At 56.0% G+C, this 56,392-nt stretch carries 57 protein-coding genes (1 of these 57 cut by a window edge); 13 read left to right on the top strand and 44 right to left on the bottom strand.

The features are described from left to right. The 3 genes from nuoB to lrhA all read right to left on the bottom strand — a co-directional run. Positions 1-39, bottom strand: partial view of an NADH-quinone oxidoreductase subunit NuoB gene (nuoB, locus tag IB212_RS15940; protein ID WP_003861482.1) — the 5' end (the start) only. The gene continues 636 nt to the left of window position 1, outside the view; only the first 39 of its 675 coding nucleotides appear in the window; its start codon is at positions 37-39; its stop codon lies off the left edge, out of view. Positions 40-54: 15 nt separating this feature from the next. Beyond that, the gene (nuoA, locus tag IB212_RS15945) at positions 55-495 is read right to left on the bottom strand and encodes an NADH-quinone oxidoreductase subunit NuoA (RefSeq protein ID WP_014171000.1); all 441 of its coding nucleotides are present in this window, start codon (positions 493-495) and stop codon (positions 55-57) included. 630 nt (positions 496-1,125) lie between these two features. Continuing rightward, positions 1,126-2,064: a transcriptional regulator LrhA gene (lrhA, locus tag IB212_RS15950; RefSeq protein ID WP_028013934.1), complete on the bottom strand. Its 939-nt coding sequence runs from the start codon at positions 2,062-2,064 to the stop codon at positions 1,126-1,128. Between the two features lie 938 nt (positions 2,065-3,002). Here lrhA and alaA point away from each other — a divergent pair. Beyond that, a complete protein-coding gene (gene alaA / locus IB212_RS15955; protein WP_003861471.1) occupies positions 3,003-4,217 on the top strand; it encodes an alanine transaminase AlaA in 1,215 nt (404 codons plus the stop codon). Between the two features lie 94 nt (positions 4,218-4,311). Continuing rightward, on the top strand, positions 4,312-4,911 hold the full coding sequence (gene yfbR, locus IB212_RS15960; protein ID WP_028013935.1) for a 5'-deoxynucleotidase: 600 nt from the start codon (positions 4,312-4,314) through the stop codon (positions 4,909-4,911). A 52-nt stretch (positions 4,912-4,963) separates the two neighbouring features. On the opposite strand, the gene IB212_RS15965 is transcribed toward yfbR, so the two are convergent. The 4 genes from IB212_RS15965 to yfbV all read right to left on the bottom strand — a co-directional run bounded on the left by IB212_RS15965 (position 4,964) and on the right by yfbV (position 8,585). Next, a complete protein-coding gene (locus IB212_RS15965; protein ID WP_028013936.1) occupies positions 4,964-6,796 on the bottom strand; it encodes an SLC13 family permease in 1,833 nt (610 codons plus the stop codon). Between the two features lie 75 nt (positions 6,797-6,871). Further along, entirely contained in the window at positions 6,872-7,531 is a 660-nt protein-coding gene (locus tag IB212_RS15970; protein ID WP_188245946.1) for a sugar phosphatase, read from the bottom strand. 11 nt (positions 7,532-7,542) lie between these two features. Continuing rightward, positions 7,543-8,037 carry a YfbU family protein gene (locus tag IB212_RS15975; RefSeq protein WP_003861461.1) on the bottom strand — a complete coding sequence of 165 codons (495 nt, stop codon included), beginning with the start codon at positions 8,035-8,037 and terminating at the stop codon, positions 7,543-7,545. Positions 8,038-8,129: 92 nt separating this feature from the next. Beyond that, positions 8,130-8,585 (bottom strand): terminus macrodomain insulation protein YfbV, encoded by a 456-nt coding sequence (gene yfbV / locus IB212_RS15980; protein ID WP_028013938.1) that lies wholly within the window; start codon positions 8,583-8,585, stop codon positions 8,130-8,132. Positions 8,586-8,922: 337 nt separating this feature from the next. Here yfbV and ackA point away from each other — a divergent pair, with 337 nt between their 5' ends. Together ackA and pta are read left to right on the top strand one after the other, a co-directional pair. Continuing rightward, positions 8,923-10,125: an acetate kinase gene (gene ackA / locus IB212_RS15985; protein WP_041908924.1), complete on the top strand. Its 1,203-nt coding sequence runs from the start codon at positions 8,923-8,925 to the stop codon at positions 10,123-10,125. Positions 10,126-10,200: 75 nt separating this feature from the next. Beyond that, on the top strand, positions 10,201-12,342 hold the full coding sequence (pta, locus tag IB212_RS15990) for a phosphate acetyltransferase (RefSeq protein ID WP_047363549.1): 2,142 nt from the start codon (positions 10,201-10,203) through the stop codon (positions 12,340-12,342). A gap of 107 nt (positions 12,343-12,449) precedes the next feature. Here pta and IB212_RS15995 read toward each other — a convergent pair whose 3' ends face one another. The 5 genes from IB212_RS15995 to IB212_RS16015 form a co-directional block, all read right to left on the bottom strand. Continuing rightward, entirely contained in the window at positions 12,450-13,403 is a 954-nt protein-coding gene (locus tag IB212_RS15995) for a transketolase family protein (protein ID WP_045259691.1), read from the bottom strand. Continuing rightward, on the bottom strand, positions 13,396-14,226 hold the full coding sequence (locus IB212_RS16000; RefSeq protein WP_028013942.1) for a transketolase: 831 nt from the start codon (positions 14,224-14,226) through the stop codon (positions 13,396-13,398). Before IB212_RS16000 ends, IB212_RS15995 begins: the two co-directional genes overlap by 8 nt. Beyond that, positions 14,223-15,614, bottom strand: coding sequence for a PTS ascorbate transporter subunit IIC (locus tag IB212_RS16005; protein WP_188245947.1), 1,392 nt, complete (start codon positions 15,612-15,614; stop codon positions 14,223-14,225). The genes IB212_RS16000 and IB212_RS16005 overlap by 4 nt, the downstream gene beginning before the upstream one ends. 21 nt (positions 15,615-15,635) lie before the next feature. Continuing rightward, on the bottom strand, positions 15,636-15,908 hold the full coding sequence (locus IB212_RS16010; RefSeq protein ID WP_041908914.1) for a PTS sugar transporter subunit IIB: 273 nt from the start codon (positions 15,906-15,908) through the stop codon (positions 15,636-15,638). 80 nt (positions 15,909-15,988) lie between these two features. Next, positions 15,989-16,432, bottom strand: a complete 444-nt coding sequence (locus IB212_RS16015) for a PTS sugar transporter subunit IIA (protein WP_028013945.1) — start codon at positions 16,430-16,432, stop codon at positions 15,989-15,991. Between the two features lie 232 nt (positions 16,433-16,664). On the opposite strand from IB212_RS16015, the gene IB212_RS16020 reads away from it, so the two are divergent. Then, the gene (locus tag IB212_RS16020) at positions 16,665-17,684 is read left to right on the top strand and encodes a LacI family DNA-binding transcriptional regulator (RefSeq protein WP_041908911.1); all 1,020 of its coding nucleotides are present in this window, start codon (positions 16,665-16,667) and stop codon (positions 17,682-17,684) included. Between the two features lie 3 nt (positions 17,685-17,687). Here IB212_RS16020 and yfcD read toward each other — a convergent pair whose 3' ends face one another. From yfcD to yfcF, 3 genes are read right to left on the bottom strand one after another with little or no spacing between them, the layout of a single operon-like run. After that, positions 17,688-18,254 (bottom strand): NUDIX hydrolase YfcD, encoded by a 567-nt coding sequence (yfcD, locus tag IB212_RS16025; RefSeq protein WP_188245948.1) that lies wholly within the window; start codon positions 18,252-18,254, stop codon positions 17,688-17,690. A gap of 55 nt (positions 18,255-18,309) precedes the next feature. Then, the gene (gene yfcE, locus IB212_RS16030; protein WP_188245949.1) at positions 18,310-18,861 is read right to left on the bottom strand and encodes a phosphodiesterase; all 552 of its coding nucleotides are present in this window, start codon (positions 18,859-18,861) and stop codon (positions 18,310-18,312) included. Between the two features lie 55 nt (positions 18,862-18,916). Then, positions 18,917-19,561: a glutathione transferase gene (gene yfcF, locus IB212_RS16035; RefSeq protein ID WP_041908907.1), complete on the bottom strand. Its 645-nt coding sequence runs from the start codon at positions 19,559-19,561 to the stop codon at positions 18,917-18,919. A gap of 140 nt (positions 19,562-19,701) precedes the next feature. Here yfcF and yfcG point away from each other — a divergent pair, with 140 nt between their 5' ends. The 4 genes from yfcG to IB212_RS16055 all read left to right on the top strand — a co-directional run bounded on the left by yfcG (position 19,702) and on the right by IB212_RS16055 (position 22,236). Next, positions 19,702-20,331, top strand: coding sequence for a GSH-dependent disulfide bond oxidoreductase (gene yfcG / locus IB212_RS16040; protein WP_028013949.1), 630 nt, complete (start codon positions 19,702-19,704; stop codon positions 20,329-20,331). Between the two features lie 75 nt (positions 20,332-20,406). Continuing rightward, positions 20,407-20,775 carry a dihydroneopterin triphosphate 2'-epimerase gene (gene folX / locus IB212_RS16045; RefSeq protein WP_028013950.1) on the top strand — a complete coding sequence of 123 codons (369 nt, stop codon included), beginning with the start codon at positions 20,407-20,409 and terminating at the stop codon, positions 20,773-20,775. A 13-nt stretch (positions 20,776-20,788) separates the two neighbouring features. After that, positions 20,789-21,682, top strand: a complete 894-nt coding sequence (locus IB212_RS16050) for a TIGR01777 family oxidoreductase (protein WP_188245950.1) — start codon at positions 20,789-20,791, stop codon at positions 21,680-21,682. 44 nt (positions 21,683-21,726) lie between these two features. Then, the gene (locus tag IB212_RS16055; RefSeq protein WP_188245951.1) at positions 21,727-22,236 is read left to right on the top strand and encodes a GNAT family N-acetyltransferase; all 510 of its coding nucleotides are present in this window, start codon (positions 21,727-21,729) and stop codon (positions 22,234-22,236) included. Between the two features lie 99 nt (positions 22,237-22,335). Here the strand turns inward: IB212_RS16055 and hisP are convergent, their stop codons facing one another. The 15 genes from hisP to pdxB form a co-directional block, all read right to left on the bottom strand. After that, on the bottom strand, positions 22,336-23,109 hold the full coding sequence (gene hisP / locus IB212_RS16060; protein ID WP_010433274.1) for a histidine ABC transporter ATP-binding protein HisP: 774 nt from the start codon (positions 23,107-23,109) through the stop codon (positions 22,336-22,338). A gap of 8 nt (positions 23,110-23,117) precedes the next feature. Next, positions 23,118-23,834 (bottom strand): ABC transporter permease, encoded by a 717-nt coding sequence (locus tag IB212_RS16065; protein ID WP_028013953.1) that lies wholly within the window; start codon positions 23,832-23,834, stop codon positions 23,118-23,120. After that, positions 23,831-24,517 carry a histidine ABC transporter permease HisQ gene (locus IB212_RS16070; protein WP_028013954.1) on the bottom strand — a complete coding sequence of 229 codons (687 nt, stop codon included), beginning with the start codon at positions 24,515-24,517 and terminating at the stop codon, positions 23,831-23,833. Before IB212_RS16070 ends, IB212_RS16065 begins: the two co-directional genes overlap by 4 nt. Positions 24,518-24,604: 87 nt before the next feature. Continuing rightward, positions 24,605-25,387, bottom strand: coding sequence for a histidine ABC transporter substrate-binding protein HisJ (gene hisJ, locus IB212_RS16075; protein WP_028013955.1), 783 nt, complete (start codon positions 25,385-25,387; stop codon positions 24,605-24,607). A gap of 213 nt (positions 25,388-25,600) precedes the next feature. Beyond that, complete coding sequence (gene argT, locus IB212_RS16080) at positions 25,601-26,383, bottom strand: lysine/arginine/ornithine ABC transporter substrate-binding protein ArgT (protein WP_028013956.1); 783 nt, start codon at positions 26,381-26,383, stop codon at positions 25,601-25,603. Positions 26,384-26,673: 290 nt separating this feature from the next. Then, entirely contained in the window at positions 26,674-27,243 is a 570-nt protein-coding gene (locus tag IB212_RS16085) for a UbiX family flavin prenyltransferase (protein ID WP_028013957.1), read from the bottom strand. Positions 27,244-27,331: 88 nt separating this feature from the next. Next, entirely contained in the window at positions 27,332-28,849 is a 1,518-nt protein-coding gene (gene purF, locus IB212_RS16090; RefSeq protein WP_014884664.1) for an amidophosphoribosyltransferase, read from the bottom strand. A gap of 33 nt (positions 28,850-28,882) precedes the next feature. Then, a complete protein-coding gene (gene cvpA, locus IB212_RS16095; RefSeq protein WP_000262116.1) occupies positions 28,883-29,371 on the bottom strand; it encodes a colicin V production protein in 489 nt (162 codons plus the stop codon). Between the two features lie 164 nt (positions 29,372-29,535). Beyond that, complete coding sequence (dedD, locus tag IB212_RS16100; protein ID WP_045631481.1) at positions 29,536-30,228, bottom strand: cell division protein DedD; 693 nt, start codon at positions 30,226-30,228, stop codon at positions 29,536-29,538. Beyond that, positions 30,218-31,486 (bottom strand): bifunctional tetrahydrofolate synthase/dihydrofolate synthase, encoded by a 1,269-nt coding sequence (gene folC, locus IB212_RS16105; protein ID WP_041908898.1) that lies wholly within the window; start codon positions 31,484-31,486, stop codon positions 30,218-30,220. Before folC ends, dedD begins: the two co-directional genes overlap by 11 nt. 70 nt (positions 31,487-31,556) lie before the next feature. Further along, complete coding sequence (gene accD / locus IB212_RS16110; RefSeq protein ID WP_003861408.1) at positions 31,557-32,462, bottom strand: acetyl-CoA carboxylase, carboxyltransferase subunit beta; 906 nt, start codon at positions 32,460-32,462, stop codon at positions 31,557-31,559. A gap of 154 nt (positions 32,463-32,616) precedes the next feature. Beyond that, positions 32,617-33,276, bottom strand: coding sequence for a DedA family protein (locus IB212_RS16115; RefSeq protein ID WP_008502599.1), 660 nt, complete (start codon positions 33,274-33,276; stop codon positions 32,617-32,619). A gap of 28 nt (positions 33,277-33,304) precedes the next feature. After that, positions 33,305-34,117, bottom strand: a complete 813-nt coding sequence (gene truA / locus IB212_RS16120) for a tRNA pseudouridine(38-40) synthase TruA (RefSeq protein WP_041908896.1) — start codon at positions 34,115-34,117, stop codon at positions 33,305-33,307. Beyond that, the gene (locus IB212_RS16125) at positions 34,117-35,130 is read right to left on the bottom strand and encodes an aspartate-semialdehyde dehydrogenase (RefSeq protein ID WP_028013962.1); all 1,014 of its coding nucleotides are present in this window, start codon (positions 35,128-35,130) and stop codon (positions 34,117-34,119) included. Before IB212_RS16125 ends, truA begins: the two co-directional genes overlap by 1 nt. Positions 35,131-35,197: 67 nt before the next feature. Beyond that, positions 35,198-36,334, bottom strand: a complete 1,137-nt coding sequence (gene pdxB, locus IB212_RS16130) for a 4-phosphoerythronate dehydrogenase PdxB (protein ID WP_045631484.1) — start codon at positions 36,332-36,334, stop codon at positions 35,198-35,200. A 113-nt stretch (positions 36,335-36,447) separates the two neighbouring features. Between pdxB and flk the strand changes: the two genes are divergently transcribed. Beyond that, positions 36,448-37,452, top strand: a complete 1,005-nt coding sequence (flk, locus tag IB212_RS16135; RefSeq protein WP_028013964.1) for a flagella biosynthesis regulator Flk — start codon at positions 36,448-36,450, stop codon at positions 37,450-37,452. Positions 37,453-37,541: 89 nt separating this feature from the next. On the opposite strand, the gene IB212_RS16140 is transcribed toward flk, so the two are convergent. Together IB212_RS16140 and fabB are read right to left on the bottom strand one after the other, a co-directional pair. After that, positions 37,542-38,720 (bottom strand): MFS transporter, encoded by a 1,179-nt coding sequence (locus IB212_RS16140; protein WP_188245952.1) that lies wholly within the window; start codon positions 38,718-38,720, stop codon positions 37,542-37,544. 68 nt (positions 38,721-38,788) lie between these two features. Next, positions 38,789-40,006: a beta-ketoacyl-ACP synthase I gene (gene fabB / locus IB212_RS16145; protein ID WP_023336433.1), complete on the bottom strand. Its 1,218-nt coding sequence runs from the start codon at positions 40,004-40,006 to the stop codon at positions 38,789-38,791. A gap of 158 nt (positions 40,007-40,164) precedes the next feature. Here fabB and mnmC point away from each other — a divergent pair, with 158 nt between their 5' ends. Further along, complete coding sequence (gene mnmC / locus IB212_RS16150; RefSeq protein ID WP_188245953.1) at positions 40,165-42,162, top strand: bifunctional tRNA (5-methylaminomethyl-2-thiouridine)(34)-methyltransferase MnmD/FAD-dependent 5-carboxymethylaminomethyl-2-thiouridine(34) oxidoreductase MnmC; 1,998 nt, start codon at positions 40,165-40,167, stop codon at positions 42,160-42,162. 62 nt (positions 42,163-42,224) lie between these two features. On the opposite strand, the gene IB212_RS16155 is transcribed toward mnmC, so the two are convergent. From IB212_RS16155 to prmB, 6 genes are read right to left on the bottom strand one after another with little or no spacing between them, the layout of a single operon-like run. Beyond that, positions 42,225-42,500, bottom strand: coding sequence for a YfcL family protein (locus IB212_RS16155; RefSeq protein WP_028013966.1), 276 nt, complete (start codon positions 42,498-42,500; stop codon positions 42,225-42,227). A gap of 13 nt (positions 42,501-42,513) precedes the next feature. Further along, the gene (locus IB212_RS16160; RefSeq protein WP_047364128.1) at positions 42,514-43,059 is read right to left on the bottom strand and encodes an elongation factor P hydroxylase; all 546 of its coding nucleotides are present in this window, start codon (positions 43,057-43,059) and stop codon (positions 42,514-42,516) included. Further along, positions 43,059-43,868 (bottom strand): sulfite exporter TauE/SafE family protein, encoded by an 810-nt coding sequence (locus IB212_RS16165; RefSeq protein ID WP_041908882.1) that lies wholly within the window; start codon positions 43,866-43,868, stop codon positions 43,059-43,061. The genes IB212_RS16160 and IB212_RS16165 overlap by 1 nt, the downstream gene beginning before the upstream one ends. After that, entirely contained in the window at positions 43,868-44,692 is an 825-nt protein-coding gene (mepA, locus tag IB212_RS16170; RefSeq protein ID WP_188245954.1) for a penicillin-insensitive murein endopeptidase, read from the bottom strand. The genes IB212_RS16165 and mepA overlap by 1 nt, the downstream gene beginning before the upstream one ends. A 2-nt stretch (positions 44,693-44,694) precedes the next feature. After that, a complete protein-coding gene (gene aroC / locus IB212_RS16175; RefSeq protein ID WP_028013970.1) occupies positions 44,695-45,780 on the bottom strand; it encodes a chorismate synthase in 1,086 nt (361 codons plus the stop codon). A gap of 60 nt (positions 45,781-45,840) precedes the next feature. After that, complete coding sequence (gene prmB / locus IB212_RS16180) at positions 45,841-46,773, bottom strand: 50S ribosomal protein L3 N(5)-glutamine methyltransferase (protein WP_023312578.1); 933 nt, start codon at positions 46,771-46,773, stop codon at positions 45,841-45,843. Between the two features lie 145 nt (positions 46,774-46,918). On the opposite strand from prmB, the gene smrB reads away from it, so the two are divergent. Then, positions 46,919-47,470 carry an endonuclease SmrB gene (gene smrB, locus IB212_RS16185; protein ID WP_188245955.1) on the top strand — a complete coding sequence of 184 codons (552 nt, stop codon included), beginning with the start codon at positions 46,919-46,921 and terminating at the stop codon, positions 47,468-47,470. A 46-nt stretch (positions 47,471-47,516) separates the two neighbouring features. Here smrB and sixA read toward each other — a convergent pair whose 3' ends face one another. From sixA to IB212_RS16205, 4 genes are all read right to left on the bottom strand, one after another. Further along, positions 47,517-48,002 (bottom strand): phosphohistidine phosphatase SixA, encoded by a 486-nt coding sequence (gene sixA, locus IB212_RS16190; RefSeq protein ID WP_003861375.1) that lies wholly within the window; start codon positions 48,000-48,002, stop codon positions 47,517-47,519. A 209-nt stretch (positions 48,003-48,211) separates the two neighbouring features. Next, positions 48,212-50,359: a fatty acid oxidation complex subunit alpha FadJ gene (fadJ, locus tag IB212_RS16195; RefSeq protein ID WP_188245956.1), complete on the bottom strand. Its 2,148-nt coding sequence runs from the start codon at positions 50,357-50,359 to the stop codon at positions 48,212-48,214. Continuing rightward, positions 50,359-51,669, bottom strand: a complete 1,311-nt coding sequence (fadI, locus tag IB212_RS16200; RefSeq protein ID WP_188245957.1) for an acetyl-CoA C-acyltransferase FadI — start codon at positions 51,667-51,669, stop codon at positions 50,359-50,361. Before fadI ends, fadJ begins: the two co-directional genes overlap by 1 nt. A 246-nt stretch (positions 51,670-51,915) precedes the next feature. After that, entirely contained in the window at positions 51,916-52,200 is a 285-nt protein-coding gene (locus IB212_RS16205; RefSeq protein WP_028013973.1) for a YfcZ/YiiS family protein, read from the bottom strand. 372 nt (positions 52,201-52,572) lie between these two features. On the opposite strand from IB212_RS16205, the gene fadL reads away from it, so the two are divergent. Further along, positions 52,573-53,853, top strand: coding sequence for a long-chain fatty acid transporter FadL (gene fadL / locus IB212_RS16210; RefSeq protein WP_041908871.1), 1,281 nt, complete (start codon positions 52,573-52,575; stop codon positions 53,851-53,853). A 46-nt stretch (positions 53,854-53,899) separates the two neighbouring features. Here the strand turns inward: fadL and IB212_RS16215 are convergent, their stop codons facing one another. Together IB212_RS16215 and mlaA are read right to left on the bottom strand one after the other, a co-directional pair. Then, entirely contained in the window at positions 53,900-55,228 is a 1,329-nt protein-coding gene (locus IB212_RS16215; protein ID WP_409033779.1) for an IS4 family transposase, read from the bottom strand. Between the two features lie 106 nt (positions 55,229-55,334). Further along, positions 55,335-56,087 carry a phospholipid-binding lipoprotein MlaA gene (gene mlaA, locus IB212_RS16220; protein WP_041908870.1) on the bottom strand — a complete coding sequence of 251 codons (753 nt, stop codon included), beginning with the start codon at positions 56,085-56,087 and terminating at the stop codon, positions 55,335-55,337. Positions 56,088-56,392: the final 305 nt, after the last annotated feature.

Genomic DNA, 56,392 nt, shown 5'->3' on the forward strand with positions numbered 1-56,392 from the left:
CTCACCGTTAGGATCTATGCGGGTGAGCGTATAATCCATCTTATTGCCTCGCTGTTACTGCTGACGATTAGAGATACTGTTTTCCGGGTTGATGTGTTCACGACGTGAACGCGCAGGCGTCCAGTCAAGCGCGCCAATACGCACCAGATAAACCAGACCGGCCAGTAGCACTAAAATGAAAATTGCGGCCTCGACAAAGCCCACCCAACCACTTTCGCGAATGGAGGTCGACCATGCGAACAGGTAGAGCGCTTCCACGTCAAAGATGACGAAGAACATCGCTACCAGATAGAACTTGGCAGACAGGCGTAAGCGAGCGGAACCTACTGAATCAATACCTGATTCGAAAGGTGTGTTTTTGTGCCTTGCACGGGCGCGACCGCCCAGGAACCAGCCGCCGACTAACATCAGGCAGCACAGGCCAATGGCTACAATAAGAAAGATTGCGAATGCCCAGTGATGAGCGATGACTTCTGTGGATGTTGACATACTCATTGCTTACTCATCAAAAGTGATACCGACGACACTGCTCTTGCTGGCAGATGGGCATCACATCGATTCATGGGGAGGAACAAATAACCTTACACTAACTGTCTGAAATGAGACGTAGACAGCAAAATGATGGGGTTTTTTACTCCTTTCTATAACCTATTGTCAACTTTAACAAAGGTTTCTTCACATTAAATTACATCGAGCGATTCTCATTAACATTTGGTGCCCTTTAACCCTGGTGGTTACCTGACTTTTCGTCAAATGCATGTTGTTGAATCGTGTCCGTTTTGGAAGTAAAAAAAATAACCCTCCTATTTTGACAGGATTTGCCAACGATTCCTCCCCCCAAATAGGAGTATTTTCTTGATCTGAGACACGCTTTTGTTAATTCACCCAAAAAACCGGCAACATATTTGCTGCTTTTTTAACATCAAGGGGTTATGGATGAAGTTAGAACGGAAAGTGAACAAGATTTAAGCAGAAGCATTTATTCCCTTGATATGTATGTTTTATTTATGAAAACCCTGTAACGAAAGAGGATAATAATGGCAAAAAAAAGCCACTGCGTGCGAAAACGGCACGAGTGGCTTTTTTTTACACTTACAATTTGTTACCAGAATTTTGAGCTTTTGATCACTCAAAGTCACCTTCAACGATCAGGGAATCATCCCCCCCTTCGGAGGTAACATGCTCGAACTGCCATGGGTTATGGTAATTTTCCATCGCCTCAAACACCACCTTCGCCAGCTCGTTATGACTGGACGCGTTATGGCAAAGCAGATACTCGGTATCCGGCAGTGCTGGGAGACCATCAGATTTACCGAGAACGCGCAGATCGGGGCTCATCATCTCTACCGGACGGGCCGTTACGCCAAGACCCGCTTTCACGGCGGCACGCACTGCGGGCAGCGTGGACGCTACATAGGCCAGACGCCACGGAATGTTGGCTTCATTTAACGCCGTAAGCACCATATCCCGGAAAGGACTCGGATCGTCCAGTAAAACCAGCGGTACGGGTTCCCCTTTTTGCAACACGTATTCCGCTGCGCAATACCAGTGCGTTGGCGATGTGCGCAAGGTCAGACAATCAAACTGTCCGGGACGATGCGTCGTGACCACCAGGTCGACCTTGTTCTCATTTAACATCTCAACCATAAAGGCATTACGCTTTACGCTCACATCCAGCGCAAGCTTCGGATAAACCGAGCTAATTCGGTTGAGAAGAAACGGCAATATTGTATCCGCTGACTCATCAGATGCCCCTAAGGTTAACACCCCCTGAAGGTTGCTAAACATTAATGACATACATGCTTCATCATTAAAGCGAAGAATTTTCCTGGCATAACCCAGTAGCTGAATACCGTGTTCCGTTAAGAGCTTATTACGCCCGTGACGGGCAAAAAGCTCTTTCCCAACCAGTTGCTCCAGCCGCTGCATTTGCTGGCTAACGGCGGACTGAGTTCGGCAGACGGCGGCAGCAGCTGCTGCAAAAGTGTTGAGATCGGCGACCGCAACAAACGTTCTCAGCAGATCGAGGTCGAGATTCATTATCGGACGATTTGCATTTATCATATCTATTCACTTTCAGGTTGCTCGTGCGGAGCTGCCCGGGTTGAAGCTGTGTGTAACAGTTAAGCAATTCCTTCTGAAGGTTTTCCCTCGCATCCCGGCCCGGCAGACTGCCTGACAGATAGTTATTGTGCTGCTTTATATCAACAGTCAGAAAGCACGTTTCATGACGTTATTTTTATTCTCTTAAACGTTCAGGATATTTAGATGTTCGCAGGGTTATGTAAATTACATTAAAGGCGTAACACTTTTTCTGCCATCTTTTTCGCAGCGCTGTCAACGTAGCAGGAGATGTTTGACACATTCCAGCCAGAGATAACTCCAACAATAACAATCAATTAAATCGGAAAATCAGTTTCAAAAATGCAAAACCACTGCATCTTTCTACTGCTTTCCGTATAGACATCTTAACCCAAATCCACTTTATTTATAAGTCTTATTGCAATATTCGGGATTAAAGAGGTTTGTTAAGCTTCTAAACTAATTTTATTAGAATTAACTAAAGTTGCATTTTGTTGGTTAATAATAAATAAATTTTAATTTAGATTATGGTCATTCATTAATAACACTTAACATTAATTTCACATGATTAACTTTTAGCCGCTCCGGGCTATTACTGCAAGGTCCCTTCAACACTCAGGTTTTACGAAATGTCACCCAGCGTAACTTATGCTTGTTGTCTGCGCGTTTTTTATTTTCCATCAGAACAATATACATAATTCACATAAATTCGTAGCACAATCAACCTTTATTTATGGTTTGTACATGACGTTAAGGCGGTGAAAGCGACAGTCAATAGTTAAAAATATTCATCACAATTTCGCTATGGGCACAAAATCTTCTTCTGCACACCCTTCAAAACGAAGCGTGGGGGGAGTACATTATTCCGTGCTGACTTCCACGGCAGGGAGTGGCAATAATAGCGAAAAGGTTAAAGGTTCATGTCCCCTATCGAAAAATCCAGCAAGCTAGATAACGTCTGTTATGACATCCGTGGCCCGGTTCTGAAAGAGGCAAAACGCCTTGAAGAAGAAGGCAACAAGGTTCTGAAGCTCAACATCGGCAACCCCGCGCCATTTGGTTTTGAAGCGCCGGATGAAATTCTGGTTGATGTGATCCGCAACCTGCCTACGGCACAAGGCTATTGTGACTCAAAGGGACTTTACTCCGCCCGTAAAGCCATTATGCAGCACTACCAGGCGCGCGGTATGCGTGACGTTACCGTCGAAGATATCTATATCGGCAACGGCGTCTCCGAACTTATCGTTCAGGCCATGCAGGCGCTGCTGAACAGCGGTGACGAAATGCTGGTTCCCGCGCCGGACTATCCGCTGTGGACCGCTGCCGTATCGCTCTCCAGCGGTAAAGCGGTACATTATCTTTGCGACGAATCCTCTGACTGGTTCCCGGATCTGGATGACATTCGCGCGAAAATCACGCCTCGCACGCGTGGGATTGTGATCATCAACCCGAACAACCCGACGGGCGCGGTCTATTCAAAAGAGCTGCTGATGGAGATCGTGGAGATCGCCCGCCAGCACAACCTGATCATCTTCGCTGATGAAATCTACGACAAGATCCTGTACGACGCGGCGCAGCACCACTCTATCGCCGCGCTGGCACCCGACCTGCTGACCGTCACCTTTAACGGACTGTCTAAAACCTACCGCGTGGCCGGTTTCCGTCAGGGCTGGATGGTGCTGAACGGCCCGAAAAAGCACGCAAAAGGCTATATTGAAGGGCTTGAGATGCTGGCGTCGATGCGTCTTTGCGCCAACGTGCCTGCGCAGCACGCGATCCAGACGGCGCTGGGCGGCTACCAGAGCATCAGCGAGTTTATCGTCCCTGGCGGTCGCCTGTACGAACAGCGTAACCGCGCATGGGAACTGATCAACGATATCCCGGGCGTCTCCTGTGTGAAGCCGAACGGGGCGCTGTATATGTTCCCGAAAATTGACGCGAAGCGCTTCAATATCCACGACGATCAGAAAATGGTGCTCGATTTCCTGTTGCAGGAAAAAGTGCTGCTGGTTCAGGGGACGGCGTTTAACTGGCCGTGGCCGGACCACGTGCGTATCGTGACCCTGCCGCGTGAAGACGATCTCGAAATGGCCATCAGCCGCTTCGGGCGATTCCTCTCTGGATACCATCAGTAATCTTAAAATCAGGCTACTTCGGTAGCCTGATTTGCATCTTCCCTCCCCTCCCCGCACAATGAAGTCCTGTCGCAGTGAAGACAAAAGGTAACCTATGAGTCAGAGCCATTTCTTTGCCCACCTCTCCCGCCTGAAACTGATCAACCGCTGGCCGCTGATGCGCAACGTGCGTACAGAGAACGTGTCTGAACATAGCCTGCAGGTTGCTATGGTTGCTCATGCGCTGGCTGCCATTAAGAATCGCAAATTTAACGGGCAGGTGAATGCCGAGCGCATCGCTTTGCTGGCGATGTACCACGACGCATCAGAGGTGCTGACCGGCGACCTGCCTACCCCAGTGAAATATTTCAATTCTCAGATTGCTCAGGAATATAAGGCTATCGAGAAGATTGCCCAGCAAAAGCTTATCGAGATGGTGCCCGAAGAGCTGCGCGATATCTTTGAACCGCTCATCGACGAGCATCAGTATACGGAAGATGAAAAGTCGCTGGTCAAGCAAGCCGACGCGCTGTGCGCCTATCTGAAGTGTCTGGAAGAGCTGTCTGCGGGCAATAATGAGTTTTTACTGGCGAAAACGCGTCTGGAAAAAACGCTGGAATCCCGCCGCAGCGAAGAGATGGACTACTTCATGCAGGTATTTGTGCCGAGCTTCCATCTATCGCTGGACGAGATTAGCCAGGATTCACCGTTGTAATTTTAGCCGGGTGGCGGCTTTGCCTTACCCGGCCTACGTTTCTGCGCTCACGCTAAAACGGGAATAACACCGGAATTAACACCACGCACACCACCATCACCAGCACGGTGAACGGCACGCCCAGCTTCACGAAATCGCTGAACTTATAATTCCCCGGCCCCAGCACCAGCGTGTTCACCGGCGATGAAACCGGCGTCATAAACGCCGCGGATGCCGCCATCGCGACCATCATCGCAAACGGGTACGGCGACACGCCCATAGATTTCGCCATCGCCAGCGCAATGGGCGCCATCAGCACCGCCGTCGCGGTATTCGAGATAAATAACCCTATCGTGGCGCACATGACAAACAGACAGACCATCATCATGTATGGTCCATACCCGCCGCCCACGTCCATCAAGCCTTTTACGATCAGATCCACCCCGCCGGTTTTTTGCAGTGCCAGGGCAAAGGGCATCATCCCGACGATAAGAATAATGCTCGGCCAGTGAATGGCTTTATACGCGCTTTCGGCGTCAATGCAGCGGAATTTCCCCATCAGCAGGCAGGCGATAATGGCCGCGACCGGATTAGGGATTTCATCGGTCAGCATCAGCGCCACCATCAGCACCAGACAGAAAATCGCATGGGGCGCCTGGCTGTGCGCCGGGGAGGCATCGCTCTCCTCGACCGGCATGTTGAGCACCACAAAATCACGCCCTTTTTGCCCGAGCTGGCTTATCAGCTTCCAGTTGCCGACCACGAGAAAGATATCTCCCAGCAGGATCGGCTCATCGACGACGGCCCCTTCCATCGCCACGCCATCACGCTTCAGCCCCACTACGTTCAGGCCATAGCGGGTACGGAACCCCATTTCACGCACGGTTTTACCCAGCAGTTCCGATTCCGGTATCAGCGACACTTCGGCCATCCCCACATCCAGCGCCTGGTCGGAGAAATACTCGCCGCGTAGCACCATCGGCTCCAGCAGCTGCTCGCTACAGAACTCTCGCAGATCCACGTCCGCCGTTGACATATCAATCAGCAGGACATCACGCGCGCGGAACTCTGATACCCCGTTCACGTTAACGATCACCCGGCGAAAACGACGCCAGCGCTCAACCCCGATCACGTTCGCGCCATAACGCTCGCGCAGCTTAAGGTCGTCGAGCCGCTGGCCGACCATCGGCGAGCCGGGGCGAATGGCCAGACGGCGCGCCCGCCCGGTGAGGCGGTACTCTTTGATCAGATCGCGGAAGGTACGTCGCTTCCACCCCTCTTTATTCTTATCCTGTTTGTCGCCTTTGAGGGCAAAACGGGTCAGCAGCATGTAGACCACGCCCATCGCCAGAATCACCAGCCCAAGCGGGGTGACGCTGAAAAAGCTGAAGCCCTGAAACCCTTCACGAATCAGCTCGCTATTGACCACCAGGTTCGGCGGCGTCGCCACCAGCGTCATCATTCCGCTGATCAAACCGGCAAAGCTCAGGGGCATCATCAGGCGCGACGGCGAGCTCTGCATCCGCATTGAAACGCTCAGCACCACCGGGATAAAAATAGCGACCACGCCCGTTGAGCTCATAAACGCCCCCAGTCCGGCGACCGTCAGCATCAGGTAGATCAGCATTTTGGTTTCACTGCTGCCGGCCACCTTAACCAACCACGCGCCCATGATGGTCGCCACGCCGGTGCGAACAAGGCCGTCGCCGATGATAAACAGGGCAGCTATAAGGATAACGTTGGGGTCGCTGAACCCGGAGAAGGCTTCCGGTAGCGTGAGCGTGCCGCTCAGCACAAACGCGACGATGACAAACAGGGCGACGGCATCCATGCGCACCTTGCCTGTGGCGAAGAGAATAATGGCGATTAAAAGCAGGCTCAGAACCCAGATCAGTTCACCGTTCACAACCTATCCTTGTCAGTGGAAGATGAGAAATTTTGCCATAAAAAAGCCCCAGCAGCGTGGGGCTATATCATGGGATTACATTTTTAGCGAGACGGTTACAACTCCGTCGGGCGCTTTTGACACCGCCAGCGCCGTCAGGGAATGAATCACAAAGTCCGCCTCGTCCAGGCATGGAGATCCCGCCGGAACGTTAACGGCAATGACGTGGCTCCCGGCGTTCAGCCCGGCCAGCACGCCAGCGGCCGCATCTTCCACCACCACACACTCTGCAGGCGCGAAGCCCAGCATTTCTGCACCAAGCAGAAACGCATCCGGCTCCGGCTTGCCGCGTTTAACGCGCTCAGCCGTAATGAACACCTCTGGCTTCGGTAAACCGGCCGCCTTATGGCGGGCATGCGCGACCGGAACAGAGCCGGAGGTGACGATAGCCCACGGGATTTGCGCTTCATTCAGATGCTCAAGCAGTTCGCGCGCCCCGGGCAGCGCGGTAATGCCCTCGGTGTCAGTGGCCTCAATCTGCTCCAGGTATTTGAACTCCGCCTGGATCTCTTCCTCAGAACGCCCCGCTAAAAAGTGCCGCAATGAGGTAATGGCCTGTTTGCCATGGATAAAATTCAGCACGTCCTGATGGTCGATGCCGTGCCGGTCGGCCCAGTGGCACCACGAGCGTTCCACCACCGGCAGCGAATCCACCAGCGTACCGTCCAGATCAAACAGAAAACCTTTACACTGCACACGCACCTCCGTCAGGCATTAATGATTTGTTGAATTTCGTTGCTGCTTAAATGGTACTGACGCGGGCAGGCGTGCCACGCGCTCAGCATACGTTGATATTTATCCCACATGGGGGTTTGGGCGTTGAAGCCGTGCGTTCCCGCATCAAAATGGGTGTAGCGCCCTTCGGTGTTCACCATAAAGCGAACATAGCTCAGATAGCGCGCTTCCGTCGCGGCATCAAAGCCTAAGAAGGTCACGCGACGTTCGTCAATGGTCTGCTGGTCTTTGAGGTTCGTCCAGGAGACGTGCAGAGCGTGATACATCTCCATAATGTCGATCACGATGCGGCAGGTTTCTTCTTTCAGCTCGCCAAACTCGCGGTCCAGTTCGCGCATTTGCAAACCAAAACCGCGTTCGACGATGGTTTGCAGGCGGCTGTAGCGCGCAGCGTTATCGGGATCAAGCATAGTCATCATCTTGTACTGGTTAGACAAAATCAGACGTTGAGCATGGGTCATTTCCATCTTTCGACTCCTGTAGCGCATTGCACTGTAAAAAAAAGACACGGTAACGGTGTGTTACTGTGCCTTCTTTTGTTAGTCGTTTCGATGATCAATCACAAGTCATCGAGGAATGTTTTATCCAGCTGCTTAAAAGCACGCTTTAACGTGTCCGCCAGCGCCTGGTAATCCGGCTTGCCTTCAACCGGGGCCAGCGCCTGCCCGGCCTCCTCCAGTTTTCCACGCACTTCATAAAACCAGTGTAAAATAGAAGGCGGAAGCGGCGTAATAGAGCGTTTGCCTAACCACCACAGCCCCTGCATCGGCAGGCTTAACGCGAAGAGCGCCGTTGCGACGGCAGGACCAAGCTGCCCACCGAGGGCGATTTGCCAGCACAGAGTAAAGATAGCGACCGGAGGCATAAAGCGAATCGCATAGCGCGTGGCGCGGATCGTGCGATTCTCAATAAACATTGGCGCAAGGCGCTTTTCCATTGGCCACGTCTTTGCGTAATGCTGTCCCCGACGAAACAGACTGAAAAAGCTCACGGACGGGATTTCGGGTGTCGACATGGCTGTACCTCAACTTCACATATAAAAATTAAAATTTTTGTGCAAAACCACAACAGGCTATGACAACGTTCAAAATATTTTGTCATCGCTACCCCGTATCGGGTATTCTGTGCCAGCCTGATGGGGCCGTAGACGAGAAGCGTTAACTCGTCAAATTATCGCATATTATGCCATTGTCTGAAAAATGTTCAAAATGGCTTAAAATCATAGGTATTTCTTCCATCCTGCCAGAATGTTCGTTTGGCATGATGTTAATCATAAACGTCTGGGTCAGCTTGCGTTACGCTTTTAGGCTCATTGACGTTTTTTTAGCCACGTATCAATTATAGGTACTTCCATGTCGAGTAAGTTAGTACTGGTTCTGAACTGCGGTAGCTCTTCACTGAAATTCGCCATCATCGATGCGCTCAACGGTGACGAGTACCTCTCTGGTTTGGCCGAATGTTTCCATCTGCCTGAAGCACGTATCAAGTGGAAGATGGACGGCAGCAAACAAGAAGCGGCTTTAGGTGCAGGCGCCGCTCACAGTGAAGCGCTGAACTTTATCGTTAACACTATTCTGGCACAAAAACCAGAACTGTCTGCTCAGCTGACTGCGATTGGTCACCGTATCGTCCACGGCGGCGAAAAATACACCAGCTCCGTTGTCATCGACGACTCTGTTATCCAGGGCATCAAAGACTCTGCCTCTTTTGCTCCGCTGCACAACCCGGCGCACCTGATCGGTATCGCTGAAGCGCTGAAGTCCTTCCCGAATCTGAAAGACAAAAACGTGGCCGTGTTTGATACCGCGTTCCATCAGACCATGCCGGAAGAGTCTTACCTCTATGCCCTGCCGTACAGCCTGTACAAAGAGCACGGCGTACGTCGCTACGGCGCGCACGGCACCAGCCACTTCTATGTGACTCAGGAAGCCGCAAAAGTCCTGAACAAGCCGGTTGAAGAAGTGAACATCATCACCTGCCACCTGGGCAACGGTGGTTCTGTTTCTGCTATCCGCAACGGTAAATGTGTTGATACCTCTATGGGTCTGACCCCGCTGGAAGGTCTGGTGATGGGTACCCGTTCCGGTGATATCGACCCGGCGATCATCTTCCACCTGCACGACACTCTGGGCATGAGCGTTGACGACATCAACAAAATGCTGACCAAAGAGTCTGGCCTGCTGGGTCTGACCGAAGTCACCAGCGACTGCCGTTACGTTGAAGACAACTACGACAGCAAAGAAGACGCGAAGCGTGCAATGGACGTTTACTGCCACCGTCTGGCGAAGTACATCGGTTCTTACACCGCGCTGATGGACGGTCGTCTGGACGCGGTTATCTTCACCGGCGGCATCGGTGAGAACGCGGCAATGGTACGTGAACTGTCCCTGGGCAAACTCGGCGTTCTTGGCTTCGAAGTCGATCACGAGCGTAACCTGGCTGCTCGCTTCGGCAAGTCTGGCTTCATCAACAAAGAAGGCACCCGCCCGGCTATCGTTATCCCAACTAACGAAGAGCTGGTCATCGCGCAAGACGCGTGCCGCCTGACTGCTTGATTCCACACCGCCAGCAATGCTGGCGGTGCTGTTTTGTAACCCGCCCAACGCGGCGGTAACGAAAGAGGATAAACCGTGTCCCGTACTATTATGCTGATCCCTACCGGAACCAGCGTCGGCCTGACCAGCGTCAGCCTCGGCGTGATCCGCGCTATGGAACGCAAAGGCGTTCGTCTGAGCGTCTTTAAGCCTATTGCCCAGCCTCGTGCCGGTGGCGATGCGCCAGACCAGACCACCACCATCGTGCGTAAGAATTCCAATCTTCCTGCGGCTGAACCGCTGAAGATGAGCCACGTTGAGTCTCTGCTCTCCAGCAACCAGAAAGACGTGCTGATGGAAGAGATCATCGCCAACTACCACGCTAACGCGCAGGACGCGGAAGTGGTGCTGGTTGAAGGCCTGGTCCCGACCCGCAAACACCAGTTTGCCCAGTCCCTGAACTTTGAAATCGCGAAAACCCTGAACGCAGAGATCGTTTTCGTGATGTCTCAGGGCACTGACACCCCGGAACAGCTGAAAGAGCGTATCGAACTGACGCGCAGCAGCTTCGGCGGCGCGAAAAACACCAGCATCACCGGCGTGATCGTTAACAAACTGAACGCACCGGTTGATGAACAGGGCCGTACGCGTCCTGACCTGTCCGAAATCTTCGACGACTCTTCCAAAGCGAAAGTCATCAAGGTTGATCCGGCAAAGCTGCAGGAATCCAGCCCGCTGCCTGTACTCGGCGCAGTGCCATGGAGCTTCGATCTGATTGCCACCCGTGCAATCGATATGGCGCGTCACCTGAACGCGACCATCGTTAACGAAGGCGATATCAACACCCGCCGCGTGAAGTCCGTGACCTTCTGCGCGCGCAGCATTCCGCACATGCTGGAACACTTCCGCGCAGGTTCCCTGCTGGTGACCTCCGCAGACCGTCCGGACGTGCTGGTTGCTGCCTGCCTGGCGGCGATGAACGGCGTGGAAATCGGTGCAATTCTGCTGACCGGCGGCTACGAAATGGACGCGCGCATCAGCAAGCTGTGCGAACGTGCGTTCGCGACCGGCCTGCCAGTCTTCATGGTGAATACCAACACCTGGCAGACCTCTCTGAGCCTGCAAAGCTTCAACCTGGAAGTGCCGGTTGATGACCACGAGCGTATCGAGAAAGTTCAGGAATACGTTGCGGGCTACATCGACGCAGACTGGATTGAATCCCTGACCGCGACCTCCGAGCGCAGCCGCCGTCTGTCTCCTCCAGCCTTCCGCTACCAGCTGACCGAGCTGGCGCGTAAAGCGGGCAAACGCGTGGTTCTGCCAGAAGGCGACGAACCACGTACCGTTAAAGCGGCTGCCATCTGTGCAGAGCGCGGTATTGCGACCTGTGTGCTGCTGGGTAACCCGGACGAGATCAACCGCGTTGCGGCGTCTCAGGGCGTTGAGCTGGGTGCTGGCATTGAAATCGTTGACCCGGAAGTGGTGCGCGAAAGCTACGTTGCCCGTCTGGTTGAGCTGCGTAAGAACAAAGGCATGACCGAAGCCGTTGCGCGCGAGCAGTTGGAAGACAACGTCGTGCTGGGCACGCTGATGCTGGAGCAGGACGAAGTTGACGGTCTGGTTTCCGGTGCGGTTCACACCACCGCGAACACCATCCGTCCACCGTTGCAGCTGATCAAAACCGCACCGGGCAGCTCTCTGGTTTCTTCCGTGTTCTTCATGCTGCTGCCTGAACAGGTTTACGTTTACGGCGACTGCGCGATCAACCCGGATCCTACCGCAGAACAGCTGGCAGAAATCGCTATCCAGTCTGCGGACTCCGCGACTGCCTTCGGTATTGAACCACGCGTAGCGATGCTCTCCTACTCCACCGGCACCTCTGGTGCAGGTAGCGACGTAGAGAAAGTCCGTGAAGCGACCCGTATTGCGCAGGAAAAACGTCCCGATCTGATGATCGACGGCCCGCTGCAGTACGACGCCGCGGTCATGGCTGACGTGGCGAAATCCAAAGCGCCGAACTCGCCGGTTGCCGGTCGCGCTACCGTGTTCATCTTCCCGGATCTGAACACCGGTAACACCACCTACAAAGCGGTACAGCGTTCTGCCGACCTGATCTCCATCGGGCCAATGCTGCAGGGCATGCGCAAGCCTGTGAACGACCTGTCCCGTGGTGCGCTGGTTGACGATATCGTCTACACCATCGCGCTGACGGCGATTCAGTCTTCGCAGCAGCAGTAATGTTTTGCCGGATGGCGCTTCGCTTATCCGGCCTACAGGACCGTAGACCCGGTAAGCGCCAGCGCCACCGGGCAACAAAAAGGCGACCACACGGTCGCCTTTTTTTATTACAGCAGCTCCCGCGCCGCCGACACAATGTCATGCGCCGTCAGGCCATACTCTTTTTGCAGGAAGTCCTGTGTGCCCACCTGGCCGTAACGCTCCTTCACGCCCACGCGACGCATCGGCACCGGGCAGGTCTCCACCAGCACTTCCGCCACCGCTGACCCGAGACCGTTGTGAATACTGTGGTTTTCGCAGGTCACAATACGCCCGGTTTTCTCGGCATAGTTTTTCACCAGCATCCGATCGATAGGCTTCAGGGTAAACATGTCGATGACCGCCGCACTTACCCCCTCCTGTTCAAGCTGGCGCGCCGCCTCCAGCGCTTCCGCCACCATGATACCGTTGGCAATCAGCGTGATATCGCTTCCCTCGCGCAACACGTTGCCTTTGCCAATGGTAAAGGTTGAGCCCGGCGCATAGACGCTCGGCGCCTGCTTGCGGATGGTGCGCACCCAGTAGAAGCCTTCGAGATCGATAAGCTGGCGCAGCACATCCTCGAACATCACCGCATCGGTGACTTCCAGCACCACCGAATGCGCCAGACCGCGCACGATGCCCATATCCTCGAAGGACATGTGCGTCCCGCCGTTGTGGCAGGCCGTCACGCCCGCATCCGAGGCAATCACCTTCACGTTGTTGCGCTGGTAGTCCAGGGACATAAACAGCTGGTCGAAGCAGCGACGGCTGGCAAACGCGGTGAAAGTGTGCACGAACGGCTTACGGCCGGTGAGCGACAGCCCCGCCGCAGTGCCAATAACGTTGGCCTCCATAATGCCGCAGTTAATCACGTGCTGCGGATAATCGCGCGCTACGCCGTCCATCGCCATTGAGCTCATCAGGTCCGCTTCCAGGGCGATAATCTCGCTGCCGGCCTCAATCTGCTTTGCCACAAAGCCCGCGTAGACCTTGCGCATCTCAACGGCGTCTTTCTGTCCTGCCGGTGCAACCTTAATCATGTGAAGCCTCCAGTTGGCGAATGGTCTCATTGAGGGCCGCTTTGCTCTCCGCGGTCAATCGCAGGTGGTGCGAGTTGCTGAGCTGTTCCAGGTACGGCACCCCCTGCCCTTTGATGCTGTCGAGGATCACCACCCGCGGACGCGCATCGGCCTCCGGTACCCTTGAAGTCACCTTCAGCAGTGCCGGAATGTCGTCCCCTTTGACCGTCACCACGTCAAAGCCAAAGGCGCGGAATTTGCCCTCCAGGTCGAAGGCACAGATGATTTCGTCCAGTTCGCCGTCGAGCTGCTGTTTGTTCCAGTCCACGAACACGGTCAGGTTGTTCAGACGATGGTGAGCGATAAACTGGAACGCTTCCCAGCACTGGCCTTCGTTCAGCTCGCCGTCGCCAACGATACAGAAGACCCGATTCGGTCGCCCGGCCAGCCTGTGCGAGAGTGCCATACCGCCCGCAATGGAGATGCCCTGCCCCAGCGAACCGGTGGTGGCATCCACGCCGCGCGTTTTCAGGCGGTCCGGGTGGCTGGGCAGACGCGTTCCGTTCTGGTTCAGCGTGCTCAACTCTTCAACCGGGAAGTAGCCCTTAATCGCCAGGGTGCTGTAGAGCGCCGGGCCTGCATGACCTTTCGACAGCACAAAGTAATCGCGCTCAGGCCAGTCCGGATCCGCCGGGTCGATCTTCATCACGGCGCCGTACAGCACCGCCAGGGTTTCCACCACCGACATGCTGCCGCCGTAGTGCCCAAAGCCCAGCTGCGTCAGGGATTTGAGGGTTTCAAGACGGATCTGACGCGCCAGTTCGGTTATCTCGTTCTCATTCATGATTTGGCTCCGGTATTTTCCTGCGCGTTACTATCCGCAGGTTTGTTTTTCGCGAAGATGTTGTAGGCCACCAGCAGCGCGAACAGCGCCACAACCAGCCCGGTGATGGCAAGCGGTGACAGGAAGCGTGCCAGGTTGCCCAGCACAATCCCGACCGCGCCGAAGTCGGCGTCCGAGAAGGTGGTGTTAGCAAAGCCAATCGCACCCAGTACCGGCAGCAGCAGGACCGGGAGGAAGGTAATCAGCAGGCCGTTAGCAAAGGCGCCTATCATTGCCCCGCGGCGTCCACCGGTGGCGTTACCGAACACGCCTGCCGTTGCGCCGGTGAAGAAGTGCGGCACTACGCCCGGCAGGATCAGCACCCAGCTAAACTGACCGCAGATGAGCAAGCCCACAATTCCCCCGAGGAAGCTGAACAGGAAGCCAATCAGCACCGCGTTTGGCGCATACGGGTAGACCACCGGGCAGTCCAGCGCCGGACGCGCGTTCGGCACCAGTTTTTCCGAGAAGCCGGTAAAGGCCGGGACGATTTCCGCCAGAATCAGGCGCACGCCCTGCAGGATGATGAACACGCCCGCCGCGAAGGTGATCGCCATGATGATGGCGTAGACCAGGTAGTTTTGCCCGCCGCTGAAGGTGGACTCCACGTACTCACGCCCGGCGCTTACCGCCATGATCAGGTAGATAATCATCATGGTCAGGGAGATGGAGATCGAACTGTCGCGCAGGAAGCTGAGGTTTTTCGGCAGGTTCATCTCTTCGGTGGAGCGCGAGCCTTTGCCGACCCTGCTGCCAATCCAGCCGGACAGCACGTAGCCCAGCGTACCGAAATGACCGAAGGCGATCTCATCGTTGCCGGTAATACGCTTCATATAGCGCTGCGCAATCGCCGGGAAAAAGGCCATAATCAGGCCGAGGATCAGCGAACCGGTAAAGACCAGCCCCACCCCTTCAAAGCCTGCGACCGTCAGGATCACGCCGATCATGCACGCCATGTAGAAGGTGTGATGCCCGGTCAGGAAGATGTACTTCAGGCGGGTAAAGCGCGCGACGACAATGTTCGCCACCATGCCGAAGGCCATGATCAGCGCGGTCGAGGCACCGTATTTTTCCAGCGCGATCGACACAATCGCTTCATTGTTTGGAATAATGCCCTGGATATTAAAAGCGTGCTCAAACATGCCGCCTAACGGGTTTAACGACCCCACCAGCACCGTGGCGCCACCGCCCAGTACAATAAAGCCGAGAATCGTTTTAATTGTGCCTTTTACGACATCAGAAAATGCTTTTTTCTGCGCGACCAGACCAATTAACGCAATTAAACCCACCAGCACCGAAGGGACTTTTAAAATATCGACAACGAAATTCAGCGTTTCAAGGATAAACATATCCACCTCGCCTTATCAGGGTTATTGTCTGTCGAACCAGGCGCGCAGCTGCGCTTCGAGTTCGTTGATATCAATGATGTTGTTGATCACCACCAGCTGGCTTTCCGGCACGCTGGCGCTGGCCGCAATGTCTTTCGCCATCACGAACAGGTCCGCCGCGCCCGGCGTAGCGGAGGAGAGATCGGAGTGTTCAACCTCGGCCTCAATGTCCAGCTTTTTAAGCACTTTTTTAATGTTCATTTCGACCATAAAACTGCTGCCCAGGCCAGAACCGCAAATAGCCATGATTTTCATTGTTGTCCCCTTATTTTGAGTAGAGCACGCCCCATCACGCTGGCGCGTAATGTTGTGAATAATCGGATTAAAAAATTAAATCAGAAGCGGTCAATAATGGCTTTAATATCCTCCAGGGTATTCGCCTGATGTAATTTCTCCATATCTTCGTCGCTGGAAAATAATTCAGCGAGCGCGGATATCATTTCGATATGGCTATGTTTATCCGGTGCCGCGAGCATAATAATCAGATCGACAGGGTCAAACTCTCCGGCACCAAAAGAGACGCCCTGTTTTAGTTTTAGTAATGACAAGCCCAGTCCTTTGGCGCCTTCCTCCGGCCGCGCATGCGGCATGGCTAGCCCTGGTGCCAGCACATAATAGGGTCCTAACGTATGGTGCTGCTGAATGATTGCCGTCACGTATTCCGGTGCAATCACCTGCAGATCCAGCAGCGGTTTCGCGCATATCTCCAGCGCCTGTGGCCAGCTTTCCACGCTATCCTGCAGCGTGATGGTTGTATCATATATCCACTTTTTGAGCATTTTCCCTCCCGCCAAACGCTAAAGATGGGCAAACTTTATTCAACCCATCAATCATTGACTGCGATCGCGATCACAAAGATAGCGCTACCAATTACCAACATACAGAAATGTGATAGCGCTATCAAAATGTAATCATGGTGTGAAATCACAGCAAAAAAAGGGATTTAAGGCGTATACTGCCTGTCACCTGAAATGAAGGAAAAAAGAACGCGTCTGGTCAGCAGGAAGGTGTATGTCTTTAACCCGAAAACGGCGCAGTACCGGAAAAGTCACGCTCGCTGATGTCGCGCAGCTTGCCGGAGTCGGCACGATGACCGTCTCCCGTGCGCTCCGCACGCCCGAACAGGTTTCCGATAAACTGCGTGAAAAAATTGAAGCTGCGGTGCAGGAGCTGGGCTATATGCCCAATCTCGCCGCCAGCGCACTGGCATCCGCGTCCTCATGGACGATTGCGATGGTAGTTCCCAACCTTTCCGAAGCCGGTTGCTCTGAAATGTTTGCGGGCTTACAGCAGGTGCTGCAGCCCGCCGGATACCAGATTATGCTGGCAGAGTCCCAGCATCGGCTTGAGCAGGAAGAGAAGCTGCTTGAGACCCTGCTGGCGTCAAATATCGCCGCCGCGATTTTGCTCAGCGTCGAGCACACCGACACCGTTCGCCACTGGCTGAAAAACGCCTCGATTCCGGTAATGGAGATGGGTGCGATGCGCGCCGATCCGATCGATATGAATATCGGGATCGATAACGTGGCGGCCATGTACGAGCTGACGGAAATGGTGATTAGGCGCGGCTACCAGAATATCGGCCTGCTGTGCGCCAACCAGGAGCAGTGGATTTTCCAGCAGCATTTGCAGGGCTGGTACAAGGCGATGCTGCGCCATCATCTGTCGCCGAACCGGGTGATTAACGCGGCGATGCCGCCGAGCTTCTCGACCGGCGCGGCACAGCTGCCAGAGTTCTTGCTGGCGTGGCCGGAGCTGGATGCGCTGGTGTGCGTATCAGACGAGCTGGCCTGCGGCGCGCTGTATGAGTGTCAGCGTCGACGCATTAAAGTGCCGGACGATCTGGCTGTCGTGGGCTTTGGCGATAGCGACGTGAGCCGCGTCTGCCAGCCGCCGCTGACGACGATGGCGGTACCGCATCGAAAGATTGGGATTGAGGCAGGTAAAGCGCTACTGGAACGTCTGAATGACGGAGACTGGCGCGACCAAAAACCCATCGCGTCCAGCCTGTGCCTGCGGGAAAGCTGTTAAGGCTTACTCAGCCTCTTCCTCTTTTTCCGCTTTGTTTTCCGGCTTAGCGGATTCGTTTTTGGCGTTGCGGGTCATCCACAGCGCCAGCGCTTTTAACGAATCCGGCGTGAACTCGTCGCAGCGGGCGGTAATCTCTTCCGGCGTCATCCAGCAGACTTCGCTCACTTCCTCTTCCAGCAGGGCGAAAGGCCCATGGGAAACGCAGCTAAACAGTCCACCCCAGACGCGGCAATGTTCGTCTTCGAAATAGAACTGCCCGTGCTCGGCAAACGGCACCCCGGCGATACCTAACTCTTCTTCCGCTTCACGACGTGCGGAATCCAGCAGCACTTCATCGGCCTGCACGACGCCGCCTGCGGTGGCATCAAGCATGCCCGGAAGAAAATCTTTGGTGTCCGTGCGGCGCTGGACCAGAATCTTGCCCATGCCGTCATGCACAACGATGTACGTTGCACGGTGACGCAGGCGCTCTGCACGCATTTGTTCGCGGCTCGCCTGCGCGATCACTTCATTTTCTTCGCTGACAATGTCAACCCATTCAGTACTTGCCAAATGATTCTGCTCCACCATCGGGAAACCTTCTCGTCTAAGCGCTCTTTCGGCGCGTTTGCAGTTGTGGTGTAACTTACGGATTAATCGCTAACTGCGCAATAACTTGCTGATCATTAAGTGCGATAACGCTCAGGGTATTTCCATCCAGCAGGCCATAGCTCGCAGGATACCCGCCTTTCGGGATGCTGACCGACCCCGGGTTAAAGTGGTAAATCTCACCGCGTTTTTCAGCCACCGGAATATGAGTATGGCCGTAAACCAGGACATCGCCAGCCGCGAGCGCCGGGAGATTATCCGGGCCGAAAAGGTGTCCGTGGGTCAGAAACAGGCGGCTGTTTTCCAGCAGAACCTGTTGCCATGGCGCGGTAAGGGGAAAATGCAGCAGCATCTGGTCGACTTCGCTGTCGCAATTACCGCGAACGGCGATAATGCGCGAGGCAAACGGGTTAAGCTTTTCCGCCACCTGCGCCGGGGCATAGCCTTCCGGCAGCGCATTACGCGGACCATGATTTAACACATCCCCCAGAATCACCAGCCATTGGGCCCCGCTTTGCGAAAACAGAGAAAGCACTCGCTCGGTCGCGGGCAGCGATCCATGGATATCTGACGCAAACATCAGTTTCATCCGTCACTCCCTGGTAAAAAAACTCCCCTTATCATACCTGAAGCGTCAGGGCTTATCAGCCCGCGCGCTTAGCGGAGAGTGCCACATAGCGCTGTACGGAGGCTCGCTGCCACTGGAACGCCGCATAGTCCACCAGCAGTTGAGGGATCTCATCGCCGTTGAGGATCAAACGGTTCAGCATCAGCGCCAGATCGGTATCGGCAATACACCATTCACCGAACAGGTTCGGGTTGCCGTGAGCGAGCAGCGAGGTTGCAGTTTCAATCAGCTTTTGCGCGCTATCGACGCCTTCTGCGCTGAGCGCTGGCTTTTTCACACCGGCAAACACGACATCCGTGGAGCGCTCGACGCGAATCGGCACCAGGTCGCTACGCAGCCACGCCTGGATCTGCCGGGCGCGGGCGCGCTTTTGCAGATCGTGAGGATAGATGCGCTCCCACTCCGGCGGTGCAAAACGATCTTCCAGATATTCATCGATCGCCGAGGATTCGCTCAGTGCAAAACCATCCAGTTCCAGCACCGGCACGCGTCGCGTCAGGTCGTAACCCTGCCACTGGGGTTTGAGGTGTTCACCACCGTCGAGATCGACGGTCTTCAGCGTAAAAGAGAGCCCCTTTTCGGCCAGCGCGACGTAAACGCTCATAACATAGGGAGAAAAGAAATTTGCATCGGACCACAACGTAATTACGGGCTGGTTCATAACATCCTCATCGGCTGATCGGTTTTTACTCAACATATAATCTCTTTGCTTCGCTGTCACTTGATGAAAACTCACGATTTACAACAAGCACCTATACTCATTTGTCATGGCACCACTATTCGCATGGACAGGAGTTGAGAATGATTGACCTTTATTACGCCCCTACCCCAAATGGCCACAAGATCACCCTCTTTCTCGAAGAAGCCGAACTGGATTACAGAATCATCCGCGTGGATATCAGCAAAGGCGAACAGTTCAACCCTGTGTTTTTGGCTATCTCGCCCAACAATAAAATTCCGGCCATTATTGATAGCCAGCCGGCGGACGGAGGCAGGCCGTTAAGCCTGTTTGAATCCGGTGAAATTTTGCTTTATCTGGCAGAGAAAACCGGCAAGCTGCTGAGCGGTGAACTGCGCGAGCGTCACCACACTCTGCAGTGGCTTTTCTGGCAGTCAAGCGGCTTTGGGCCGATGCTGGGGCAGAACCACCACTTCACCGCCTTCGCGCCGCAGACCATTCCCTACGCCATTGAGCGATATCAGGTTGAAACCCAGCGTCTTTACGGCGTTCTGAACCAGCGGCTGGAGAAAACGCCGTGGCTCGGGGGCGACCATTACAGCATTGCCGATATCGCCTGCTGGCCGTGGGTAAATACGCATGATAAACACCGGATTGACTTAGCGTCTTACCCGGCGGTGAACAACTGGTTTGAGCGTATCCGGACCCGCCCGGCCACCGAACGCGCAATGCAAAAAATCCAGCAGGTTTAATCACCTATGAGGCTGGGTGGCTGAGAGGCTCTCATGTATTATGGGCGGGAAATACTGACACGGAGAAGACCTGCAATGTCACAGCCAGACGCTATTATTCGTATAAAAAATTTACGCTTGCGCACGTTCATTGGTATCAAAGAGGAAGAGATTGCCAACCGTCAGGATATTGTCATTAATGTGGTGATTCACTACCCGGCAGACAAAGCGCGGGCCAGTGAAGACATCAATGACGCGCTGAACTATCGCACAATCACTAAAAACATCATCCAGTACGTGGAAAACAACCGCTTCTCTCTGCTGGAAAAATTAACCCAGGATGTGCTCGATATCGCACGCGATCATCACTGGGTCACTTATGCTGAAGTAGAGATCGATAAACTTCACGCCCTGCGCTATGCCGACTCCGTCTCCATGACGTTAAGCTGGCGACGCCAGGCGTAAACCTGGAGGTTGTATGGAGATTCTGCTGACCGGCGGTACAGGCCTGATTGGGCGCCATCTCATTGCGCGTTTGCAGGCGCTGCATCACGACATTACCGTAGTGACCCGCAGCCCGGAGAAAGCGCGCCAGGTGCTGGGCGCGGGGGTCGATATCTGGAAAGGGCTGGCCGATCGGCAGAATCTGGACGGCTTCGACGCCGTCATCAACCTTGCGGGTGAACCCATCGCCGATAAGCGCTGGACCGAAGAGCAGAAACAGCGGTTGTGCAGCAGCCGCTGGAACATCACTGAGAAACTGGTTGAGCTGATTCGCAACAGCCAGACCCCGCCGTCGGTGCTGATTTCAGGCTCTGCAACGGGCTATTACGGCGATCTCGGCGAAGTGGTGGTGACCGAGGAAGAGCCGCCCCACAACGAGTTCACCCATAAACTCTGCGCCCAGTGGGAGCGCATCGCCTGCGCGGCGCAAAGCGATATTACCCGCGTCTGCCTGCTGCGTACCGGCGTGGTGCTTGCGCCGAAAGGCGGCATTCTGGGTAAAATGCTTCCGCCCTTCAGGCTGGGGCTCGGCGGGCCGATCGGCAACGGGCGACAGTACCTGGCCTGGATCCATATCGACGATATGGTGAACGGCATTATATGGCTGCTGGATAACGAACTGCGCGGGCCATTTAACATGGTTGCGCCGTATCCGGTGCGAAATGAACAGTTTGCCCACGCGCTGGGGCATGCCCTGCATCGCCCGGCGATATTACGCGTGCCTGCGACGGCGATTCGCCTGTTGATGGGCGAAGCGTCCGTGCTGGTGCTGGGCGGTCAGCGCGCGCTGCCAAAACGGCTGGAAGCGGCGGGGTTTGCGTTTCGCTGGTATGACTTAGAAGAGGCGCTGGGGGATGTGGTACGCTGAATATGTTACAGTGATACGCCATGTTCCGATGAAATGGCGTAACAATGGCAACCATCACCACTCCCCGGCTTCATCTCACCCCTTTCGAACTCTCTGACTGGGCGTTCTTCCGCTCGCTGCGCGAAAACCGCGACATTATGCGCTATATGGCCGCGATTGCGCCTGAGAAAGAGACCCGACGCGTGTTTGCCGCACGCCTGATGGCGGAGCATGTCTTCGTGATCCGCTTTCTGAATGAAGATACGCCACTCGGCGATATCGGCCTGCAAATCAGCCCTGAGAATCGTGAAGAGGCGGACATCGGCTACACGGTTGTGCCTGCCGCGCAGGGAAAAGGCATCGCCAGCGAGGCGCTGCGCGCGGTATGTGACTACGCGTTTAACCAGACCGGCGTGAAGGCGATTAACGCGTACGTGCTGGCGGACAACGGCGGGTCTGTGCGGGTGCTTGAGAAAGCCGGGTTTGTGCGCACGCAGGTGCTTGAAAAGGCGTATGAGATTGACGGTGTGCGGTATGACGACTGGGTGTATCGCCTGGAGTGTGGTGCGGCCTGAATGCCGGGCGGCACTGCGTTTGCCCGGCCTGGGGTTTTGTAGGCCCGGTAAGCGAAGCGTCACCGGGCGATTGGGCTGCACTGCGGGCTGATGCCCTCTTTATTTCAGAGATCCTTTAAGGAACTGCTGCAAACGCGGGCTCTGCGGGTTTGCCAGCACCTCATCAGGGTGCCCCTGCTCTTCAATTTTCCCCTGATGCAGGAAAATCACGTGGTTCGAGACGTTACGGGCGAAGCCCATCTCGTGCGTCACCACCACCATCGTTTTGCCCTCTTCGGCCAACTTCTGCATGATGCGCAGCACTTCGCCGACGAGTTCCGGGTCCAGCGCGGAGGTCGGTTCGTCGAACAGCAGCACTTCCGGCTCCATTGCCAGCGCCCGGGCGATGGAGACACGCTGCTGCTGGCCGCCGGAGAGGTGTACCGGATACTTCATCTGCTGGCGCTCGTCGATACCCACTTTCGCCAGGTATTTCACCGCGCGTTCCCGGGCTTCCTGCTTGCTTAGACCGAGCACCTGAACCGGCGCTTCCATCACGTTCTCCAGCACCGTCATGTGGCTCCAGAGGTTGAAATGCTGGAACACCATTGTCAGGCGAGTACGCAGCAGGCGCAGCTGATGCTTATCCGCCACCTTCAGTTGGCCGTCTTTGTCACGCACCAGGTTGATGTTCTGCCCGCTCACCACAATCGAGCCTTCGCTCGGCTTTTCGAGGAAGTTAATGCAGCGCAGGAAGGTACTTTTACCCGAGCCGGATGAACCGATGATACTGATCACGTCGCCTGCGTTAGCCTGCAGCGACACCCCTTTCAGCACTTCATGTTCGCCGTAGCGTTTGTGCAAATCAATAACGTTTAATTTGTTCTCAGCCATCATCTTTCTCAGTGCGTCGAAGAAGGTTTTATATGCTGCAACCAGCGTTTTTCAGCCTTACGGAACAGGCTAATCAGAACATAAGAGATAATTAAATAGAGCACCGCCGCAATGCCAAACGCGGTAAACGGCTGATAGGTCGCGGAGTTGATATCGCGCGCGATTTTGAGCAGGTCCGGCACCGTGGCGGTAAAGGCGAGCGCGGTGGAGTGCAGCATCAAAATGACTTCGTTGCTGTAGGCCGGTAGCGCAATGCGCAGCGCCGACGGCAGAATAATGCAGCGGTAAAGCTTCACCGAGGAGAAGCCGTACGCGCGCGCCGCCTCGATCTCACCGTGCGGCACGGAACGAATGGCCCCGGCGAAAATCTCGGTGGTATAGGCGCAGGTGTTGAGCGTTAGCGCCAGCACCGTACAGTTCAGGCCGCTGCGGAAGAACGCATTCAGCATTTCCGTGCCTTTTACGATCTCCAGCGTATACATCCCCGAATAGAACACCAGCAGCTGCACGTACAGCGGCGTGCCGCGAAACACATAGGTAAATAGCCAAATCGGGAACTGAATAAATTTATTGTTCGACACGCGACCGATGGCGAGAAACACCGCCAGAATGCCGCCCATCACCACGGAAGAAATCAGCAGCCAGAGCGTGATCGCCACGCCGGTAAAGCGGTAGCCATCCGTCCACAGCAGGGATTTCCAGTATTCCTGAATAATCTCAATCACAGGTCAGCCCTCTTCACACCCACGGAGTAGCGACGCTCGAGCAGAAGCAGCACACCATTGGAGACGGTCGTAAAGACCAGATAGATCGCGCCGCAGACCACCGCAAAGTAGAACGGCTCCCAGGTGCTCTTGCCCGCCAGTTGAGTCGCTTTCACGACGTCTTCCAGACCGAGCAGCGAGACCAGCGCCGTTGCTTTGAGGATAACCTGCCAGTTGTTGCCGATGCCCGGCAGCGCATAGCGCATCATGGCCGGGAACATAATCCGGCGAAACGTTTGTGAAGAGGTAAAACCAAATGCGGTTGCCGCTTCAATGTGTCCTCTGGGAACCGCCATATAAGCGCCACGGAAGGTTTCCGTGAAGTAGGCACCGTAGATAAAACCGAGGGTGATAATACCGGCCACCATCGGGTCGATATCAATTTGTCCCATGCCCATCGCATCCGTCACGCTGTTCAGGGCAATCTGCAGGCCGTAAAAAATAAGCAGCATCAGCACCAGATCGGGTACGCCGCGAATGAGCGTGGTATAGCCTTCGAAAATGAGCGCCAGCGGTTTGTTAGCTGAAAGCTTCGCCCCTGCGCCCGCCAGACCTATCAGCACCGCCAGCACCACGGAGCTGATAGCCAGCTCAAGGGTGACAAGCGCGCCCTGTAAAATAACGCCAGAAAATCCGTACAGCATACCGCGAGCCCTGTCGTATCGTGAGTGGTAAACCGTGTCTTATCCCCTCCCCCAGCGGGAGGGGCCGCACGTTATTTGACGGAGCGATTAGCCGCCGTACACATTGAAATCAAAGTACTTTTTCGCCAGCTTGTCGTAGGTACCGTCAGCGCGCATTTCAGCAAACGCTTTGTTCAGCGCCTCACGCAGTTCGTTGTCTTCCTTACGCAGGCCCATACCGGTGCCCACGCCAAAGAGTTTCTCGTCCTTAATGGACGGACCGCCGAACTTATAATCTTTACCCACCGGCGTTTTCAGGAAACCTTCGCTTGCCGCGACTTCATCCTGGAATGCCGCATCAATACGGCCTGCCGTCAGGTCTGCGTAAATATTTTCCTGGCCCTGATAGGAGACGATTTCGATCCCCTTCGGCGCCCAGTGTTCGTTACCGTAGGTTTCCTGCGTGGTGCCCTGCAGCACGCCCACGCGTTTCCCCTTCAGCGACTCGAGGGTCGGTTGAATGTCAGAAGACTTAGCCACTACCAGACGTGAATCGGCCGCATAGAGCTTGTCGGTGAAGGCAATCTCCTGCTGACGTTTCTCGGTGATGGAAAGCGAGGACATAATCACGTCTATTTTTTTAGCTTTCAGGGAAGGGATCAGCGCATCCAGCGGGTTCTCTACATAAGTACACTGTGCTTTGATGCGTTTGCACAGCTCATTGGCCAGATCGATGTCAAAACCCACCAGTTCACCCTTTGAATTCTTCGATTCAAACGGCGCGTAGGTTGGATCGGTACCAATACGAATTTTCTGCGGAATGGCTGCGAAGGCCGCGGTGGCGCTGGAAAAGGCCAGTACCAGAGATAATGACAACACGAGTTTTTTCATATTTGTCCTCAACAAACTGTCTTCATACGGTTTTTTTACGACGACGGGGTGGGGTTAATGTGCCATTAATCCACGCTGTCAGGCAAAGAATAATGCCTTTCAGACGGGAATTTTTGCATTATAAATGCTTAAGTATGCACATAGCGACCCAATATGGTGCACAAATTGCACCATATTGAATCACCCACACCCGCCACGCACCACGCTGGTGCGTCAGTCACCGTAGACGTTGAAGTCGAAGTATTTCTTCGCCAGTTTGTCGTAGGTACCGTCTTTGCGCAGCTCCGTGAATGCTTTGTCAAAGGCGGCTTTCAGCTCTTTATCGTCTTTACGCAGGCCGATGCCGGTGCCGTCACCAAAGTATTTTTTGTCTTTCACGGACGGGCCCGCAAAGGCGTAATCTTTACCGGCCGGCTGCTTCAGGAAGCCTTCGCTCGCCGCGACTTCATCCTGGAACGCGGCATCCAGACGGCCTGCCGCCAGGTCAGAGTAGATCAGATCCTGGTTCTGGTAAGCCACCACGTCGACGCCCTTCTCGCGCCAGTTGGCATTCGCGTAACCTTCCTGGGTTGAGCCCTGGAGCACGCCCACATGCTTGCCTTTCAGCGAGTCGATGGTCGGCTGGATCGGGGAACCTTTCGCGGCAATCAGACGCGAATCCGCAGCGTAGAGCTTGTCAGAGAATGCAATCTCCTGCTGGCGTTTTTCGGTGATGGAGAGAGAAGAGATAATGGCGTCGATTTTCTTTGCCTTCAGCGACGGGATTAACGCGTCGAAGTCGCTGCCCACCCATGTGCATTTCACTTCCATACGTTTGCACATTTCATTTCCCAGATCGATATCAAACCCCACGAAATCGCCTTTCGCATCCTTGGAAGAGAATGGCGCGTAGGTTGCGTCTGTACCGATACGAACCGTCTGTGGAAGCGCTGCGTAGCTACCTGCCGCCGCACTTAACCCCACCAGCAAAGACAGAGCCAGAACCGTCTTCTTCATACATTTACCCTCAAGTACCGTGATTTTATTATGTATTGTGTTGTGTGTTGTGTTGCAGGCTTCTCTTGCAGGTCTTATGCCACATTGCCGTCTGGTCAAAAGTTCGACGTTAAATATGTTAATAAAACGTTGCGATATTGCCTTAATGGTGAAAGATAGCAGGTCTGCCGAACGAACCGGAAAGAGAAAAAGGGAAAAAGCGAATTAAATGTCGAGGATATGATCGCCGTTGCATAATTGCCCTGAAACAGGGCAACGTCTCTTTTCATGCACAGCATTTGTGCACAGAATCAGGCTCCCTGCCAGCGGGTGAAGAGGTCTTCGGGCAGGTCGATGTCAAACTGATCCAGCACGCGATTGACGGTCTGATTAATCACATCGTCCAGCGACTGCGGTCGGTGATAGAACGCCGGCACCGGCGGCATGATCACTGCGCCCAGCTCGGCGGCCTGGGTCATGAGGCGCAGATGGCCCAGGTGCAGCGGCGTTTCCCGCACGCAGAGCACCAGCGGGCGGCGCTCCTTCAGCACCACGTCCGCCGCGCGCGTTACCAGTGTGTCGGTATAGCTGTTCACAATCCCGGAGAGCGTTTTGATTGAACAGGGCAGGATCACCATACCGGCGGTTTTAAACGAGCCTGAGGAGATGCTGGCGGCGATATCGCGGGCATCGTGAACCACGTCCGCCATCGCCTGGACATCGCGCAGGGAGAGATCCGTTTCAAGGGAGAGGGTTTGCCGCGCCGCCTGGCTCATCACCAGATGCGTTTCCACTTCTGCCACGTTACGCAAAACCTGTAGCAGGCGTACGCCGTAAATCGCGCCGCTGGCACCGCTGATGCCTATTATGAGTCGTTTCATGATTTCGCCCTTGCTGAATTCTGGGCTGACTGTGCAGGATTTTGCGGGGAGTTGCAAGTGAGGGCGAGCGCCCTCACCTGCGGAGAGATTAACCTTCGTTGTGCATCTCTAAGCTTTCGAGATCGTTTTGCAGCTGAACGGCTTTCGCATCGTCGTTGCGCAGCGAATCAAGGTAGTCGAGGTACTGCTGGTCAACGTCTTTCGTCACGTAGACGCCATTGAACACGGAGCATTCGAACTGCTGAATCTCCGGATTCTCGGCGCGCACCGCGTCGATGAGATCGTTGAGATCCTGGAAAATCAGGCCGTCGGCACCGATGATCTGGCGAATCTCATCCACTTCACGGCCGTGAGCAATCAGCTCGTTGGCGGTTGGCATATCAATGCCGTATACGTTCGGGAAGCGAATCTCCGGCGCGGCAGACGCCAGGTAGACTTTCTTCGCACCCGCTTCGCGCGCCATCTCGATAATCTGCTCAGAGGTGGTGCCACGAACGATGGAGTCATCCACCAGCAGAACGTTTTTGTCGCGGAATTCCGCGCGGTTGGCGTTCAGCTTGCGGCGCACCGACTTACGGCGCAGGTGCTGGCCCGGCATGATAAACGTGCGGCCAACGTAGCGGTTCTTCACGAAGCCCTGACGGTACGGCTTGTCCAGAATTCGGGCGATCTCCAGGGCGATATCGCAGGAGGTTTCCGGGATAGGAATCACCACGTCGATGTCGAGATCGTCCCACTCGCGGGCTATCTTCTCGCCGAGCTTCGTGCCCATATTGACGCGCGCGCTGTAGACGGAAATCTTGTCGATGAACGAATCCGGACGGGCAAAATAGACGTATTCAAACAGGCACGGGTTGCTGACCGGGTTGTCGGCACACTGCCGGGTGAACAGCTGGCCCTTCTCGGTTATATACACCGCTTCGCCCGGCGCAACGTCGCGCAGGAATTCGAAGCCCAGGGTATCCAGCGCCACGCTCTCAGAGGCAACCATATATTCGGTACGGCCATCGCCGAGGTCGCGCTTGCCCAGCACCAGCGGACGAATGCCGTTTGGATCGCGGAAGGCGACCATGCCGTGACCGATGATCATCGCCACGCAGGCGTACGCACCGCGGATCTGGCGGTTGGTCGCGGCAATGGCAGCGAAGATATTGTCTGCTTCCAGCGGGTAGTGACGGAAGTTATCCAGCTCGCTGGCGAACACATTGAGCAGGATTTCTGAATCAGAGGTGGTGTTAATGTGGCGACGTTTCTCTTCGAACAACTTCTTACGCAGCTCATGAGCGTTGGTCAGGTTGCCATTATGGGCAAGCGTGATGCCATACGGTGAGTTGACGTAGAAAGGCTGTGCCTCAGAGGCGCTGGAACTGCCAGCAGTAGGATAACGAACGTGACCGATCCCCATATTACCTTGCAGACGCTGCATATGGCGGGCTTCAAACACATCGTTTACCAGGCCATTGGCCTTACGTAAACGGAAGCAGTTGTTTGCATCAATGGTGATGATACCCGCAGCATCCTGCCCACGGTGCTGAAGCACCGTTAACGCGTCATAAATCGACTGGTTTACCGGCATGAAACCGGCGATACCGACAATACCGCACATTCGTCTTTTCCTCGTTAAGCCACATCTCAGGGTTTATGCCCTGGGCAAAAAACTCGACGAGCTTTGCAGATAGTCAAAGAACCATCTGATGATGAAGCTGAACTCTGGAATGAGCTGCGATTTTTGCCAGTCTTCGCTTTTGGAGAACCCGGTGAAGGTATCCAGGAAGAACAGGATCGCGGCCACAATCAGCACGCCTCGTAATGCCCCGAAACAGATCCCGAGTACCCTGTCCGTTCCTGACAGACCGGTTTTCTCGACCAGCTGACCTATCACGTAATTCACGATAGCGCCGACAATCAGCGTCGCGATAAACAGCACCGCGATGGCGATTCCATTTCGGACCAGTTCATCTTCAAAGCCCGTGAACCAGACAGACAGGTAAGTGTAGTAATGACTGGCAACAAAGAAAGCACAACCCCAGGTTACCAGCGATAACGCTTCACGAACAAAGCCACGGATCAGGCTAACCAGACAGGAAAAACCAATCACCGCAATGATGGCGTAATCAATCCAGACCATATGTGTCCCACGATTAAACGCCCTGTCATCCAGTTCGGGGCGAATTCTAACAGAAAAAGAAAACGTTTGCGTAGGGATTTCCTTCCCGCGCGTAAATAAAAAAGGCGCTGAAAAAATGTTCAACGCCGTGGCTTATCGCCTCTCTCTAAAGGAGCAGGTCGTACTTAGTTCGCGCTGTAGCTCATCACCACACCACTCAGCCCGGAGATCTGCTTCAGCTCGCCCAGCGACCCTTTCAACTTGTCTTTCGACGCCTCCGGCCCCACGAGGATACGGGTGATTTTACCCTGTACCGGCGTGGAAGGTGAAGTGTAAACGCGATAGCCCGCGCTGCGCAGTTTACCCACAACCTCGTTGACTTTATCGGCGTTTTTCAGCGCCCCCAGCTGCACAACGTAGGCTTTGCCGGTCGGCGCTGCGTCTTGCTTCGCAGGTGGTGGAGTTTCAGACGCTGCAGCAAGCTGCTCTGCTGCTTTATCTCGCTGTTGCTGAGGCTTCGGCTGCGGTTTCTCTACCGGCTTCGGTTTTTCAGCAGGCTTAGGCTTCTCTACCGGTACCGGATCGATCTCGATGTTGTTATTCGCCGCCAGACGCGACGGGTCGAGTGACGGTGCAGCGGCATCGCCCGCGCGAACTTCTTCCGCCGCCCCTTCAGGCGGCTGAGCAGGCAGCGCCTGAGTCGCCGCAGGCAGCATATCCGGCTCATCGCGGTCGCCCGGCTTCGGCACCAGCGGAATGGCTGCAAACTCGTCCTGATAATGTTTTTTCTGCCCGTCGAGCAGCCCGGGAAGAATAATCACCCCGAGCGCGACCAGCACAATGGTTCCTGTTAAACGGTTCTGAAACTTACTCGCCACCGGTTCTCCCCGCGTCCATCACTTCCATGACATGTGCCACCGTGTGGAAAGAGCCACACACCAGCACGGTATCTTCTGGTTTTGCATCCGCCATCGCGGCATGCCAGGCCTGCGCCACGCTACTGTAGATTGCACCTTTACCGAGATGTTCCATCAACTGCTCAGCTGTCGCACCGCGCGGCCCCTCCAGAGGAGCACAATACCAGCTATCGACCACACTCTCCATGCAGGCCAGCGTGCCGCCGATATCTTTATCATGAAGCATACCGATAACCGCCAGCACGCGCCCGGTTTTTGGTAACGATTTGAGACGTCCTGCGAGATACGCCGCCGCATGCGGGTTGTGCGCCACATCCAGAATCAGACGCGGTGACTCGCTGACTATCTGGAAACGACCCGGCAGCAGCGCATTCTGAATGCCGTCACGGATCGCCTGCTCACTTACAGCTAATCCGCTGGCGCGCAGTGCCGCCAGCGCGGTTGCCGCGTTCGGCTGTGGCACCTGCGGCAGCGGCAGATTCTCCAGCACGCCCTGCGCATCGCTAAAGCGCCAGCCGTTGCCCTGCACCGCATACTGCCAGTCAACGCCTCGGCGCAACAGATGTGCGCCCTTCTCTTTCGCCACGTCGGCAATGGTATGCGGCATGTCCGGCTCGCCCACCACGGCGGGCTTATTCGCCCGGAAAATACCGGCCTTCTCGCGGCCAATGCTTTCACGGTCCGGGCCCAGCCAGTCGGTATGATCCAGCGCGATGCTGGTGACCACCGCCACGTCCGCATCCACCATATTGGTGGCATCCAGACGCCCGCCCAGCCCCACTTCCAGGATCACCACGTCCAGCTGCGCCTGTTTGAACAGCCACAGCGCCGACAGGGTGCCGTATTCAAAATAGGTTAATGAGGTTTCCCCGCGCGCCGCTTCGATAGCCGCGAACGACGCCGTATGGGCAGATTCCGCCAGCTCGGTGTTCTGCACCCGCACGCGCTCGGTATAGCGCACCAGATGCGGTGAGCTGTAAACGCCAACCTTGTACCCCGCCGCCATCAGGACTGACTCCAGCGTGCGGCAGGTCGTCCCTTTACCGTTAGTACCTGCAACGGTGAACACGAACGGAGCCGGTTTCAGCACGTCGAGACGCGCGGCAACCTGGCTTACGCGCTCAAGGCCCATATCGATGGTTTTACTGTGCAGGTTTTCCAGATAAGAAAGCCACGCGGCCAGGGGCGACGTGGCTTGGGGAATGCTTTTATTTTCCATAATGCCCGGTTGTCATTAACAGGTTATAAAGCAAAAGGGCAGCGCCATCTGGCCCTGCCCTTTTCAGTTATCAGGCCTCGGGTTCCTGATCCGGTACCACCACGCCTTCGCGCGGCTCATCCGGGTTAGGCGCTGGCAGATTCATCAGCTTCGCCAGAATGCTGGCCAGTTTCAGGCGCATTTCCGGACGGCGGACGATCATATCGATAGCGCCTTTCTCAATGAGGAACTCACTGCGCTGGAAGCCCGGCGGCAGTTTTTCACGAACGGTCTGCTCGATGACGCGAGGACCGGCAAAGCCGATCAGCGCTTTTGGCTCAGCGATGTTCAGGTCACCCAGCATCGCGAAGCTTGCGGAGACGCCACCCATGGTTGGGTCGGTCAGCACGGAGATGTACGGCAGACCGCGCTCCTGCATTTTCGCCAGCGCCGCAGAGGTTTTCGCCATCTGCATCAGGGACATCAGCGCTTCCTGCATACGTGCACCACCGGAGGCGGAGAAGCAGATCAGCGGACAGTTGTCTTCCAGCGCCTGCTCAACGGCACGCACGAAACGCGCACCGACCACGGAGCCCATTGAGCCGCCCATAAAGGAGAACTCAAACGCAGCGGCAACCACCGGCATCTCGTGCAGGGTGCCTTTCATGACGATCAGCGCGTCTTTCTCGCCGGTCTCTTTCTGTGCAGAGGCCAGACGATCTTTGTATTTTTTGGAGTCGCGGAACTTGAGCACATCTTTTGGCTCCAGTTCGCTGCCCAGTTCTACCAGAGAACCTTCGTCCAGCAGGCTATGCAGGCGGTTGCGCGCCGACATACGCATGTGGTGGTCACACTTCGGACACACCTCGAGATTGCGTTCCAGTTCTGCGCGATACAGAACCTGGCCGCAGCTATCACACTTCGTCCATACCCCTTCAGGAATGCTCGCTTTGCGCGTCGGGGTAATGTTGCTTTTAATTCGTTCAATCCAGCTCATTGATAACCTTTCTGCCTGAACCTGGTCGTATGCCAGTTTTGCTATAAGAGGCGAATAATGCCATTTTTGCCTCCAACAGACCATGAATGTTGCACATTAAAACATAACAGCCCGAAACTTTGGATAAAAAAGTGGTCGAACCGCCAGCGTGCATTTACTTCGCTTGCTTTGCTGCCGCGCGTTTGTGACGAATAATTTCAATCACGCCAGGCAGTACGGAAAGCACAATAATCGCTACAATCAGTAACTTAAGGTTTTCCTGAACCACCGGCAAGTCGCCAAACAGGTAGCCTGCATAGGTAAAGAGCAACACCCAAAGCAGTGCGCCCACCACGTTATACATTGCAAAATGACGATAGGACATATGGCCCATTCCCGCCACAAACGGCGCAAATGTGCGCACAATAGGCACAAAACGCGCAAGGATAATGGTTTTTCCACCATGACGTTCATAGAAGGCATGGGTCTTGTCTAAATAGCTGCGGCGGAAAATTTTCGAGTCCGGATTACTGAACAACCGCTCACCGAACACCCGGCCAATCGTATAGTTGACCGCATCCCCGACAATCGCGGCAATCACCATCAACACCACCATCAGATGCACGTTCAAATCATTGGTGGGCAGCGCCGACAACGCACCGGCCACAAACAGCAGCGAGTCTCCCGGCAGGAACGGGGTAACGACCAGACCGGTTTCACAGAACAGAATCAGGAACAGAATGGCGTAAACCCAGACGCCGTACTGTGCGACCAGCTCCGCCAGGTGAACATCAATATGCAGAATGAAATCAATCAGAAAACGTATTACGTCCATATTGTCTAAGCCTTAATTGCACCTTTGTTTAGTCCGCTAAAAACAGCGGGCCCATTGGCGGTTTTGGCAGGTCAAACCGATCCGGATAGTCTACCGAGACCAGATAAAGCCCTTCCGCTTTCGCCGTTGCTGCCGCAAGCGTTCTGTCCTTCGCTGCCAGCAGTTCTGCAATCCAGCTCTCCGGCTGGTGTCCGGCGCCCACTTCCATCAGGCTGCCCACAATATTCCGCACCATATGATGTACAAAGGCATTGGCTTTGATATCCACCACCACATACGCGCCAAAACGACTGACGTTAATGTGCATGACGTTACGCCACGGCGTACGGGACTGACACTGCACCGCACGAAACGACGTAAAGTCATTTTCACCAATCAGACACTGCGCCGCGCGATGCATGCGTTCTGCATCGAGCGGTTCATAAAAATGCGTCACGCCCTGGCTTAACACCGCCGGACGCAGACGCTGGTTGTAGATGACATAGCGATAGCGACGCGCCGTTGCGCTGAAGCGCGCGTGAAAATCATCCGGCACAGATTTCACCCAACGCACCGCGATGTCACCAGGTAAATTCGCATTTACACCCAGCGTCCAGGCGGCATCCTTACGCACGGCGGTGGTTTCAAAGTGAACCACCTGCCCCGTGCCATGAACACCCGCGTCCGTACGCCCCGCGCACAGGACGTTAATCGGCTCGTTTGCCACCTGTGAGAGCGCTTTCTCCAGCTTTTCCTGAACGCTGCGCACCTCATTCTGACGCTGCCAGCCATAATATTTACTGCCATCGTACTCAATACCGAGGGCAATTTTATGAACCGGCTTTTGATCCACTTCGGACATCAGTACAGATACTCCTGCACCAGCTTCTCGGCGATCTTGACCGCCATCAGCGCGCCGCCAAAGCGAACGTTATCGGCAACGGACCAGAACTGGACCTGCTCCGGCATACCGTAGTCGTTACGCACGCAGCCAACGGAAAGATGCGCGCTGCCGGTGGCGTCGCCCACCTGGGTCGGGAACTCGCTCTCTTCGGAAAGGACGATATCTTCACCGCGGCCAAACGCGTCGCGCGCTTCCTCTGCCGCCAGCGGGCGCAGGGCTTCAAAACCGACCATCTGCGCGTGGCCGTAGAAGACCGGAGACTGTACGACGCTGGCGGAAATCATCAGCCCCTCGTCCTGCAGAATCTTGCGCGCTTCGTCGACGAGACGACGCTCTTCGCGCACGGAACCTTCACGATCCGGCAGCAGCGGCAGCATGTTGAACGCCAGCTGGCGGCCAAAGAAATCATCTTCGTCGATCGGGATGCCGTTCAGCAGCTTCGCACTCTGCCCGGCCAGCGCGTCAACGGCTTTTTTACCGTTCGCCGACGCGGACAGCAGGCTGGTGACGGTAATGCGCGACAGGCCGCCGTCGTCAATCAGCGGTTTCAGGGCAGTCAGCAGCTGGCTGGTCAGGCTGTTCGGTACCGCGATAACGTTACGGTTGCGGTAGTCAGCCAGCACAAACGGATTGACGTCCGGGACCACCAGCGGCACGTCCGGCTCCAGGGAGAACAGACCGCTCAGGTCGATCACCAGGCAGCCCGAATTGGTCGCCTCTTCAATGTAAGACGCCGTGGCTTCAGCACCTGCGGCAAAAAACGCCAGCTGCGCCTGGGTCCAGTCAAACGCGGCCGCATCCTGAACCATCACGGATTTACCGCCAAAACGCAGATGTTCGCCAGCGCTGTCGGTGCGCGCCAGCGCATAGATATCTCCCACCGGGAACTGACGCTCGGCAAGAGTTTCGAGCAGGGCTTCGCCCACGGCACCCGTGGCACCTAAAATGGCAATGTTCCAGCCTTCAGACATGGTGGTTTACTCCAGAAATAAAAAAGCGTCCCTGTCGGCGTATCCGACAGGGAGCATTAAGAAGACATTAATGCGCCGGGTGATGAACGGCGTTAAAACCCAGTTTCTTGAGCAACGTCGCAGCCGCTGCGTCGTCGCACATCACATACAGGGAAGACCACTCGCGGCGCTCAACGTAGTTCTTGCGCAGCTTATCAAATTCACCCGGGATCCCCGCCACCTTACGCAGCAGCGCATCGTCGCGGCGCACATCATACACCAAATGCACCAGCCTTTTCAGCGTTGCCTGATCGAGCGGGCCATGCAGGGTAATGCGGCCAAATTCAGGCGCGGGGAGTAAAGTATCAAGCGCCACCTGCTGCGGATGACCGATAAAGGCGCTGTAGGCTTCAAATACCTGCGTCGTGCCGCGCGCTTTGCCTTCAAGCGTATAGCCCGCGATATGCGCGGTGGCAACGTCAACCTTGTTCAGCAACTCAACGTTGAGATCCGGCTCCGGCTCCCAGACGTCCAGCACCACGCTGAGATCGTGTCCTTCATTCAGACATTTCAGCAGCGCGGCATTATCCACCACCGGGCCACGACAGGCATTTATCAGAATAGTGCCAGCCTTCAGACGGCGAATCAGCGCCTCGTCCGCCAGATGCAGGGACTTATACGGCCCCTCTTTAAACAGCGGCGTGTGGAACGTCAGCACATCGCACTGTTCAACCAGCTCATCCAGCGCGCGGAAATCCTCGTCGTCACCGTTGTCTTTACGCGGCGGATCGCACAGCAGCGTGCGGATACCTAACGCTTCAAGGCGCTTTTGCAGACGCCCGCCGACGTTACCCACGCCGACAATCCCCACGGTGCGGTCTTTCAGCGCAAAACCATCGCGCTCGGCCAGCATCAGCAGCGAGGAGAAAACGTATTCCACGACGGCAATGGCGTTACAGCCCGGCGCGGCGGAAAAACCGATTCCGGCCTGCTTCAGCCACTGATCATCCACATGATCGGTCCCTGCCGTTGCGGTTCCGACAAACTTAATCGCTTTACCGGCAAGCAACGCCTCATTTACTTTGGTCACCGAGCGCACCATCAGCGCGTCTGCGTCATCCAGTTCGTTAACCGGGATCGGGCGACCAGGGACAGCCTTAACGTCGCCGAGGCGGCTAAACAGCTCGCGGGCGTAAGGCATATTTTCATCAACGAGGATTTTCACGTCTGAGTACCTGTTTGAGAGGAAGAAAACCTGCCAAGTGTGCCATAATCTGGCCGCCAGGCATATACGTATGCCGGGTTTACGCTGAGTTTTGACTTTAAGGATTTTTGACGATGCAGCCCATTTCAGGTACGCCGCCACGCCCACCGGGTGAAGGCCCTGTCACGCCAAACGTTGCCGGTGAACAGCCACTATCCACGCAACAGCGCACCGTGCTGGAGCGACTGATCACGCGCCTGATAGCGCTGACTTCGCAGCAAAACGCGGAAGTCTGGGCCGGGGTAAAGCATGATTTAGGCGTGAGGAACGACGCACCGCTGCAGTCGCGCCATTTCCCTGCCGCCGAGCAAAATCTCAACCAGCGTATTACGACCGCGCAGCAGAACCACACCACGCGTCAGATTGTCACGCAGTTGACTGAGCTGCTGGGCCAGGGAAATAACCGTCAGGCTGTCAGTGACTTTATCCGTCAGCAGTATGGCCAGACCGCCCTGAGCCAGCTGACGCCAGACCAGCTTAAAACCGTGCTGACGCTGTTGCAGAACAATCAGTTGTCTATTCCGCAGCCTCAGGTGCGCCCCTCAACCGAGCGCCCGCTGCAGCCTGCCGAGCACAACACGCTGAACCAGATGGTGACCAAACTGGCCGCCGCCACCGGCGAGTCGACGAAGCTTATCTGGCAATCCATGCTGGAACTGTCCGGCGTGAAGGCGGGCGAGCTGATTCCGGCCAAACAGTTTACCCATCTGGTGACCTGGCTCCAGGCGCGCCAGACGCTCAGCACCCAGAGCGCCCCTACCCTGCATACCGTTCAGGCGGCGCTTAAACAGCCGCTGGAACCGCACGAGTTCGAGGTGATTCGGGATTACGCCCAGCAGAACTGGCAGGCCACGCCGCAAACGGTACTGACCACCGCGCAGGTGCAGGATGTGCTGAATCAGATCTTTGTTCGCCGCGCCGAGCGGGAAGGCGGCGTGCCGGAGGTAAGAAACGTTCAGCCGATCTACAGCCCGCTGTTTGCGCCCGTTGTGGAGACCTTCAGAACGCTCTCTGCCCGCCCGGGATTAATGTTGATTGCATTATTGATTGCGCTGGCGATTTTCTGGCTGGTTGCCTGAGGATTTGCCCGGTGGCGCTACGCTTACCGGGCCTACAACGGCTCGAACCGTAGGCCGGGTAAGGCGCAGCCGCCACCCGGCGACAACAGTTAATTTCTGCGAAACGCCACCAGCGTCACCACGATCCCCACCACCGCAGAAACCGCGCCGGCCAGGAAGACGGACGGGTAGCCAAACGAGGTGGCTAACAGACCCGCCAGCGGCCCGGTTACGCCGTATGAGATATCCTGAAACGCCGCATAGCCGCCCAGCGCCGTACCGCGGACCTGCGGCGCCACGCGCTTCACCACCTCAACGCCCAGCGCCGGGAAGATCAGCGAGCAGCCGCAGCCGGTTAACGCCGCACCAAGCAGCGCAACGGAGGCGACCGGCGCCTGCCAGAGCAACACCAGCCCAACGGTTTCAATCACCAGCGACGCCACCGCCACCTTCACGCCGCCAAAGCGATCCGGCATCCAGCCGAACAGGACACGCATCACGACAAACGCGCCGCCAAAGGCCGTCAGCGTAAAGCCCGCCATTGCCCAGCCGCGGCTCATGAAATAGAGGGAGACGAAGGTACCAATCACCGCGAAGCCTACTCCCTGAAGCGCCAGCCCCAGCCCTGGCTGCCAGATTTGCCCCACCACACTCCACAGCGAAGGACGTTCGCCTTTATGGGCGGGCACCTTGCGTACCGAACCGTTAAAAGCCCACGCCAGCAGCGGTAATACCATGGTGGTTGCTGCCAGTACCGCAAAACCAAACTGGCTGTGGATCAGCAAACCCAGCGGCGCGCCTGCAGCCAGTGCGCCATAAATCGCCATCCCGTTCCATGACATCACTTTGCCGGAGCGCGCAGGCCCCACCAGCCCCATCCCCCAGGTCAGGGTGCCGGTCAGCAGCTGGCTTTCACCGAAGCCAAGGATTAAACGGCCCACCACCAGCAGCGCAAATTTATACGCGGCGTCGACCGGCAGGAGAGCGGCCAGCAGCCACGCGCCCCCCGCCAGACCGCAGGCAGACATGCCCTGCAGCGCCGAGCGTTTTGCACCGTGCTGATCGGCCAGCCGTCCTGCGTAGCCGCGGGTTAATACCGTGGCTAAAAACTGAATGCCCACAGCAATGCCGACCATGGTGTTGCCATAGCCGAGTTCGTGATGAACGAACAGCGGGATCACCGGCAGCGGCAGGCCAACGGTCATGTAGGTCAGGAATACCGCAAAGGCGATGCGGAAAAGAGAAAGGTTCCCGGAAGGAGTGCCCTTCTCGGGGGTAACAGCCTTCATGCATAACTCCGTGTTCAGGCATAAAAAAAGGGAGCCTTTCGGCTCCCTTCTATTATACATTCAAACGCTTATGCTTTCAGCTTGCGCATAACCAGCGTGGCGTTGGTGCCGCCGAAGCCGAAGCTGTTGGACATGACGGTGGTCAGCGTCGCTTCCGTTGGTTTGGTCACGATGTTCAGGCCAGCCGCCTGCTCGTCCATCTCGTCGATGTTGATGCTTGGGGCGATAAAGCCGTTTTCCAGCATCAGCAGAGAGTAGATCGCTTCCTGCACGCCCGCCGCACCCAGAGAGTGACCGGTCATGGCTTTGGTGGCAGAGATAGCCGGGCTGTTGTCGCCGAACACTTCGCGGATCGCACCCAGCTCTTTCACGTCACCTACCGGAGTAGAGGTACCGTGGGAGTTCAGGTAGTCGATTGGGGTATCAACACCGTGCATCGCCATCTTCATGCAGCGCACCGCGCCTTCGCCGGACGGAGCAACCATGTCGGCGCCGTCGGACGTTGCGCCGTAGCCCACGATCTCAGCGTAGATGTGCGCGCCGCGCGCCAGCGCGTGCTCCAGCTCTTCAACCACAACCATACCGCCGCCGCCCGCGATAACGAAACCGTCACGGTGCGCGTCATAAGTACGGGAGGCTTTGTCTGGGGTTTCGTTGTACTTGGTGGACAGTGCGCCCATCGCGTCGAACTCACAGGCCATTTCCCAGCCCAGCTCTTCGCCGCCGCCAGCAAATACGATGTCCTGTTTGCCCAGCTGGATCTGCTCAACCGCGTTGCCGATACAGTGTGCGGAAGTCGCACACGCGGAGCTGATGGAGTAGTTCACACCGTGAATTTTGAACGGGGTCGCCAGGCACGCGGAAACCGCAGAACCCATAGCTTTCGTGACCACGTACGGACCTACCGCTTTCAGACCACGCGGGCTGCGCATGGCGTCAGCACCGAATACCTGCGCTTTAGAGGAACCGCCGGAACCGGCAATCAGGCCCACGCGCGGGTTGTTCTGATAAACCTCTTCGCTCAGGCCGGAATCTTTGATCGCTTCCTGCATGGAGAGATAAGCATAAATAGAGGCATCGTTCATGAAACGAACCACTTTGCGGTCAATCAAACCGGTGGTGTCCAGTTTGACGTTACCCCATACGTGGCTACGCATACCTGAATCTTTAAACTCTTCAGAGAAAGTGATCCCGGAGCGTCCTTCACGCAGAGATGCCAGGACTTCCTGCTGGTTATTACCGATGCTGGAAACAATGCCCAGGCCAGTAATCACTGCACGTTTCATTCAATACCTCTGTAAGTCGCACTATAAAAAGTTTCGAGTCGCACAATAGCGTACACTTGTACGCCGAACAAGTCCGATCAGACATTTTCTGCGGAAATTTGCACCGATGGACTCACATCGTTAAGATCGTGCCACTGCCTGTCAGACGAGTAACTTACGTGAAACAAAACGCTATACAACCCGCCAACCTCGAATTCAACGCTGAGGGTACACCTGTTTCCCGAGATTTTGATGACGTCTACTTTTCTAATGATAACGGACTCGAAGAAACCCGCTATGTTTTCCTCGAGGGAAACCAGCTCAGCGCCCGCTTCCCTGCGCACCCGCGCAGTCTGTTCGTTGTTGCGGAAAGCGGATTCGGCACCGGGCTCAATTTTTTAACCCTCTGGCAGGCGTTTGACCAGTTTCACGCTGCGCACCCTGAGGCTACGCTACAAAGATTACATTTCATCAGTTTTGAAAAATTTCCGCTTACCGCGCACGATCTGCGGCTCGCCCACCAGCGCTGGCCGGAGCTTGCAGCCTGGGCGGAGCAGCTTCAGGCGCAGTGGCCGCCGCATATCGGCGGCTGCCACCGTCTGATTCTGGACGGCGGACGGGTGACGCTGGATTTATGGCTGGGCGACATTAACGACCTGACCGATACGCTCGACGACGCGATGAACCAGACGGTGGACGCGTGGTTCCTTGACGGCTTTGCGCCCGCCAAGAACCCGGACATGTGGAGCCAGCATCTGTTTAGCGCGATGGCCCGGCTGGCGCGTCCCGGCGCAACGCTCGCCACCTTTACCTCGGCCGGCTTTGTTCGCCGCGGCCTGCAGGACGCGGGCTTTACCATGCAGAAGACCAAAGGCTTTGGCCGCAAGCGCGACATGCTGGTCGGCACGATGGAACGGACGCTGGACATTCCCGCCCGGGCTCCCTGGTTTGCGCGCAGCGCCAGCGCATCGCGCGAAGTGGCGATCGTTGGCGGAGGGATCGCCAGCGCCCTGCTCTCTCTCGCGCTGCTGCACCGGGGCTGGCAGGTGACACTCTACTGCGCTGACGAGGCACCAGCCAACGGCGCGTCCGGCAACCGCCAGGGCGCGCTTTACCCGCTTTTAAGCGCGCACGATCCGGCCCTGTTCCAGTTTTTCCCGGCAGCGTTTACCTTCGCTCGCCGCCTGTATGATTCCATTCCGGTGGCATTCGACCATGACTGGTGCGGCGTGACGCAGCTCGGATGGGATGAAAAGAGCCAGCAAAAAATCGCCCAGATGCTGTCGTTGGGTCTGCCGGAGGAGATTGCCCGCGCGGTCAGTGCGCAAGAGGTGGCAGACACCGCGGGCGTGGAAACCGGCTGTGGCGGCATTCAATATCCGCTCGGCGGCTGGCTGTGCCCGGCTGAACTGACCGCGGCGGCGATTAGCCTGGCGCAGTCACGCGGGCTGAGGGTGCATTATGCTCATAAGGTTGAATCGCTTAGCCGGTCAGAACGGTGGACTCTGCATTTTGCTGATGGCAAAGCGGCACGCCATGCCAGCGTTGTGCTGGCAAACGGACATAACATCAGCCAGTTTATCCAGACCGAGACGTTGCCGGTTTATCCGGTCGGCGGCCAGGTAAGCCATATCCCGACCGCGCCCGAACTGAGCAAGCTGCGCCAGGTGCTGTGCTATGACGGCTATCTGACGCCACAAAATCCGTCTAACGGACATCACTGCATCGGCGCCAGCTACCATCGTGGCGAAGCGGATATGCGCTACAGCGAAGCGGATCAGCAGCAAAACCGCCAGCGCCTGATTGACTGCTTCCCGGACGCGGCGTGGGCGAAAGAGGTTGACGTGAGCGAGGGCGAAGCGCGCTGCGGCGTGCGCTGCGCGACCCGCGATCACCTGCCGATGGCGGGAAACGTGCCGGACTATGAAGCCACGCTTGAACTCTATCAGGATCTGGCAGAAAACAAGGAAACGGCGGTAAGTGCCCCGGTTTATCCGGAACTGTTCATGCTGGGCGGATTAGGATCGCGAGGATTGTGCTCCGCGCCGCTGCTGGCTGAAACGTTAGCCGCGCAAATGAGTAATGAGCCTGTTCCGCTGGACAGAACCACGCTTGCGGGGCTGAACCCGAATCGACTGTGGGTACGGAAACTGCTGAAGGGGAAAATGGTTAAGTAGGGTGCGGTCTGGTGCCCTCACCCCGGCCCTCTCCCACTGGGAGAGGGAGATGACGCACTTACTTAGCGTTTAGCCTGCTGGAATAAATTGTCCCACATGCCCAGCACTAAAGACTGGTCGCGCGGAGAGAGCTCCCCGGCCAGAATGGCTTTTTCCAGGCTGCGCGTGACTTCAGCGTGAACGGCGTCGGCAGAGTGATCGTCACCTGCTTCCAGCTCGGCTACCGCCAGCGTCAGGTGACCACGCAGATAACCGCTGGCGAACAGCTCATCATCACTGGCGTGTTCCACCATGTCATCAATTAACGCCAGAATGCGTGATTCAAATTCTGCGATCATCTTCTTTCCTCTGTTAAAGATCTTCCGGCCAAGGGAAGCATTCCGCCGTGATCTCCGGCGTGTGGTAATAATTCTGTAAAGCCCTGATCAGGCGCGCCGGACGTTCCGGGATGCCCTTCTCAAGATACTCCATCACCTGCGCATGCACGCGGCGCTGGAAGACGATACGGTCTGGCTCGAAGTCGCCTTCAAGGTTGTCACAGCTCACGTTGAACGGGAAGCCCGCCGCCACGCAGAACAGCCATTCCAGCGCCTGCGGCTTCACTTCCACGTCTTCAAACTGGCCCTGGGTGGCGGCGTCGCGCCCGTCCGGACAGTACCAGTAACCGAAGTCCACCAGCTCGCGACGCGCTTTCCCCGCGATGCACCAGTGCGAAATTTCGTGCAAACCGCTGGCGTAAAAGCCGTGGGCAAAGACGATGCGGTTGTACGGAACCTCTGCATCAGCAGGAAGATAGATCGGTTCGTCGTCGCCTTTAATCAGACGGGTATTAAAATCATCAGCAAAACAGCTATCGAAGATCTCTATCAACTGTTCGTATTTATGCGTACTGTTCATTAGTTCATCCCCAACCAGGTGAGGATCTCCTGTCCATGGCTGTCATAAAGAAGTTTGGCGCTCATCACCGCCGAGACGACAACAATCATCGGGCGGATCAGCTTTTGCCCTTTGCTTAATACCAGACGCGAGCCTGCGCGCGCGCCCAAAAACTGCCCTGCCATCATCACAAACCCGGTTGCCCAGATAACCTTGCCGCCAATGATAAACAGCAGCAGGCCGCCGACGTTCGAGGTCGCATTCAGCACCTTGGCGTGGGCGGTGGATTTGGCGAGGTTAAAGCCGGCCAGCGTCACGAACGCCAGCGCGTAAAACGAGCCTGCCCCCGGGCCAAAGAAGCCGTCGTAAAAGCCGACGCAGCCACCGGCAATCAGCGCAAACGGCAAGCCGTGCAGCCGCCGCGCCCGGTCTTCCTCACCGAGCTTAGGCATCAGCAGGAAATAGAGACCGATGCAGATAACCAGAATCGGCAGGATCTGGCGCAAAATATCCGACTGCACGTGCTGCACCAGCAGCGCGCCCGACGTTGAGCCGATAAAGGTCATCAGGATATTGAGCTTTTGATCGGCGAGATTCACCACCTTGCGGCGGATAAAATAGAGCGACGCCGAAAGCGAGCCGCCGCAGGCCTGCAGCTTATTGGTGGCAAGCGCCTGCGCCGGGCTCATGCCCGCCGCCAGCAGCGCGGGCACGGTTAACAGCCCGCCGCCGCCCGCGAGCGCATCGATAAAACCGGCCAGCATGGCCACAAAGAACAGCACCACCAGCAGCAGCGGTGACACCATAAACAGATCGACGAAATTATCCATTAAAGTACATGCTCATCCAGTAGCGCCTGGCAGGAAGGCGGCAACGGAGGCGGTGTCTTCTTCTCAGGCTTAGAGGTTCCAGGTTTTGCCGGCTCAAACCAGCTTTGCAGTTCGTAACCACAGCCATCGCCTGGCGGCGGTAGCGGCTGATCTTCACATTCCAGGCTGTTCGCCGGGCAGCGCAGACGAACGTGCATATGCGCACGATGCTGGAACCACGGGCGCACTTTGCGCAGCCAGTCGCGATCGGTTCCGGCATCCAGGCAGAGCTGCTGCTTGATCGCCGGGTTGACGAAAATCCGCGTGACGTCGTTATCTTTCGCCGCCAGCTTGATCAGGCTCGAAATATCCCGTGACCACAGTGATGGCACCACGCTTTTGCCGTCGCGCGACACCAGATCCAGCGCCTGCGGCTTCAGCAGCTGCGCAGACGTCCAGCGCGTTTTCGGCAGCTGCAGGAAGATGTCGACATCCAGTCCGGTCTGGTGGCTGGCGTGCCCGCCGTTAAAGCGGCCACCGGCAGGCATCCCCATATCGCCAATCAGCATCGTCCCCAGCCCCAGGTTATGCACCTGGTTCCCCAGTCGCTGAATGAACAGCACCAGATCAGGGTGGCCGAAGTAACGACGCTGGTCGGTACGCATCACCTGATAGGTATCTGATTGCAGCGGCAGCTCCTGCGCGCCCACGATACAGCCGTTAGAGAAGGCGCCGATGGACTGCGCGCTTCCCGCCACCGGATGGGTGATTTTTTGCCACGGCGTGGCGGCCAGACTGGCTCCACTGGCCAGCAGCGCCAGCAGAGTAATTGCGGTTTTTTTCATGTTTACCAGCGTGGAATGGTGGTCGTCACGTCCGCGTTCTGCGCGCGCTGGCGCAGGAAGTGATCCATCAGCACGATCGCCAGCATCGCTTCCGCGATCGGCACCGCGCGGATCCCCACGCACGGATCGTGACGACCTTTGGTGATCATCTCAACTTCTTCGCCTGAGCGGTTAATCGTGTGGCCCGGCACGGTGATGCTTGAGGTCGGCTTCAGCGCGATGTTGGCAATAATCTGCTGTCCACTGCTGATACCGCCGAGAATGCCGCCCGCATGGTTGCTCTGGAAGCCCGCTTTCGTGATTTCGTCGCGGTTCTGGCTGCCGCGAAGTGCCACCACGTCGAAGCCGTCGCCAATCTCGACGCCCTTCACCGCGTTGATGCTCATCAGCGCGTGGGCGATATCGGCGTCGAGACGGTCAAATACCGGCTCGCCCCAGCCAGCCGGGACGCCATCTGCCACCACGGTGACTTTCGCGCCAATGGAGTCGCCCTCTTTTTTCAGGCCGCGCATCAGTTCGTCCAGGGCGTCAAGCTTATCCGCATCGGCGCAGAAGAACGGGTTTTGTTCGACCTGATCCCAGTCCTTGATCGCCAGCGGAATGTCGCCCATCTGGGTCAGACAGCCGCGAATGACGATGCCAAATTTCTGCTGCAAATACTTTTTAGCAATAGCGCCAGCGGCCACGCGCATCGCGGTTTCACGCGCGGAAGAGCGTCCGCCGCCGCGATAGTCGCGAAAACCGTACTTTTGCTCGTAGGTGTAGTCGGCATGGCCCGGGCGGAACACGTCCTTGATAGCACCGTAGTCCTGAGAGCGCTGATCGGTGTTTTCAATCAGCAGACCAATGCTGGTGCCGGTGGTGCGGCCTTCAAAAACGCCGGAGAGAATTTTGACCTGGTCCGGCTCGCGACGCTGCGTGGTGTAGCGAGAGGTGCCCGGACGACGGCGGTCAAGGTCGTGCTGTAAATCTGCTTCGGTCAGTTCGATGCCTGGCGGTACGCCATCAACGATACAGCCCAGCGCCAGCCCGTGCGACTCGCCAAAGGTGGTCACGCGGAATAACTGTCCAATACTGTTTCCTGCCATCACGGCTCCGATGTTGTTGTTTGTGTTTGAGCGTTGTGAAACGGGCCGAAGCCCGCTGGATTAATCTTTATAGATGCTGAAGTGTTCGCGCGCGTCGAGCAGCTGCGCTTTGGTCAGCATAAAGACGCCGTCACCGCCGTTGTCGAACTCAAGCCAGGTGAAAGGCACATCCGGGTACTGCTCTATCAGATGTACCATGCTGTTGCCCACTTCACAAATCAGAACGCCGTCATCGGTCAGGTAATCCGGCGCGCAGGCCAGAATGCGGCGGGTCAGCTTCAGGCCGTCCGAGCCTGACGCCAGGCCCAGCTCCGGCTCGTGACGATATTCGTTCGGCAGATCGGACATGTCTTCTGCATCGACGTACGGCGGGTTAGTGACGATCAGATCGTACTGCAGCGTCGGCAGGTCGCGGAACAGGTCAGAGCGGATTGGCGTGACGTGATGGATCAGGCCGTGCTCTTCAATGTTGTGTTCGGTCACGGCCAGCGCGTCGGTGGAGATATCGACGGCGTCCACTTCCGCTTCCGGGAAAGCGTAGGCGCAGGCAATAGCGATGCAGCCGCTGCCGGTGCACATATCGAGAATGTGCTGCGGCTGATGGTTAATCAGGCCTTCAAAGTGATTGTTGATCAGCTCACCAATCGGCGAGCGCGGTACCAGCACGCGTTCATCGACGTAAAACTCGTGGCCGCAGAACCAGGCTTTGTTGGTCAGATAAGCAACCGGAATGCGCTCGTTTACGCGACGGATCACGCGCTCAACGATGCGATGTTTTTCGCTGGAGGTCAGGCGCGCGGTGCGCATGTCTTCCGGAATGTCCAGCGGCAGGTAAAGAGACGGCAGCACCAGCTGAACGGCCTCGTCCCACGGGTTATCGGTACCGTGACCGTACCAGATATTAGCGGCGCTGAAGCGGCTAACCGACCAGCGCAACATGTCCTGTATGGTATGCAGCTCGTTTACTGCTTCATCGACAAATATTTTATCCACTCTTTCCTCCAGGGCATGCTCGCATAATTTTCGGCGGCTAGTTTGCCATGAAGACGGCGATAAATCAGCAATGACGCGTACCGCTTGAGGTTAAAAAATGCGTTTAGTCGGGTACACTATCGGAAATACGAGATGAGAATGACGAATGAAAAAGAAAACATCGCTCAGCGAGGAGGATCAGGCTCTCTTCCGCCAGCTGATGACCGGGACGCGTAAAATCGCGCAGGACACGATTGTCCACCGTCCGCAGCGTAAAAAAATCAGCGAAGTTCCGGTCAAACGGCTGCTCCAGGAGCAGGCGGATAACAGCCACTATTTTTCAGATGAATTTCAGCCGCTGCTCAATACGCAAGGGGCTGTGAAGTACGTGCGCGAAGACGTCAGCCATTTTGAGCTGAAAAAGTTACGACGCGGAGATTATTCGCCGGAGCTGTTTCTCGATCTGCACGGCTTAACCCAGATGCAGGCGAAACAGGAGCTGGGGGCGTTGATTGCCGCCTGTCGCCGCGAACACGTTTTTTGCGCCTGCGTGATGCACGGCCACGGTAAACACATTCTGAAGCAACAGACGCCGCTGTGGCTGGCTCAGCACCCGCACGTGATGGCGTTTCATCAGGCACCGAAAGAGTACGGCGGCGATGCCGCATTGCTGGTGTTGATTGAAGTTGAGGAGTGGCATCCGCCAGAGTTGCCCTGACAGAAGGGCGGGAAACACGTAGTACCCCGCCCTGTCACACGTCACGTCAGATGGCTTTTGCCATCTTCAGGTTGCACGGGCTCATTTGCCAGTTGAAGACCCCTTTGCCGGTTTCGTCGAGAGTGACGTTGGCAATGGCGGAAGTGGTGAACATTGGCGGCGTTTCGCCCGGGCACAGCTCAGATACCAGATAGCCGACCAGCGGCAGGTGGGAAATGACCAGTGCGGAAGCGACACCTTCATTGCACAGCGCCTGAAGGTAAGCGCTGACAAGACCGACATCGCCGCATGGCGTCAGCTCAGGGAGAACGTCCACGCTGGATGGCAGGTTCATACACTCCCCTACCACGTCCAGCGTCTGTTCTGCACGCAGGAACGGACTCACCAGAACGCGTTCAATGTCCACTTTTTGACCTTTAAGCCACGTCGCCATTTGACGGGATTCGTCACAGCCACAGACGGTTAAAGGACGTACTGAGTCACTGGCGGCATCAAGTGCCGCGTCGCCGTGACGCATGATAAAAACTTGCATATTGCACCGCTTTTGTTAACCAGAATCACCGGCGTTAACTACCCGCGATTAATGCTCTGAGGTAGAAAACCCGATGGCCGGGCATTGTGCCTGATCCATTCGGTGAATGAAACGCTGTTTTTTACCTCAATGGCGTAAGTATAGTCAATCTCTGTTTACAAAATCGCCAGAACAGGTTCATTCACCTCAGGATTTACCCTTCTTTGACTTCAGTTTACGAAATCAGTTTCCCTTGCAGGCCAGAATGTCTGGCCCCGCTCCGCCATCTGCAATAATTCGTCACACGGTGTAAACCGCGGACCGTATTGCGAGGCCAGACGTTGCAAAATGACAACCACTTCACCCGCACCGAGCGTATCCATGTAACGGAACGGGCCGCCAAGGAACGGCGGGAAACCAATACCAAATACCGCGCCGATGTCGCCATCGCGTGCGCTCTTGATCACCTGTTCACCAAAGCAGCGCGCCGCTTCATTGAGCATCATCATCACGCAACGTTCTGCGCACTGAACGGCAGACAGTCTTCCCTGACCGGTGGCCGAAATAAGCCCATAAACCGAAGGGTCGACCTGTTTCTTGCTTTTACGCCCTTTCGCGCCGTAAAGATAGAAACCGCGTTCATTTTTTCTGCCTTTGCGATCGTCCTTCAAAATTGCAGAAACAATGTTTGCAGGCGGGGTAAAACGATCGCCATAAGCCGCTTCCAGCACAGGTATAATTTTAGTGCCGGTGTCTATTCCCACCTCATCCAAAAGTTGGATTGGACCGACGGGGAAGCCAAACTTTACGAGCGCCTCGTCGACGTGCTCGATTTTCTCCCCTTCCGTCAGCAGCCGCATCGCTTCGTTGATATAGGGTGCCAGAATACGGTTGACGTAGAAGCCAGCCTTGTCCGCGACCACAATAGGGGTTTTACCCTGTTTTTTCGCCAGCTTCACCACGGTGGCGATGGTCTGCGGGCTGGTCGTGGCGTGCGGGATCACCTCCACCAGCGGCATTTTTTCGACCGGACTGAAAAAGTGCAGACCAATGACCTGCTCCGGACGAGCAGCTTTCGCCGCGATATCGCCAATCGGTAAAGACGAGGTGTTTGAGGCAAAAATAGTGTGCGGCGCGCAATGCTGCTCTACGTCAGCCACCATCTGCTGCTTAAGCGCCAGGTCTTCAAATACGGCTTCAATCACCAGGTCCCGGTGCGCAAAACCGCTGTAATCCGTCGTGCCGGAGATCGTCGCCAGGGTTTTATCACGCTCGCTTGCCTTGATATGGCGGCGTTTGACCTTCCGATCAAGGTTCTGCCAGCTGTACTGCAGCGCGTGGTTGATGCCCTTTGCGCTGATGTCTTTGATGCGCACGGGCAATTTGCCTTTGCTGGCGGTAACAAACGCGATTCCGCCGCCCATCAGCCCACCGCCCAGCACGCCAACGGCGCGCAGCGGCGCAGGCTCTGCCTCGCTGCCCGGATCTTTTTTCACCTCAGTACTGGCGAAGAAGATGCTGCGCAGCGCCTGCGACTGCGGCGTCATCGCCAGTTCGCCAAAGGCTTTGGCTTCAGCGGCATAGCCGCTGCTGCTGCCCTGCGACAACCCGGTTTCCATCACTTCCAGAATGCGCTTTGCCGCCGGGTAGTTGCCTTTGGTTTTTTGCTCGGTTTTTTTGCCTACCATCTTGAACAGGAGCGCGCGCCCCAGTGGCCCTGCCAGCACGCGCTCGCGTACGGGGAGAGGACGTTTTGTCTGACGTCCCTTCAGCGCCAGCTCAACGGCAGCGTCCAGTAAAATGGTGTGCGGAACGACGTCGTCAACCAACCCCACTTTCAGTGCCTGACGGGGGCGTAGCTGCTTGCCGGTTAAGATCATCTCCAGGGCGGTGCTAACCCCAACCAGACGCGGCAGACGCTGTGTTCCACCCGATCCCGGCAGCAGGCCTAACTGCACTTCTGGCAACCCTAAAACGGTTTTCGGATCGTCAGTGCAGATACGGCTGTGACAGGCCAGCGCCAGCTCCAGCCCGCCGCCCAGGCAAGCACCGTGGATCGCGGCAATAACCGGAATCGGCAGAGCGTTGATTTCAGCCATCACCTGCTGTCCCTGACGCGCCAGATCTTCAGCTTCCTGCGCGCTTTTCGCTCGGGCGATCATGTTGATATCGGCCCCGGCAATAAAGTTATCCGGCTTAGCCGAGATAAAGACCAGACCACGAATCGCTTTATTTTCGCGGATCTGCTTGAGCATGGCGCGAACCTGAGTGCCGAATTCAGCCTTCAGGGTATTCATCTTTTCATCAGGCACATCAATAGTGATAACCGCGACGTTATCGAGGCGAACCGTCAGATTAAATGCAGATGGCATATCCATTATTCAGCCTCCAGAACCATTGCTGCACCAAGGCCGCCCGCCGCGCAGGCGGTGACGAGACCAAACCCGCCGCCGCGGCGACGGAGTTCGTGTAGTGTCTGGGTGATCATTCGCGCGCCCGTGGCCGCAAACGGATGGCCGTAGGCGATCGACCCACCCAGCACGTTGAATTTGCTCTGATCCACTTCGCCGGTGGCATGGGCGCGGCCCAGCACGTCGCGTGCAAAACGCTCGCTTGCCAGCAGCTGGACGTTTGCCAGGGTTTGCGCGGCAAAGGCTTCGTGCATATCAATCAGGGTTATATCCGCCAGGGTTAGCCCTGCACGATCCAGCGCCAGCGGCGTGGACCACGCCGGACCTAACAGCATGTCCTGCCAGACATCAATGGCGGTAAAGGCATAGCTGCGCAAATAGCCCAGCGGCGTGATGCCCAGCTCTTTTGCACGCGACTCCGTCATCAGGATCACCGCAGCAGCACCATCGGTCAGCGGCGTACTGTTGGCCGCCGTCACGGTGCCGTGCTTGCGGTCAAACGCCGGGCGCAGTTTGGCGTAATCCGCCAGCGTCGAGGTGCCACGAATATTGTTGTCTTCAGTAAGAGGCTCTCGATAGGGAGGCGTGTAGGCGGTCATGACCTCGTCGGTGAGTTTGCCCTCCGACCAGGCTTTCGCTGCCAGCTGATGCGAGCGATGCGCCAGCGCATCCTGCTGCTCGCGGGTGATGCCGTAGGTTTTGGCCATCTGCTCGGCGGTATCGCCCATTCGCAGGCCAGTCGAGTATTCCGCGACGGCAGGTGGCACGGGCATGAGATCGCGCAGGCGTAAACGCGAGAAGAGTTTGAGCTTCGCACCGGTGGTGCGGGCTTTATTGGCATCCACCAGAATGCGGGCCAGCTTTTTACTGACGCCAATCGGCAGTACGGAGGAAGAATCGGCGCCACCTGCGATCCCGGCGCGAATGGTGCCCGCCATCAGACTTTCCGCCACGTTTGCTACCGCCTGGAAGCTGGTCGCGCACGCGCGGCTGACGCTGTAGGCATCGGTATGAACGTTCATGCCGGTACCGAGAACAATCTCCCGCGCAATGTTAGGGGCTTCAGGCATCTGCACCACCTGGCCGAAGACCAGCTGTTCGATGACCTCAGGCGGAATTTCGCTGCGAGCCAGCATCTCCCCCACTACCATTTTCCCCAGATCGACAGCCGGTATACCGTGAAACGCCGTCGCCTGACGTGCAAACGGCGTACGCAGACCGCTGACAATGGCAATGCGGTCACCTTGTCGGGTGATTAGCGGTAATGCCTGACTCATAACCTTCCCCTGTGAAAAATTTTACATGACTATAAAGTGGTCTGACCTGATAACAGTCTTAACCATTTTTTTACATTCAGCCAATCGGGGAAGCTTAAAAATGCGAGGTAAAACACAGAGAAAAAAAAGAAAATGCCCCTGCATGGCAGAGGCAATTGTGCGGTTTGTTGCCGGGTAGCGACGGTGCCTTACCCGGCCTACACGATCGTAGGCCCGTGCAAGCGAAGCGCCGCCGGGCAAAAAGAATTAACGCAGACCGAGCTGGAAAATTAGCGTTTCAGCTTCGCAGGCAAACACAAAGTCGATATCCAGCTTCACGCCGCCGTCCACTTCCGTGAAGGTAGATTTGATTTCACACGGATCGGACTCCACATCACGCGCGCGCTTGCTCAGCGCGGCCAGCGTTTCTTCGGCTTCGGCGCGGTTGGTGAACACACGGCTGTAAGACGCGGTGCAATCGGTGTTGTCCATGATGGTGCCAACATCCATACAGCAGCAAACCGGGGTTTCATCAGCACTGCATTTACTCATAGCTCAATTTCCTCTGTATTCGCGCAGCGCGCGAGATAAACACGATGCTGATATTTTACGCCCCAGCGCTGGCTCTCTCCAGCCGTTAATGGCGCAAAATCGGATAAGTGACCGATATCACACTAAAAAATGATCTAAAACAAAAACCACCCTTTTGAGTGCGCCGCGATGGTCACAATTTTGCCAACCAGATCTCGTTTCAAGAAACATGTTTGAAAATATTAATAAACAAACTTGCAACATTCAGGCTGGTCGGACCTATACTCTGGCCACTGGTCTGATTTGTCTGTCATACCTCAGACCCTACACTTCGCGCTCCTGTTACGGTATGTAACAATTATTGAATAAAAATAACTCAATGAGGTTATGGTCATGAGCCAGAAAACCCTGTTCAACAAGACTGCGCTGGCAGTCGCAGTGGCAATCGTCTCTACTTCCGCCTGGTCAGCGGGCTTTCAGCTAAACGAATTTTCTTCTTCTGGCCTTGGCCGTGCGTATTCAGGGGAAGGTGCAATCGCTGATGATGCGGGTAACGCAAGCCGTAACCCTGCATTAATCATGATGTTCGATCGCCCGACCTTCTCTGCTGGTGCGGTGTATATCGATCCTGATGTCAACATTTCCGGCACGTCACCTTCTGGTGCGAGCCTGAAAGCAGATAACATTGCGCCAACGGCGTGGGTACCTAACCTGCACTTCGTTGCACCAATCAATGAACAATTTGGCTGGGGCGCATCCGTCACGTCTAACTATGGCCTTGCTACCGAGTTCAACAACAACTACCCGGCTGGCGAATACGGCGGTAAAACAGACCTGACAACGCTAAACCTGAACCTGAGCGGTGCTTATCGTCTGAACGACAGCTGGAGCTTCGGTCTGGGCTTTGATGCCGTCTACGCCGATGCAAAAATTGAGCGTTACGCCGGTGAACAAACGGCTCGCCTGCCGAAAAACAGCAACAAAATTGCCAGCCTGAAGGGCGATGAGTGGGGCTATGGCTGGAACGCCGGTATTCTGTACGAGCTGGACAAAAACAACCGCTGGGGCCTGACCTATCGTTCCGAAGTAAAAATTGACTTCGACGGCGATTACAAGAGCGGCATCCTGACGCCGGTCAACAGCCTGGTCCCTGGTGCGGGTACCACTATTCCGTGGGGGACTTCCGGTCAAACTGTCCCTGGCTCACTGTCACTGCATCTGCCAGAAATGTGGGAAGTCTCGGGTTACAACCGCGTAGCGCCACAGTGGGCTATTCACTATAGCCTGGCCTATACCAGCTGGAGCCAGTTCCAGGAGCTGAAAGCGACCGGCACCAACGGTCAAACGCTGTTCTATAAGGACGAGAGCTTCCACGACGCCTATCGCATTGCGTTGGGTACCACCTATTATATGGATGATAACTGGACATTCCGTACCGGTATCGCATTCGATGACAGCCCGGTACCGGCTGATAAGCGCTCCATTTCCATTCCGGATCAGGACCGCTTCTGGGTGAGTGCTGGTGCAACCTACGCGTTCAACGAGAATGCTTCTGTCGATGCGGGCGTATCTTATATGCATGGCCAGAAAGTGACCTTCAAGGAAGGTCCGTACGAATTTACCTCTGAAGGTAAAGCCTGGCTGTTCGGTACTAACTTCAACTACGCTTTCTAATCGCGCAGGGATAAAAAAAGGTGAGCGTTGCTCTAATGCCAGTCAGTTAAGCAACTGACTGGCTTTTTTTCGGGGCTGTGGGGTATCTCCAGGGCCTTTCCTTTACCACCCTCGGGAAGGCCCTTTCCCTTCTTGTCGGCAACTTTACCAGTTGCGCCATGCTTTCAAGATCACGCATCAGCTCCGGGATACGCCCTGGTGAAGCGCCCTGCAGCGTCATCAGCATTCTCATGACCATGCCGCATGATTCTGAGAAGCTCAGCTGATTCGGCCAGTATCCTTTCAGATGGCCCGCCATTTTAATCATCTGATATCGCACCAGATTATACGCCAGTAACACGCCCCATAACTCCTGCTCCACAAGCTCCGGCTTTTTACTCCTCAGCGTCAGCCTGCTCAGTTGCATCGTTTGTTTTATCTCCCTGTACCCCAGCTCTATTTCCCAGCGATGGCTGTACAGGTCTGCCATTTCTCCTCCGGGATAGCGCATGGCGTCCGTCATCGACGTCAGCAGATGGCTGGTTTTCCCTTTGCGCGTTACGGTCAGCAGGCGGGCTGTCATCTCATCTCCCAGACCCGGCCATTTTTTTCGTGCCTGTGGGCTGGTTTTCAGCTTCACCAGATAGTCGCCTTTACCCAGCTTTCTGACCTCTTCATACTGTGCTCCCTTTCTGAGCGGGAGCATCCAGTGACGGTGTTCTCCCGCCTGGCTCCACGCATTCAGCAGCCCCAGCGAGTAATAGCCTTTATCCATTAACGTCAGGGTGTTATCGCCGGTCTGCTCTATCAGTTGCTCCGCGAGCTCATTTTCGCTGTTTTTCATCGTGCCGAAGGCCGCTGCCGTCAACAGATGGCTGGTCAGTTCCATCTGGCAGACCATTTTTACCTGCGGGTAGAGTGCCGGGTTTCCGCCATGCGTCTGGCGGGGAAAGGCGCTATCGTTTTCCGGCGTATCCGGTGTGCGCCAGAACACACCATCGATGGCCAGCAGTGTCAGGCCGCACCAGTGCGGATGCGGTGTGGCGTTATGCCAGAGCTGCGCTGTTTGCGTGAACACGCGGCGGATGGCTTCGCTTCCCAGCCGCTGACGGGCCTGGATCACGGCACTGGGGGCAACGAACGGACGGTTGCCGGGTAACATGATATCCAGCCGGTTAACTATCTGATGAACCGGCTCCTTACGCTCAAGGGCCATACCGATAATGCACCAGACCATCATTTCCAGAGGAAGGCGCCGTTTGCGTAACGTGACGGTGCCGGATTCTTCAAGGCAGCGGGAAATCAGTTCCGGGTCAAGATAGTCGCCCAGAGAAGTCAGAGGGTTACGCAGAGAATCGTAACGTGATACCAGATCAAGAGCCTGTCCAATGTGCATAAAAAAATCCGGAAACGGGTAAACATTTCCGGATTCTTACACAGCCACTGGATCGGTCAACCGATCCTTAACTGATCGGCATTAGAGCGTTGCTCACCTTTTTTGTTTATTCCGAATCAATATCTTTGAGTTCGTTTTCAATTGCCTTCGCGTTTGGATTATCTTCCGGCTTCAGCTTGCCGCCGTTGGCGATAAAGTCATGATTCTGGAAGTAAGCTTCACGCACCATAATGTACGGATCGGACGACTGGCGCAGCAGACCGTCTGAATCAAGCAGTTGCGCACGGGTTTCAATCCCTTCCACCGTCCATTTACCCACCGACAGCGGCCAGGTCAGCCACGACAGAACCGGATACAGCGTATCGACCATATCGCCGCCATCATCACGCACGGTGAAGCTGCCATAGAACGGCAGATGGACGTAAGGGCCGTAACCGACACCATAATGCCCCAGCGTACTGCCGAAACGGTGCGGCTGTTCACGCTGCAGTTTCGGGTTTGCCATACCTGCAACATCGATAAAACCACCCATCCCCAGCAGGGAGTTCAGGAAGAAGCGCGTAAAGTGCACCATCCCCTGATACGGATCGCCCTGCAGGAAATAGTTGACCATCACCGCAGGCTCTTCGAGGTTGCTGGTAAAATTGCTTAACCCGTTACGCGCGGGCTGTGGAACGTAATCGCGCCATGCTACTGCCACCGGGCGAACCACATACGGGTCCAGCACGTTGTAGTTGAAGCTATACATAGAGCGGTTAAATCCTTCGAGAGGATCGGAGCGTCCCGTTTGCTCCCCGGAGCTGGCGCAGCCCACAAGCATCGTCGCGCCCAGCGCAAGCGCCGACAGCCGAAGTTTCATAAATATCTCCCTGTTCAGTATGGCTATCGTTGATTGCCATCCGTAACGGAGCATCTGGCGCTCCGTCTGAAAACGTGCAAGTGATTGTAACAGCACGTTTACCGATGTCTATGAGTACAGTTACGGGCAGTAATCACCGTGACTCTGATCTCAGCATAGCCTGACTTTTGGAATTCGTTTCGCTGGCAATTTTATAATGTCTTTGAACAAGATGTATCACCTTTGTTGTCATTCCCGCCAATTTAAGAGCATCCCCACAGGCATCCCGATAAAAGCCGCTACGCTTAAAAGAAAGATCAACCTCC

The organism is Enterobacter sp. E12, assembly GCF_014596715.2.
Lineage (GTDB): Bacteria > Pseudomonadota > Gammaproteobacteria > Enterobacterales > Enterobacteriaceae > Enterobacter > Enterobacter bugandensis.

Excerpts from the sequence above, each read along its gene's own strand:
- nuoA (WP_014171000.1), bottom strand. The coding sequence starts at position 495 with ATGAGTATGTCAACATCCACAGAAGTCATCGCTCATCACTGGGCATTC.
- lrhA (WP_028013934.1), bottom strand. The coding sequence starts at position 2,064 with ATGATAAATGCAAATCGTCCGATAATGAATCTCGACCTCGATCTGCTG.
- alaA (WP_003861471.1), top strand. The coding sequence starts at position 3,003 with ATGTCCCCTATCGAAAAATCCAGCAAGCTAGATAACGTCTGTTATGAC.
- yfbR (WP_028013935.1), top strand. The coding sequence starts at position 4,312 with ATGAGTCAGAGCCATTTCTTTGCCCACCTCTCCCGCCTGAAACTGATC.
- IB212_RS15975 (WP_003861461.1), bottom strand. The coding sequence starts at position 8,037 with ATGGAAATGACCCATGCTCAACGTCTGATTTTGTCTAACCAGTACAAG.
- yfbV (WP_028013938.1), bottom strand. The coding sequence starts at position 8,585 with ATGTCGACACCCGAAATCCCGTCCGTGAGCTTTTTCAGTCTGTTTCGT.
- ackA (WP_041908924.1), top strand. The coding sequence starts at position 8,923 with ATGTCGAGTAAGTTAGTACTGGTTCTGAACTGCGGTAGCTCTTCACTG.
- IB212_RS15995 (WP_045259691.1), bottom strand. The coding sequence starts at position 13,403 with ATGATTAAGGTTGCACCGGCAGGACAGAAAGACGCCGTTGAGATGCGC.
- IB212_RS16000 (WP_028013942.1), bottom strand. The coding sequence starts at position 14,226 with ATGAATGAGAACGAGATAACCGAACTGGCGCGTCAGATCCGTCTTGAA.
- IB212_RS16005 (WP_188245947.1), bottom strand. The coding sequence starts at position 15,614 with ATGTTTATCCTTGAAACGCTGAATTTCGTTGTCGATATTTTAAAAGTC.
- IB212_RS16010 (WP_041908914.1), bottom strand. The coding sequence starts at position 15,908 with ATGAAAATCATGGCTATTTGCGGTTCTGGCCTGGGCAGCAGTTTTATG.
- IB212_RS16015 (WP_028013945.1), bottom strand. The coding sequence starts at position 16,432 with ATGCTCAAAAAGTGGATATATGATACAACCATCACGCTGCAGGATAGC.
- IB212_RS16020 (WP_041908911.1), top strand. The coding sequence starts at position 16,665 with ATGTCTTTAACCCGAAAACGGCGCAGTACCGGAAAAGTCACGCTCGCT.
- yfcD (WP_188245948.1), bottom strand. The coding sequence starts at position 18,254 with ATGGTGGAGCAGAATCATTTGGCAAGTACTGAATGGGTTGACATTGTC.
- yfcE (WP_188245949.1), bottom strand. The coding sequence starts at position 18,861 with ATGAAACTGATGTTTGCGTCAGATATCCATGGATCGCTGCCCGCGACC.
- yfcF (WP_041908907.1), bottom strand. The coding sequence starts at position 19,561 with ATGAACCAGCCCGTAATTACGTTGTGGTCCGATGCAAATTTCTTTTCT.
- yfcG (WP_028013949.1), top strand. The coding sequence starts at position 19,702 with ATGATTGACCTTTATTACGCCCCTACCCCAAATGGCCACAAGATCACC.
- folX (WP_028013950.1), top strand. The coding sequence starts at position 20,407 with ATGTCACAGCCAGACGCTATTATTCGTATAAAAAATTTACGCTTGCGC.
- IB212_RS16050 (WP_188245950.1), top strand. The coding sequence starts at position 20,789 with ATGGAGATTCTGCTGACCGGCGGTACAGGCCTGATTGGGCGCCATCTC.
- IB212_RS16055 (WP_188245951.1), top strand. The coding sequence starts at position 21,727 with ATGGCAACCATCACCACTCCCCGGCTTCATCTCACCCCTTTCGAACTC.
- hisP (WP_010433274.1), bottom strand. The coding sequence starts at position 23,109 with ATGGCTGAGAACAAATTAAACGTTATTGATTTGCACAAACGCTACGGC.
- IB212_RS16070 (WP_028013954.1), bottom strand. The coding sequence starts at position 24,517 with ATGCTGTACGGATTTTCTGGCGTTATTTTACAGGGCGCGCTTGTCACC.
- hisJ (WP_028013955.1), bottom strand. The coding sequence starts at position 25,387 with ATGAAAAAACTCGTGTTGTCATTATCTCTGGTACTGGCCTTTTCCAGC.
- argT (WP_028013956.1), bottom strand. The coding sequence starts at position 26,383 with ATGAAGAAGACGGTTCTGGCTCTGTCTTTGCTGGTGGGGTTAAGTGCG.
- IB212_RS16085 (WP_028013957.1), bottom strand. The coding sequence starts at position 27,243 with ATGAAACGACTCATAATAGGCATCAGCGGTGCCAGCGGCGCGATTTAC.
- purF (WP_014884664.1), bottom strand. The coding sequence starts at position 28,849 with ATGTGCGGTATTGTCGGTATCGCCGGTTTCATGCCGGTAAACCAGTCG.
- cvpA (WP_000262116.1), bottom strand. The coding sequence starts at position 29,371 with ATGGTCTGGATTGATTACGCCATCATTGCGGTGATTGGTTTTTCCTGT.
- folC (WP_041908898.1), bottom strand. The coding sequence starts at position 31,486 with ATGGAAAATAAAAGCATTCCCCAAGCCACGTCGCCCCTGGCCGCGTGG.
- accD (WP_003861408.1), bottom strand. The coding sequence starts at position 32,462 with ATGAGCTGGATTGAACGAATTAAAAGCAACATTACCCCGACGCGCAAA.
- IB212_RS16115 (WP_008502599.1), bottom strand. The coding sequence starts at position 33,276 with ATGGACGTAATACGTTTTCTGATTGATTTCATTCTGCATATTGATGTT.
- truA (WP_041908896.1), bottom strand. The coding sequence starts at position 34,117 with ATGTCCGAAGTGGATCAAAAGCCGGTTCATAAAATTGCCCTCGGTATT.
- IB212_RS16125 (WP_028013962.1), bottom strand. The coding sequence starts at position 35,130 with ATGTCTGAAGGCTGGAACATTGCCATTTTAGGTGCCACGGGTGCCGTG.
- flk (WP_028013964.1), top strand. The coding sequence starts at position 36,448 with ATGCAGCCCATTTCAGGTACGCCGCCACGCCCACCGGGTGAAGGCCCT.
- IB212_RS16140 (WP_188245952.1), bottom strand. The coding sequence starts at position 38,720 with ATGAAGGCTGTTACCCCCGAGAAGGGCACTCCTTCCGGGAACCTTTCT.
- fabB (WP_023336433.1), bottom strand. The coding sequence starts at position 40,006 with ATGAAACGTGCAGTGATTACTGGCCTGGGCATTGTTTCCAGCATCGGT.
- IB212_RS16155 (WP_028013966.1), bottom strand. The coding sequence starts at position 42,500 with ATGATCGCAGAATTTGAATCACGCATTCTGGCGTTAATTGATGACATG.
- IB212_RS16160 (WP_047364128.1), bottom strand. The coding sequence starts at position 43,059 with ATGAACAGTACGCATAAATACGAACAGTTGATAGAGATCTTCGATAGC.
- IB212_RS16165 (WP_041908882.1), bottom strand. The coding sequence starts at position 43,868 with ATGGATAATTTCGTCGATCTGTTTATGGTGTCACCGCTGCTGCTGGTG.
- mepA (WP_188245954.1), bottom strand. The coding sequence starts at position 44,692 with ATGAAAAAAACCGCAATTACTCTGCTGGCGCTGCTGGCCAGTGGAGCC.
- aroC (WP_028013970.1), bottom strand. The coding sequence starts at position 45,780 with ATGGCAGGAAACAGTATTGGACAGTTATTCCGCGTGACCACCTTTGGC.
- smrB (WP_188245955.1), top strand. The coding sequence starts at position 46,919 with ATGAAAAAGAAAACATCGCTCAGCGAGGAGGATCAGGCTCTCTTCCGC.
- sixA (WP_003861375.1), bottom strand. The coding sequence starts at position 48,002 with ATGCAAGTTTTTATCATGCGTCACGGCGACGCGGCACTTGATGCCGCC.
- fadJ (WP_188245956.1), bottom strand. The coding sequence starts at position 50,359 with ATGGATATGCCATCTGCATTTAATCTGACGGTTCGCCTCGATAACGTC.
- fadI (WP_188245957.1), bottom strand. The coding sequence starts at position 51,669 with ATGAGTCAGGCATTACCGCTAATCACCCGACAAGGTGACCGCATTGCC.
- IB212_RS16205 (WP_028013973.1), bottom strand. The coding sequence starts at position 52,200 with ATGAGTAAATGCAGTGCTGATGAAACCCCGGTTTGCTGCTGTATGGAT.
- fadL (WP_041908871.1), top strand. The coding sequence starts at position 52,573 with ATGAGCCAGAAAACCCTGTTCAACAAGACTGCGCTGGCAGTCGCAGTG.
- IB212_RS16215 (WP_409033779.1), bottom strand. The coding sequence starts at position 55,228 with ATGCACATTGGACAGGCTCTTGATCTGGTATCACGTTACGATTCTCTG.
- mlaA (WP_041908870.1), bottom strand. The coding sequence starts at position 56,087 with ATGAAACTTCGGCTGTCGGCGCTTGCGCTGGGCGCGACGATGCTTGTG.